The sequence below is a fragment of the Sorangium sp. So ce131 genome (assembly GCF_051519095.1).
Classification (GTDB): domain Bacteria; phylum Myxococcota_A; class Polyangia; order Polyangiales; family Polyangiaceae; genus Sorangium.
In genome coordinates, this window is the sequence record NZ_CP150455.1 from 10,588,502 (window position 1) to 10,646,172 (window position 57,671).

Sequence of the window (57,671 nt, forward strand, 5' to 3'; positions counted from 1 at the left end):
GGGCAGATCCGGCCGAGCGCGATCGCATAACCGCGCTTGTGGCGCCGCGGCCGGTAATGCTCCAGCCGGACGCCGTTCGGGATCTCGGGCAGGAGCGGGACCCCCGGCGGGCACGCGCGCCGCTGCGTCGCGGAGACGCAATGAAGGAAGGTGTCAGGCCGGTCGAGCCGGAAGACGGAGGGCGAATAGAAGCTCGGCGGGAGGTGGAGCGTGATGAGCGCAGGCACGCCGGGAGCGGGCAGGTAACGGTCGAAATCGACGCCGTGCAGGTGGACGAGGTCGACCGGATACCGATCCAGCGCCCGGGCGATGGCGCTCCGATGGTGGCGCCACGCCTGCTCCTTGGCCGCGTCGTCGAGCACCGCGCCCGGCGGCGGCGCCGGCGTGGCGACGAGTGTCCCCGCGCAGGAGGAGCCCTCCGGGGCGACCACGATCGACCGGTGGCCGCCGCGCGAGAGCGCCTCGTCGAGCATCGAGAGCACCTGCTCGGCGCCCCCGACCGCATCGGGGCCCACGGGCGCGAGCGGATAACCGACGTGCAGGACCGTCAGACGCATCGCTCTCGCCCGAGGCCGAGCAGCGTCAGCGACTTCATCGCGAGCTTGCGCCAGCGTGCGCCGTCGATCGGGAAGCCGATCCGCTCGTAGTTGAGCGTGCCCTCGTGCGGCGGCCGCCGGAAGTCGTACGGGGGCGCGGGCCGGAAGCGCTCGACCTCGGCCCCGAACGGGGCGAGCGTCTCCTTCTGGCTGACGAAGCAGCCCAGCATCGCGCGTTTCCGCGCCGCCTCCTCGGGCGAGAGCCGGAGGGCGATCTCGGGGACGCCGGGGTACGGGATGAACTCCCCGGCGACGAAGTGGCCGCGGGCGGCGTGGTACGAGGCCGCCTCGAAGATCAGCGGCGCGGCGCCGCCGTTGACCACCGCGAGCGCGGCCGCGGCGTGCACGGCGAGCGCCGCCGCGTCGTGATCGGGGTGGCCGCCCTCGTACGGATGGGTGATCACCACCTCGGGCCGGGTCCTCACGATCAGGTCGAGGAGCTTCCGGGTGAGGCTCGGCGCCTCCTCGATGGCCTCCTGGTCGACCGCGCCGAGGCACCGGAGCCGCGCCTCGGGCACGTGGGCCACGGCGAGCGCGCGGGCGACCTCCTCGCGCCGGATCGCCGCGTAGCGCTCTCGACCGGCGCCGGCGAGCTCCGCGGGCATGAAGCGCGGATCGCGCGGCGCGCCGTCGGTCAGGTGCACCACCTCGATCGGATCGAGCCGGCCGATGCGCGCGCCGAGCCCGATGGTCTCGTCGTCCTGGTGCGCGAACACCACGAGACAACGAGGCGCCCGGCCCGACGAGAGCCACGAGAACGGCGGCCAGGCGAGCTCCTTCGGGTCCCGGCCGAGGCGGCGGAGCGCGCCGAGGTTCACGGCAGCGCCTCCGCCAGCTGCATCACGCCGCTGCACGCGCCGGCGCGCTGGCCAGGAGAGCGCGCCGGGCTGGAGCAGCACACCGTCTCGTCATGGGCCGGCACAGGCTGCATGAGATACCTTACCAAGCGGCCTCGGGGCGCGCCAGATGTGCGCGCGAGGCACGGATCCACGTACAGGAGAACCTGAGCGGAGCGCGACGGAGGGCGTGCAGCGGCCGCGCAGCGGGACGTTCGAGAAGAATCGGTCGAGCCCGCTCCTGACGCACGGGCGCATCCACCCATCGTGCCCGCCGGAGCAGGAGCACGGCAGCCGGCGCATCGCGCCTGCTCCGGCGCGCGTTCGCTCGAGCCTCAACGAAGAGACGGAGGCCGCCGCCGGTGCGTGCTCCATACCGACAACACAACGACGAGCGACTTCGCTGGGTGGTACCGGTAATATGCGCAAAACTGTGTCTTTTCGAGCAGCAGTCGTCGGACGCCACGGGCGCGATCGGTCTGGTACTCGGGACCAAGCTCGGGAGCAACCCGAAGGAGGCGAACTGCTCGCGTGAGCTCGGAGACGAACAAAGGCCATAACGCCGGCCGATTGGCTCGGCACCACGCCTCGATACGATCGAGCTCACGGAAGGCTCGCCGCGCAAAACGAACCGAAGTCACGGCACACGAGCGCGGAGGTACGCGAGCACCTCGTCGGCATCGACCGTGTCGCCCACCTCGTCCTGCGCGATCCCCTCAGCGAGCGCCTCATCGAGGGCTTCGCGTTCCTCGCCGTCGAGATCGTCGAGCACGTCCGCCCCAACCGCAACCAGATCCACCACGGCGCCCTCGGGCAGCTCCGTGGGTTCGTCGAGCACGAGACGGCCGTTTCGCACGCTGGCTTTCAGCGCGAGCATGGCTCGGAGCGTAGCACGCCGCGACCGGAGCAGGAAGGACGAGCACGCGCCGCGATGGCCTCCGCGCCGAGCCTGTTCGGACGCCACACGAGGGGTGCTCGGCGCACGCCAGACAAGCGCCCGATCTGCTGCCCCGGCGCCTGCTATCTCGCGTAACGCCGCGTCATCCGGGCGCAGAACTCGGCGAACTCCTCGATCCGCTGCGGAGGGCTCGTGTGGTGAGGCCTGACGCCAGCGTGCTCCGGGGTGAAGCAGTAGGTGAGCGTCACATCGAACGGCTCGAGCACCTTCATCTGACGGTCGAACCACGCCTCGGCGCCGGGGCGGAAGCTGTCGGCCCAGCTCAGCCCGGTGCGGAGGTGGCGCACACCGAGCTTCTTCAGCCACTCCACCGCGTCGTCGAGCCGGTGATCCTCGAAATGGAACCACTGACAGAGACCGAAATCAGGGGTGCACTCCGGAAAGAGGCGGAGCGCGCGCTTCGGCGTCCCGTCCTCGCGGAGCAGGCCCATGTAGAAATGACGGTAGTACGACGAGCCCTCGGCCTCGCGATGGCGCGTGGTCGCCGGCCAGGCCCGCGGCAGATCATAGAGGCTGTACCAGTGGACCCGGTCGACCTTGCCGCGCAGGAGCTCGGCGCTCCGCTTCAGGCCGAACTCCTGCACCTCCTCGGCGCCGAACGTGGAGACGCCGATCTCGGTGATCCAGATCGGCTTGTTCGTCACCGCGCGGATCTCGTCGAGCTTGCTCGGCCACTCGTGGATCTGCCAGTGGTTCCAGTCGAGCGGGAAGCCGTGGACCGCGACCACATCCACATGATCGAGCACGCCCTGGCGGCCCATGTTGGCGATGAACGCCGGATCGATCGGCGAGATGCCGCCCAGCACCCGCGGCAGGTCCGGGCGCTCGCTCCGGATCGCGTCGGCGGCGAGCTTCACCATGGATCCGTACGTCGTCCACTCGGGATCGATCTCGAAATCCCAGTGCGATTTGTTGTTCGGCTCGTTCCAGAGCATCACTGCTTCGATCATTCCCGCTCTCCCTGCTTGCCGGCTCGCCTGGCCGGATAGACCGCGCCCGGCACCCACTCGCCCTTCTCGCCGCGCCGGCAGATGTAGACCTCGTGCTCCGGGTGGTCCACGATCTCGAAGCCGGCGCTCCGGAGCATCGCCTCCGCGCAGGCCCGGTTCGGGATCCACCAGTTGGTCGGATCGTGCGAGTAGTTGTGCTCCACGAAATGGAGCTTTGGATAGCTCTCCTCGTCGAAGATCCGCTTCTCGGAGAAGGGATAATCGCCCTCCAGCTGCGGCACCTCGGCGCTGCCGCGCTGCATGCTCTGGAAGACCAGCGTGTGGCCCACCACGTGCTCGTGGAGCAGGTCGAGCGCCAGCAGCGGGTGGCGGAGGTGGTAGAGGACCCCCATGAAGATCACGATGTCGAAGCGCTCGCCGAGGGCGCCCACGTCGTAGACCGAGAGGTTCCGGAACTCGATGTCCGCCCCGGAGACCTCCGCGGCGAAGCGCGCCTGCGCGAGGTAGTCCTCGTCGCTGTCGATCCCGAGCACCCGGGCCGCCCCGCGCCGCTTCATCTCGATCGAGTAGAAGCCCGCGTTGCAGCCGATGTCGAGGACCGTCTTGCCCGAGAGATCCGCCGGGATGGCGTGGGCGAAGTTCTTCCACTTGATGGCGGGATAGTCGCCCAGGAAGTGGTCCGGCGCCGTCTTCACCCCGCCGAGATCGATGTTATGGAACCACTGCCCGAGCCCGCGCACGCGCTCCTGGATCTGCTCGCGGGTCAACTTCGTCGCGTCATCGACGTTCCGCACGCTGCTCTCCATGGCTCCTCCAAGTCAAAGGTTCGCGCCGCTGAGGAGCTGGATGGCCTCGCGGTAGCCATGCAGCGTCCCCACGTCGACATAGGCCTCGCCGGCCCGCACGGCGCGCGCGGTGCCGCCGCGCGCCAGGTACTCGTTCACCAGCGTCCCGATGTACGGGTCCTCCCGGCCGCGCTCGACCCAGAGGTCGTGGAGCTCGCGCATCACCGCGCCGGTGAGCTTGAACGCGCCCCAGATCCACTGCGAGCAGGCGTCCTTCTGCTTGACCTGGATCTCCAGCACCCGGCCCTTCTCGTCGGTGACGACCGCGTCGAAGAGCTCCGGGTTCGCGACCGGGAAGAGCAGGAACGAGAGCCCGCCGCCGTCGAGGAAGCGGAGCCCGTGCTCGGGGAACCACACCGTGTCGGGCAGCCCCACGAGCACGTCCTCCTCGGGCGCGATCCACGGGAGCGCCCGGAAGATGGCGTCGCAGAGCCCCGCCGCCACCGGCTGCACCACGTAACAGACGTTCGCCGGGCCCACGCTCCCGCCGTAATACTCGACGATGTCCGACTTCCCCGGCGAGATCACCATGCAGATCCGGGTCGCGCCGGCCAGGATCATCCGGTCGATGAGGTACTCGCTCACCGCGCGCGGCCGCTCCACGTCGCCGTCCTTGCGCGTCCCCACCGGGAGGAGCTCCTTCGAGAACGCGAGCGGCTGGATCCTGCTCCCGAGGCCCGCCGCCGGAATCACTCCCCACATGGTCCTCTCCCTTCCTTCATGACACGGACACCGACTCGAGGATGGAGACGAGCTCCTCCGCCCGCCGCGCGGCGCTGTGCTCCGCGAGCACGCGCTCCCGCGCGGCGCGGGAGATCGCCGCGATCTCGCCCGCCGGGAGCGAGAGCGCCTGCACGGCCTCGTCCGTGGTCCTCGCCACGAGGATCTCCTTGCCCGGCGTGAAGAACTGGTCGAGCCCCTCCCAGCTGTCGCTCAGGATCGGCGTCCCGCAGGCCGCGGCCTCGAAGAGCCGTCCGGAGGGGCAATACCCCATCGCCGCCATGGCGCCCCGGGTGACGTTGAGCGTGAGCGGCGAGGAGCAATAGAACGCCGGGTGATCCGGCGGCGCGACGTGGCGCATGTAATAGATGTTCGGCGCCCACGGGAAATTCTCGGGGTAAAGCGACCCTCCGATCACGAACCGCTTCTCCGGGAGGCGCCCGGCCGCCTCGAGGAAGAGGGCGGCGAGCGCCTCCTGCCGGTCGGCGGCGTACGTGCCCAGGTACGAGAAATCCCCGCGGAACACGTCCCGCGGGGGCACCGGGCGGTGGACCTCGGGATCGGCGCTGCCGTAGAGGGGGAACACCCGCCGGGCGCCGAGCTTCGTCCGGAGCTGCTCGAGCGCCTCGCCGCCCGTGTAGCTGAGCACGCAGTCGAAATCGACCAGCCCGCGCGGGCCGATGTAACCGACCGACTGGCCGGCGTTGATCCGATCCAGCGTCACCGGCGTGTCGAGGTCGTAGAACACCTTGAGCCGGCGCGACTCGAGGACGAGCTCCGTCGCGGCGGCGCCGTCGGGGCAATACGAGGTCACCATCGCCGCGTCGGCCTCGGCGACGGCGCGCCGGGCCTCGGGGAGGATGTCCTCGAACGAGGGGTAGAGCCGGAGCTCGTTCCCGTGCGAGAGGGCGTGGAGATCCCGGTGAGAGGCGTAGTAGGGGACGTCGCGCTCGAAGAAGGTGACGTGGTGCCCGGCCCGCCCGAGCGCGGAGATCACGCCGCGCCACAACGTGGCGTGGCCGTTGCCCCAGGACGAGCTGATCGTCAGACCGAAGATGACGAGCCTCATTGCGAACCGGACCTCCTCTATGCCTGCGTCTCCGCGGGGGACGGCGCCCCTGCCCTCTTCGACTCGCGGTCGCCGGCGATCATCACCTCCACCTCGGGGCGGCAGCGGATCCGCGGCAGGAGCGCCCGCGCGGCCGGGCGCAGGCGGCGGAGCGTGTACGCCACCTTGGCGCGGGTGTGCTCGGGCCCGTAGTAATCGAGGAAGCCGGCGCTGTTCAGCGAGAAGAACGAGAGCGCGTCGGCGTCGTTGAGCAGGGCGAGCTCGGCGTCATCCCCGGGCCGCTCGTGGGACGCGACCAGGTCGCCTATGCGGTCGATCACCTCGGGCGGGAGCCCGAGGCCGGCGAGCGTGGCGCACGCCATCGCCGCGCCGCGCCGCGCGTGTTCGTCCTTGAACGCCTGGTAGTCCCGCGCGCGGTGCTCGACCCGGACGTCCGCCTCCGAGACCAGCCGCTCGATGTCGTGGAAGAGCGCCGCCGCCTGGGCGGCGACGCCGGCGCCGGGATCGAGCCGGAGCATCCATTGCCAGACGTCGATCGCATGGTCGTAATCGGCGCGGAGGAGGGGTTTGTCGAGGTTGTACAGGTCCCGGTGCCGCGCGAGCACGCGCGCGAAGACCGCGGTCGCGGAGGCGACGTTCCGCCTGCGGACGAAGCGCTGGCAGCGGGTGAGCACCTCGTACGCGGTCCGCGCGGCGCCCCCGCGCTCGAGCGCGTCGAGGTGGAGGAGGTGGAGCTCGAAGGCGCCGCGGGCGTCGAGCGCGTGCAGGTGCGTGTCGAGCGCCCAAAGATCGATCGCGGACGCGCGCCACGCCCGCGCGTCGACGGCGGCGTGGGGCGCATTCCTGGGCGGCCAGGGCGCGTCGATCTCCACGCCGGGGAACTCGGCGGAGAGCTCCGCCTTCTCGGCCAAGGAGAGGAGCGGCCCCCGGCGGCCCGACGGCTCATCACCGCTCGAGGGGGAGCCGGCGACGAGGATCAGGCGCTTGAGCATGAGTGCGTTCTTCGGCCTGCTACGGGCATGGAGCTCGAAACAGCTTCCGCGCGAGGCTACCGCGGACGAACAGGGGCTACGGCGGCGAACCTATCGCCGGCGCGCCCGCAGCACCATCGCGGAGATCCGTAGAGGAGGGTCGGGAAATAAACGAGCTCGCGGCGTGCTCGCCCCGAGCCGGGCTGGCGGCTTCACCCGAGGGCGCTTGCAGTGCCTACGAGGCCGAGGTCCTCGAGAGGTCCTCGAGCAGGGCCGCGCGATAACGATCCCGGGCGGCGAGCAGGCGCCGCGCCTCGCCGGGATCCTGGAGCGCCGCGGCGGCCATGGCGGCGTACCCGAGGCGAAACAGCGAATACGCCGCGAGGTACGCCGGGAGGCGCGGCTCGGGGCGATCGCCCGAGCGGCGGCGATACCGCTCGAGGAAGGCGCTGCGGGCGGCGGCGTCCATGCGCCACTCGATCATGGCGCCGGCGAGATCCCAGGCGATGTCCGCAGGGCCAGGGAGGAAATGATCGTCGCCGTGCCCGGACGCGTCCACCTTGAAGAGCTCGCCGGAAGGAGACCGGAGCCACTCGTGGGGATCCATCTTGCCGTCGACGATGGCGGGGCGGACGATCTCCGGGCGGACGTGGTCCGGGAGCTCGCCGCCGGTCTCGGTTGAGAAATTGTTACGGCTCATCGCAATGAGCTCGTCGACCGCCGGGCTCGGGACCTGGAAGGCCGAGGCGCGAAAGGCGCAGTAGTCGGCGAGGCGCTCGAGCACGGCGGCGGAGAGATCGCCGGCCTGGAGCGGCCGGCCCGGGAGCCGCGGATACGAGAAGAAGCCCTCGCCCTCGTCGCGTGGCGCCGGGCCGAAGCCGGCGTGGGAGAGGCCGTGAGCGCGGTCGAAGCACTCGGCGCCGTAACGGCCCATCCCTTCGAATTTGAGGAGCCGGCTGCCGTCCCGGGAGATGTACTTGAGGCGCTCCATGGTCGTCCAGGAGGGCGGCCAGCGCGCCTCGTCGTCGTCGTAGGTGTGGCGACGCCACGCGCCGCCGCCGATGAACTCGCCGGCATCGACCTGAGGCAACGCGCCGTCCTGGGCGCGCTCGGAGCGGAACGAGCGCCACCGCCGGGCGGCGTCCGAGGCGACGAGGGCGTCGGGGTCCGGGGTGCGGCTGCCCAGGAGGACGACGCGCGCGTGCGGGGCGCCGGCGGCGACGAGGGCGTCGGCGGTGGAGAGGAACGACGAGCCGCTGAAGCCTGGACCCTCGTCGACGATCCAGAACTGCGCGCCCTCGGCGAGGCCGTCCGCGACCCAGCGGAGCTCCTGGGGGCCGAGCTCGACGCGGCGATCGTAGGGGTGGCCGGAGGGGCGCACCGTGATGCGGTCGGCCCGGATCCCCCGCCGGCGGAGCGCCGCGGCGGTCACCGCGCTCAAGGTGGTGCCGATGCTGCGGACGCCCACGACCCGGACCGGGGCCTGCGACGACGCGAGTCGGTCGGCCAGACGGGCGTAATCGAGCGGATGGAGCGCGTAGAAAGAGAAGCCCTCGGGCGGCGAGGTGGAGACGGTCGCCGGGACGTCGAGGGCGGCGATGGACTCGGGTGCGACGCGGAGGGCGCTGGGGGTGGAGGCGGGGGATGCGCCGCTGACGAGCAGCGCGGCGAGGTCGTCGGCGACGCGCGCGAGGAGGGAGGCGGGCTCCGGGCGGGCGGCGTCGGCGAGGAGCGACTCGAGCTCGCCGGCGCGGATCAAGGCGCGGAGGACGAGCCGGCGGAGGGCGCTCTGGCCGGGGGACGACGGGGCGGCGATCGCCTGGACGTCGGCGGCGAGCTCGGCGGTGAGCCGAGGGCCCGGGACGTCGCGGCGGCTGCTGCGGAAAACGTACATGTTGTAGGCGGCGCTGGAGGACATGATCTCTCGTCCCTTGGTTGGGGCGGGGATCGGGCGGTGCCAAGCGGGGAGCGCCGTCGGGTGGGGCCGCGCTCGCCGGCGTGGCGCGGGCGGGCGCTGGCAGCTCGGCCTGTAGCCGTCTACCGCGCTCGGCGTTCCCGCGTCTCGCGCGCATCGCGCCAGAGACCGGCCTCATGAACGCGAGGCTCGGTCGGCGGCCGGAACGCCGGTGCAAAGGCCGCCGCGCACCGCGAGGCAGGGGAACGAGGTGGAACACGTAACAAGGGTGACAGCGGTCCCGCCGTCTGGCGGTTCTGCCCGTCCATGGTTGGCGCGATCGGACTGGTTGTGGCGGCTAGACGTCCGTATGTTTTCCGCGATGAACGGTGACGTCGTCCACCTCTCGTCCGCGGTGCGCGCTCGGCTCGAGCGTCTCGGAGCGAACGTGGCCCTCGCGACCGCCGCCGCGCGGGTGCCGTCCAGCGGCCAGCTGAGCACCGAGCAGTTTTTCACCTTCTGGGAGGCGCTCGGCGCGTCGTCGACACACGACGTCGGGCTTCGTTTGGCGACGGAGACGCAGGTGCACGAGTATGACATCTCGTCGCTCGCGGCGCTGCACTCTCCCGATCTCGGCACCGCCTTGACCAAGCTCGCCCGCTACAAGCGGCTTTGCGGGCCGAAGGACATGGCCGTCGACACGAAGGGGAAAGAGGTGGCGATTCACACGACCTACCTGCACGCGCCCGGCCCCGCTCCCCCGCGTCTGGTCGATGCGTCGCTCGCCTCGCTCCTCGTGCTCTTGCAGCGAGGCAGCGGGCTGGCGCTCGCGCCGAAGCGCGTCGAGCTCTCTCGCGCGCGCAGCGACGAGCCGATGCTGCTGCGCTTCTTCGGCTGTCAGCTACGGTTCCGCGCAAAGCGCGATGCGCTCGTCCTCGAGGAGCGCCTCCTGACGACGCCGTTCATCACGCACAACGCCGACCTGTTGCAGGTGCTCGTCCCCAGCCTCGACCAGAAGCTCGCGCCCCTCGAGCATGGCTCGTTCGTCGAGCAGGTCCGCGCGGTGGTCGCTCGCCGCATGTCGGGCGAGCGACCGAGCGTCGCGAAGGTGGCGCGCGAGCTGTCGCTCAGCACGCGCACGTTACAGCGGCGCCTCGGCGAGCTGGGGGTCAGCTATCAGCACGTGCTCGATGAGGTCCGGCACCACGCCGCGCTGCGCCTCCTGCGCACCCCCGACGTCGACGTCAACGAGATCGCCTTCCTGCTCGGCTTCGACGAGGTCAACTCCTTCACGCGGGCGTTCCGAGCCTGGGAGGGGACGACCCCGAACCGCTGGCGTGATTCGATTCACTTGTGGCGCGATCGGATTTGATCGCCGGCGCTTTGCGCACGATGCTTCGAGCATGACAGAGAACAACTCGCAAGTCTGGTTCATCACCGGAAGCTCGCGGGGGCTCGGCGCCGCCCTCGCCCGTGCCGTGCTCGCCGCCGGGCACCGCGTCGTCGCCTCGGCGCGCAGGCCCGCCGATCTCGGTGACCTCGTCAAACAGCACGGCGAACGTGTGAAGGCGGTGGCGCTCGACGTCACGCAGCCCGAGCAGGCCGCGCGCGCGGTCAAGGAAGCGGTCGACGCCTTCGGTCGCATCGACGTGCTCGTCAACAATGCGGGCTACGCGAACATCGACTCGGCTGAAGATACCCCGCTCGACGATTTCCGCGCGCAGATCGACACCAATTTCTACGGCGTCGTGCATGTCACGCGCGCGGTGCTGCCCGTGATGCGCAAGCAGCGCAGCGGGCGCATCCTGCAGATCAGCTCCATCGGCGGACGGCGTGGTGGCACGCCGGGCCTGAGTGCGTACCAGGCGGCGAAGTTCGCCGTCGCAGGCTTCAGCGAGGTCCTCCTCAACGAGGTCGCGCCGCTCGGCATCCAGGTCACCATCGTCGAGCCGGGCGGCTTCGCCACCGACTGGGCTGGCAGCTCGATGAAGATCCACGCGTCGCAGCCCGACTACGAGGCCACCGTGGGCGCGACCAACAAGCGGCTCCGGGGCAACCCCGGTGCGGCGCGCGGCGTGCCCGAGAAGGCCGCGAAGGCGCTGCTCGAGCTCGCGTCGATGGACAGGCAGCCGCGACGCCTGTTGCTGGGGAGCGACGCGTACGTGCTCGCCAAGCTGACGCTGCAAGAGCTTGGCGCCAGCGACGATGCCCACCGGGCCCTCAGCGCGAGCACCGACGCCGACGGCTTGCCGGACTTCGCCGACACCGAGGTGGGCCGAGAGATGCTGAAGCTGCATCGCGGCTGAAGAGAGACCAAGGAGGACCCGGCCCCCGAGCGTCGCGAATTTGCCTCAGGGAGGAGGCGGGGTGCAGAGGAAGCACCCGCCGCACTCGTAGTGGGGCGTCTTGTCGCCCCACGCGATCCGGTTGTTACAGCAGTCGCGGCCGTACTGGCCGACGACGTCCGTGTGGCTCTCGTCGCTGAAGTAGGTGCAATTTGCCCCGGGCGCCGCCTCGCTCGAGGGGGCCAAGAGGGCGCTGGTCGCCACCATCGCCGTACCTGCCGTCAGGGCAGCGATGAAGAACCGCAAACGGGCAGCAGGGCTGAACCGACGCATGGACGCTCCTTTTGCGATGGAGGCCTGTCGCGGCCTCCAGGTCTATGCGAGAGATCCTAGACCGATAGGCCGGGACGAGCAAGCGCTCCGACTGAGCGGCCATCTGCGAACCTGGACATTCAGCTGCGGGAACGGCTCGATTAACGCTATATTGCTCAATTTAACAATCATTAACAATTGTGCCGCGCCGCTGGCGCTGGTCCACAAGCCAGCGGCTACCCTCCCCGGCGAGCCGGGCGCGCGCGCCACTCACCTCGCTGCGCCGTGCGATGAAAGCGCAGGTCCCGTCGGGCCGCAGGCGACGACCACGGCTTCAGCGCGTGACGCGCCTCAATCGGCTCCGGCGAGCAGCCGCTCGATCTCGTGCATCGTCTCGACGTCATCGCCGACCATCGCCTTCATCGACTGGATCCTGCGGCACACGATCGCGGCGATCTTCTCTTCGACGGTACCGTCGGCATAGGCCCAGTAGACCTGCGCAAAACGTCCATCGCGGTGACAGCGGCCCTCGATCTGCGCCATCTGGATCGCCGACCACCGCAGATCGTGGATCACCTCCGAGCGCGGCACCTCGTTGTGCTCGCCCTGGTGGAGCGAGATCCCTTCTTCCACGGTGAAGAGCACGACGCGCGGCTCGCCGCGCTGGAAGCGGAGGCGCTCGGCCTCCTTTTCGCCGGCCGGCATCGCGCCGTGGATGAGCGCGCACGGGACGCGCTCGCGGGCCAGCGCGGCCTGCACGGCCTCGAGCGTCTCCAGGAAGGCGACGGAGACCGCGACCTGATGCCCGTTGTCGAGCAGCTCGCCCACGAGCTCCACGGTGCCCGCCACGCGGATGAGCGAGCTCTTCTGCCGCAGGCGCAGCGTCGCGGCGAGCGCCGACCTCGGGTTCGCGCCCTTCGGCGCGAGCTCCATCTCCCGGCGGAACGCGGTCCACGCCTGCGCGTAGAGCTCGCGCGCGGAGGCGTCGAGCTCGATGGGGGTGAGGATGCGGTTGATCTCGGGCCAGCCGGCGACGTCCTCCGGGCGACGCCGCATCCCCACGGCGGGACGTCCGTCGAACAGGAGGGCGCGCACCTTCTCGCAGTCCGCCGGATCGCCGCGCCAGTCCCACCTGCCGAACGCGCCGCGCGCGACCCCGAGCCCCTGATCGGCGCACCACTGCTCGAAGTCCTTCAGATCCGCGGAGCGGCTCCCGGTGGCGCTCGCCAGGAGCGGCGCGAGGTACGACAGCTCCAGCGGGTTCTGCCCCGCGGTGGCCGAGAGCCACAGCACGAACCCTGCGCGTGCGTTGAGCTTGACCGCGAGCTTGGAGCGCGCCGCCGCCGGGTTCTTGCAGCGGTGGCTCTCGTCCCAGATCACCACGTCGAACTCCGCGGCGCTGCCGGCGCGCGCGAGGCCCTTCTTCGATCGGATCCTCCGCCGCGCCTCCGGGGTCACCTCGAAGAGCTTGCCGAGCCGATCGTAGTTGATGATCACGATCTCTTTGCCCGCGTCGCCCATCGCCTGAACCGTGCGGCGCCAGTGCGCGACGACGGCGAGCGGGCAGACGATCAGCACCGTCGCGACGTCCGGCATCCGGAGGACCGCGGCCCAGGCGGTGATCGTCTTGCCGAGGCCGACGTCGTCGGCGAGGAGGAACCCGGCGCGCCTCTCGGCCTTCGCGGCGGCGATGGCCCGCACGCCGTCCAGCTGGTGCGGGCGGAGGACGATCGCCCCCGCGGGGGCCGCCGGCGCGGGCGCGGGGTCGTCGTTGAGCTCGCGCTCGATGCGCCGCTCCCACGAGTACGGCGCGGCGCGGAACGGCGCGAGGGCCGGCGGGAGCGCCTCGGCGCGAACGACGAACACGCCGTGCGCCGCGTCCCAGCGCGCGCCGCTCGCGGACGCGACCGCGCGCATCGCGAACGGGACGTCGAGCACGTGGGCTCGCTCCGGCGCCGCGCGCGGAGCAGGGGCCGCTGGAGCGGCCGCGCCGGGGGCTCTACGGGGGGCCGAGACCGTTCGCTTGGCGCGCATCGTCGTCATGGCGGCCCTGATACCAGCGCGGCCGCGCGCTCGCGCAGGAATCGGCATCCGGTGCACACGCCGCCCGCGTCGAGCCCCTCGGCGCCCGTGAGATCCTGTATCACGAACCGGGCGCCCTTCCGGCTCACCGCCGCGAGGTGCGCAGCACCCGGAGCACCTCGGGTGCGCGCGTGACGCTCAGGCGGCCTCGAGCAGGAGCTCGACCAGGAGCTCCGGCATGTCGACCATGATGTCGTGACCACACGGCGCCGCGTGGGTGGTCCACGAGCGGTCCTCCTTCAGCCGCTCGTAGATCGGCGTGAACGGCGTCTGGCTCCAGCCCGCCGCGTAGATGTACATGCGCTTCCCGATCCGGTCGACGGCCGCCCGGCCGGCGACGCTCTCCACGAACGTCGCGTAAGGCTGCGGCGTGCATTGAGCGTCCACCCAGGCGACGTCTCGCGGGTTCACGGCCATGAGCTCGGCCGGGAGCGCCGGAACGACGACTCCCCCGCTCTTCGACGCGGCGGCCAGGAAGGTCTTCTGGAAGAACTCGGGCACCATGTCGAGCATGTTCTGCCCCTCCTCCGGCAGGTACGCGTCGACATAGACCATGCTGCGAATACGATCCGGGACGAGGCCCGCCACCCCCGTGATCACCATGCCGCCATAGGAGTGGCCGCACAGCACCACGTCCGTGAGCTCCTCCCAGCGGAGCAGGTTCGCGATGTCAGCGATGTGCGTCGACACGTTCACCGTCCCGTCGAGGAGGTGCGAGCGATCGGCCAGGCCGGTCAGCGTGGGCGTGTAGACCTCGTGCCCACGCGCGCGCAGCGGCGCCGCGACGCGCTTGTAGCACCAGGCGCCGTGCCAGGCGCCGTGCACCAGGACAAATGTCGTCTTTTTTGCCACAATGGCCTCCTTCTCAACACCTTGCCTGCAAAGCCGGAAATCCGCACGATATCATGCCTGCCAAAGGGCGTGCGGCTCAACGGGGCGCCGCTCTCGTCTGGCACGCGGCAGGCGGCGCGGCCGGCCAAGCGCGCTCAGCCGTGACGAGCGCGACGTGCGATACACCTGCTCGTCGAGCGCCCGCCGCGCCCGTCGGCGAGCCGGCTGCGACGGGCGCGTCAGCGCGCGCCGAGCGCGAAATCGATGTGCACGTGCTCGTCGTGGCGCCACCAGACCGGGACCCGGACAATGGCCCGGGAGAGCGCGCCCAGCTCGCGGCCCGCGGGGCTCGCGAGCAGCAAGGGCACATACTCCGGCGCGATCAGGATCCGCTGAATGCGGAGCCGCTTCGATCGTGCCTTTTCCTCAAGCGCCGACAGGAGCCGCGCCAGGTCGTCGAAATCGAGGGTCAAGTCCCCCCGGCGACCCGCCGCGTCGAGCTCGACGCCGTAGCCGAGCTGGTTCCAGGGATAGGTCGGGACGTCGGCGGGGCGACCCGCGCTGTCGCGCAGCGGAACGAAGATGTCGACGCTCAGCCCGTTCTCGTGGCTGCGGTGGGGCCAGAACGGCCCGCCCCGAGGCCACCCCGCCTCGCCCACGACGAAGCGGCGCCCAGGCCGCTCCGCCGCGCGCGCGGCGAACGCCTCGAGCAGCACGTCCCGCACCGCGCCGTGCACGTACTGGCGCCCGAGGCTCGCCCCCAGGTACGAATACGTGACGTGGCCGGGGCCCGAGGGGGGAATCGGGTGCCCGTGCCGCAGGCGCCCCTCCCCCGGGCTGCCGACGCTCTCGGAGGGCGCCCCGTCGTCGAGCCAGACCCGGCCGTGCGCCACCACGACCGGCGCGAGGAGGAGGCCGGCGGCGAGCGCGAGCCGCTTCGCGAGCCGGCGGTGTGGCCTCTGCATTCGCCGCGCTCTATCAAGCTCCCGCCCACGCGTCGAGGACAGCGCGGGAGGCGGGCCGTCGCGGGCGGAAGCTCCGGTCCGCCGCGGCGAGCTGCGGCGGCGCTGCGGGGAGGCCTGGCGAGAGCATGGCAGTCGACGGAATCGGACCGAGTCGCGGCCGCCGCGATGGATGAATACGAGGAGGCTTACCTGGAGGCGGAGGACAACTCCAACCTGACCAACACCTTCGCGACCTTCCGGTGCGACTCGCTCCCGAAGTGGATGGATTACCAGGACATCATCTGTGGGGTGCGGGTGGCCACGTTCTCCGATTTCTCGTGCGGGCAGCGCCTGCTCCTGGGCGGGAGCTGGGGCTACACGCGGCCGTGGGAGAACTGCGCCGGGTGGCCGCAGGTGGTCGACTACTTCGGCGAGAGCTTCTTCCCGCACCATTTCCGCGTCTGGGTGCGCTGAGCGCTCCAGGCCCGCACGCGGAGCACGCCTCCGGCCGGCGCGCCCCGCGGCCGACGGCCGCTCGACGCGGACAGCAGCGCAGCCGGCCGCGACGCCCCGACGACACACCGTCCGGCGTGTGCAAGACTGCGCCGCAATGCCCTACGGCGACCTCCTCGGACGTGTGGTGACCCTAGAGGTGCGGCGATTCGGCCCGCCCGGCGCCTTCCTCTCGCTCGACCCGCGGGACCTCCGCCCCGACGCGCCGGTGGTGCTCCTGCCGGGGAGCGAGGTGCCCGGCGGCGCGCAGGAGGGAGACGCGATCGAGGTGTTCGTGTACCTCGACTCGGAGGATCGCCCGGTCGCGACCGCGCGCCGGCCGAGGCTCGCGCTCGGGGAGGTCGCCTTTCTCCGGGTGACCGACGTCGCGCCCTTCGGCGCGTTCGTCGACTGGGGCCTCCCGAAGGAGCTGCTCGTGCCGCACGCCGAGCAGACGCGCGATCTGCGGGTCGGCGAGCTGCACCCGATCGGGCTGCTCGTGGACAGGACCGGGCGCCTCGCGGGGACGATGCGCGTGAGCGAGATGCTGCGCGACAAGGGCGACTTCGATCTGGACGAGTGGGTCGAGGGCGAGGCGTGGCGCAAGGACCCGGAGATCGGCGTCTTCGTCATCGTCGAGCGCAGGTTCGTGGGCCTCCTCCCCGCGAGCGAGCCGCACGCGCTCTCGCGCGGCGAGGCGGCGCGCTTCCGCGTGACGAGCGTGCTCCCCGACGGGAAAATCGAGCTCTCGCTGCGCGGCCACGCGCACGAGGAGCTAGAGAACGACGCGCAGGTGATCCTCGCGAGGCTCTCGGCCCCGGGCGCGCCGAGGGTCGGCGACCGCTCGAGCCCCGAGGAGATCCGGGCGATCTTCGGCCTGAGCAAGAAGGCGTTCAAGCGCGCGGCCGGCCGCCTCCTGAAGCAGCGCGCGGTGACCGTCGACGGCGAGGGGTTCCTCGTCCGACCGCGGCGCTGAGCCGCGCGCCGTCCCGCCGCGGCGCGCGCAGGAGCGCCGCCCGGCTGAGCTCAGCCGCCGTTCGCGCAGGCCGTTCGCGCAGGCCGTTCGCGCAGGCCGTTCGCGCAGGCCGTTCGCTAGAGAGAGCACGCCGGCTGAGCTCAGCCGGTGTTCGCCGCCGGCGCTCGCCGAAAAGACTGCCGCTGAGCCCGGCTCCTGGCGCATTGACGCTGCCCACCTCCTCCTACTACGCTTTGGCCCGAATGAGTGTCCGTCCCGCGCGGCGCCTCGTCTGGGTCGTCGACGACAGCCGTGTTGACGCCGAGCGGGCGCGTCGTGTGCTTGCGCAGGAGCATGACGTGGAGGTGATCCATGACGGGTCGGCGGCGCTGGAGCGGCTCTCCTCGTGCGCGACGCCGCCCGACGTGATGGTCCTCGACTGGATCATGCCGGGCGTGAGCGGGCTCGAGGTGTGTCGATACCTGCGCTCCGAGTCCGCAGCTTCCGAGAAGCTCGGGATTTTGCTGCTCACCGCGCACCGCCACACCGATCAGATCGTGGAGGGGCTGTCCGCCGGCGCCAACGACTACCTGGCGAAGCCGTACGAGGACGAGGAGCTGCGCGCGCGCGTCGCGTCCCTGGTCCGCTGGCGGGCGCTGCTCGAGCGCGCGGAGCAGGCCGAGGCGGCCAACCGGCGGCTGCTCGAGACCGCGCCGGACCCGCTGCTCGTGGTCGGCGCGGACGGGCGCCTCCGCTTCGCGAACGAGCAGGCGGCGATCGCGCTCGGCGTCCAGGCCGACGCGCTCATCGGGAGGTCGATCGCGGCGCTGATCCCCGGCCTCCCCACGGAGGACGGCGAGGGCGTCGCCCGCGAGTCCAAGCTGCCCACCGCGGACGTCGAGATCCACGGCAGGCTCTTCTCACCGACGCTGAGCGTGCTCCCGGGCGAGGGCGACGCGAGCACCATCATCTCGCTCCGCGACGTCACCGAGCGGCGCCTGCTCGACGAGCGCCGGCTCGATTTCTACTCGATCATCGCCCACGACCTGCGCACGCCGCTCAACGCGATGACGCTGCGGGTCGCCAACATGCTCTCCAGCGAGGACCTCGAGGGCCGGCCCACCCTGCTCGAGGACGTCCAGAAGCTCGATCAGCGCCTCCAGTCGCTCGTCGTCATGATCAACGATTTCCTCGAGCTCGCGAGCCTGGAGGGCGCGAAGCACCACATGGACCGCGCGGAGGTCGACGTGGTGCGCCTGATCGCGGAGACCGTCGAGGACTTCCGGCCCCTGCTCGAGGAGAAGGGCCAGACCTTCACCGGCCCGGCCCGCGGCGAGGACGCCGCGGTGCTCGGCGACCCGAAGCGCCTGGCCCAGGTGCTCTCCAACCTGATCGGCAACGCGATCAAGTTCACCCCCCCGGGCGGGACGATCGCGGCGCGCGTCGAGGTGAAGCCGCGCTCCGTCGAGGTCTCGCTCGCGGACAGCGGCTGCGGCGTCGCGCCGGAGATCGCGCCGTCGCTGTTCCAGCGCTACAAGCGCGGCGAGCACAGCGCCGGCGGGAGCGGCCTCGGGCTGATGATCGTCCGGGAGATCGTCGAGGCGCACGGCGGCGTCGTGGGCGTCGAGAGCAGCCCCGGGCGCGGCAGCCGCTTCTGGTTCCGCCTGCCGCGCAGCCGCAGGCCGTCGACGCCCACCCCGCCCGGGTGAGCTCACCGCCGGGGCGCGCCTGTCACTCGAGCAGGCTGCGCAGCATCCACGCCGTCTTCTCGTGGACCTGGAGGCGCTGCGTGATCAGGTCGCACGTGGGCTGATCGTTCGCCTGCTCGGCCACCGGGAAGAGCTCCCGCGCGGTGCGCGCGACCGTCTCGTGCCCCTCGACGAGGCGCTTGATCATGTCGGTCGCATTCGGGACTCCGTCCTCCTCCTTGATCGACGAGAGCGCCACGAACTGCTTGTAGGTCCCCGGCGCGGGCAGGCCGAGGGCGCGGATGCGCTCGGCCACGAGGTCCACGGCGAGCGCGAGCTCGTTGTACTGCTGCTCGAACATGAGGTGCAGCGTCTGGAACATGGGCCCCGTGACGTTCCAGTGGAAGTTGTGGGTCTTCAGGTACAGCGTGTAGGTGTCGGCGAGGACGCGGCCCAGCCCCGCGCCGATCTGCTCGCGGGTCTTTGCGTCGATTCCGATGTTGATCTCCATGATGGGCTCCTCTCCTGTCGTGTGCTCTCTCGACGGGCCGTGCTCGGCTGCGGTGAACGCCTGCGCGGCGCGCCCGTGCGCCGATGCGGGCTTGACGCGGGCGGGAAGGTTCGTCCGTCGGGGAGCCGAGTCAATCAGGGGGAGCCCTGGGGCGACCGTCTGCCGCTACGCCTCTCCGATGCTCCGCATCGACATCACCTCGATCGGGCTCAGCCCGAGCAGGGCGTACGCCTGCTCCCAGCGCTGGTCCGCCGCCACGTCGAACAGGACACCCTCGTCGAGGGGCGTGGGCAGCCACGCGCCGGCGGCGATCTCCCGCTCGAGCTGCCCCGGCCCCCACCCGCTGTAGCCGAGCAGCACCGTCCGCCGCCGCGGGTCCGCCGCGGCGGCGCCGACCGCGCCCCGCGCCGCGTCGGCCGCGAGCGCGTCGAAGGCGCTCCGGGACGACGTGACCCGCACCCGGGCGCCCACCGGGATCACGCCCGTCTCCTCGGCCCCGAGCTCCGGGTCGAGGCACAGGATCCAGCCCGAGCTCGGCTGCACCGGGCCGCCGAGGTAGACCGGCCCCGGGTGCTTCAGGTCGTTGCCGTAACCCGCGAACGACAGGAGCTCCCCGAGCGTCATCGGCGCCGGCCGGTTCACCACGAACCCGAGCGCCCCGCCCTCGCTGTGCACGGCCAGCAACACGACCGTCCGGTCGAAGTTGGGATCACCGAGCGGCGGCGAGGCGATGAGGAACCCTGGGGCCAGCACGTTCGCTTCGCGGTTCATCGGCGATCCTCCCTCGGTCGCGGCCACCGGCCGCTTCGTCCCGCACGCTCTCGCCCGGCAGGGGCGGACCGGCCGGACGTCCGAACCTTACTCCCGCGCGCCGGCGCGTGCGATTGGGATCTCCCGCCCGCGCCGCATGGGCGAGTATAGTGCGGCCATGTACACGGTCGGCGTCCGCGATCACATCATGGTGGCCCACAGCCTCAAGGGGGAGCAGTTCGGCCCCGCGCAGCGCCTGCACGGCGCGACCTACACGGTCAGCGTCGAGCTGGATCGCGAGGAGCTCTCCCCCCTCGGCCAGGTGATCGAGACGAGCGTGCTGCGGGACACCCTGCGCAGCGTGCTCGCCGAGATCGACTACCGGAACCTGGACGAGCACCCGGCCTTCGAGGGCAAGCGCTCGACGCCGGAGCTCATCGCGCGCCACGTCCACCGCGAGCTCGGCCGGAGGCTCCAGGTGGGCGCCGGCACCGCGCTCACGATCACGCTGCACGAGTCGCCCCTCGTGTGGGTGCGTTACCGCGCGCCCATCCGGAGCGGCTCGATGTACCCCGCCGAGCTGGCCTGACCGCTCGTTCGGCGCTTGGCACGGCGCCCGGCTCGCGGCAAAAGAGCGCGCCGATGACCGAGCCGGTCCGCACAGCGCCGATCGTCCTGACGTTCCAGGGCGGCACCGTCCGCATCGAGGGCGTCGAGGGCCCGGCGGCCGACGCCGCGCCGCTCGATCCCGCGTGCCTCCCCGCGTCGTGCCGGTGGGACGGGCGCGAGCGGGTCTACCGGGTGCCCGCCATCGACTATGCCGAGCTCGTGCTCCGGCTGCGCGCCCGCGGGGTCGCGTTCACCGACAACGCCCGCAAATACGAGGCCTTGCCGCTCGCGCCGCTCGCCAAGCACGACCCGTTCCCCTACCAGCGCGAGGCGCTCGAGGCGTGGGCCGGCCGGCGCAGCCGGGGCGTCGTCGTGCTCCCGACCGGCGCGGGCAAGACGTTCGTCGCCACGCTGGCGATCGCGGCGCGGCAGCGCAGCACGCTCGTGGTCGTCCCGACGCTCGACCTCCTGAACCAGTGGTACGACGGCCTCTCCGCCGCCTTCGGCGTCCCGATCGGCCTGCTCGGCGGCGGGTACAACGACGTCCTCGACCTGACGGTGACGACCTACGACTCCGCGCACCTGCACATGGACCGGCTCGGCGCGCGCTTCGGCCTCGTGATCTTCGACGAGTGCCACCACCTGCCGAGCCCCTCGTACGCGCTCGCCGCGAAGATGTGCCTCGCGCCGTTCCGCCTCGGCCTCACCGCGACGCCCGAGCGCGCCGACAGCCGGGGCTACGACGACCTCATCGGCCCGATCGTGTTCCGCCGGGAGATCACCGAGCTCTCCGGGCAGTACCTCGCGGCCTACGACGTGGTCCGGCTCGACGTGCCGCTCTCCGAGGGCGAGCGCGCCGCGTACGAGGCCGCGCGCGCGGTGTACATCGGCTTCTTGCGCGCGCATGGCATCCGCATGCCCGAGGGCTGGGGGCAGTTCATCCTGCTGAGCTCGCAGTCCGACGCCGGCCGGCGCGCCTTCGAGGCCTACCGCCGCCAGCGCAGCCTCGCCCTGTGCGCGCCCGGCAAGATCGACGTGCTCGCGCGGCTGCTCCACGCGCACCGCGCCGATCGCACGCTCGTCTTCACCGAGGACAACGCCACGGTCTACCAGATCTCGCGGCAGTTCCTCGTGCCCGCCATCACGCACCAGACGAAGGTGAAGGAGCGCAGCGCCATCCTCGAGGCGTTCAACCGCGGCGCGCTCTCGGCGGTGGTCACGTCGAAGGTGCTGAACGAGGGGGTCAACGTGCCCGAGGCGAACGTCGCGATCGTCCTGTCGGGCAGCGGCTCGGTGCGGGAGCACGTGCAGCGGCTCGGCCGCATCCTGCGCCGCACCGAGAACAAGACGGCGATCCTGTACGAGCTCGTCGCCCTCGGCACGAGCGAGCAGCGGGTGAGCGACAAGCGCCGGGACCACGTTGCTTACCAGTGACCTCGTCCGCGTCCGCCGCCGGGGCGGGCTCGTGGTGCCTCAGTACCTGCGGGGCGCGGCCGCCGAGCGCCTCTTGCCGGTCGCGCGCGTGTACCTCGACATCCTCTCGCGGAGCGTCGGCGACAGCCGCGACGAGGTCGACGCGGCGCTCGACGCCGTGGAGGTGCCCGCGCGCGATCGCGTCGCCGCGCTCGGCCTGCGCAAGGTGCTCGAGGACGGCTGCGCGTACGAGGTGGCCGAGGGCGTCGACCCCGAGGCGCTGCGCCGCGAGCTGTTCCTCGCGGCGGCGGCGGCGCACCGCGCGCTCGACGTGCGCGCCCGCTTCGACCGCGCCGCGGTGCTCGACGAGGTGGCCGCCCGGCTCGGCACGACGCCCGCCGCGATCGAGGCGGGCCTCTACGCCGACCTGCGCGGCGCCGAGATCCTCCGGAAGGCGGCGACGGACGCGCCCGAGGTCCTGCTCGACCGGTACAACCTCGCGCTGGCGCAGTCGATCCTGCTGCGCGCGACGCAGGTGACCGTGCGCGTCGAGGGCGAGAGCGCCCCGCGGTACCGGAAGATCTTCCGCGCGGCCCGGTTCCACGGCCTGATCCACGTGGTCCAGGGCGACCCGGCGTCGGGCTACACGATCCTGCTCGACGGCCCGTTCAGCCTGTTCGACGCCGTCCAGCGCTACGGCCTCCGGCTCGCGATGTTCCTGCCGTCGGTGCTCGCGTGCGCCTCGTTCAAGGTGCGCGCCGAGCTGCGCTGGGGCCGCGACAAGGAGCCGCTCGCGGTCGAGATCGGCCCGAACGACGGGCTCGTGTACCACGGCCGCGAGCTCGCCGAGACGACGCCGGAGCTCGAGGCGTTCTGCGAGGGGTTCCGGAAGCTCGGCTCGCCCTGGCGGGTCTCGCACAACGAGCGGCTGTTCGCGCTGCCCGGAGAGGTGGTGTGCGCGCCGGACCTCGTGTTCGAGAACGCGGCGACCGGAGAAGAGGTGTACCTGGAGGCGTTCGGGTTCTGGAGCCGGGCCGCGGTGTGGCGGCGCGTCGAGCTCATCCGGAAGGGGTTCCCGGCGAGGATCCTGCTCGCGGTCGGCAAGCAGCTGCGCGTGAGCGAGGAGGTGCTCGGCGAGGACGACGCGGGGGAGATCTACGTCTACCGCGCGACGATGTCCCCGCGGGCGGTGCTGGCGCGGCTCGACGGGAGGCGCGGGAAGGAGGGCGCCTGAGCGCGCCGGGGGGAGCGGAAGGGGCGCGGGCGTCCTCTGCGCCTCGGAAGGTGCTTTGACGTCAAAAGGTGCCTTGAAGGGAGAGCCACGCCTGGTTTCCCGTCATCACCGGCACGACGCGGACGCCCTGCCGGGCCGGCGCTCCCCCCGCGGGGGGAGGATCGGTGAGGAACCAGGCCGCCGTCGCGGCCGCGAAGACGCCGCTCGTCACCAGCGACGCCGCCCCGAGCGCGCCGAGCAGGTTCCGCTCCTCGCGCAGGCCGCGCAGCTCGGCGCAGACCGGCGACGCGCCCGCCCCCTGGCACGCCGAGGGGTCCCATCCCCCGCGGCGGAGCGCGACGTCGCGCTCGGCGAGGTCGCCGCGGACGACGGAGGCCCGCAGGAGGAAGACCGCGCCGGCCGCCGCCGCCGCCGTCGTGAGCGCCACGCCGCCGATGCGCAGCTCCGCGAGCGGGAGGGGCGGCGGCGCGGGGGCCGCGGGCGGCGCGGGCGGCGCGGGCGGCGCGGCCTCCGGCGCCTTCGCGACGGGCTCCGGGGCGCGCCGCAGCCTGAGGACGAGCGCGTGCGACTGGCCGGCCTCGGCGCGGAACGAGCGCACCGCGTCGGTATGCCCTTCGAGCCGCGCCCGCGAGTTGTGGTCCCCTGGATCCAGGTACACCTCATGGACCGGCTCGACGCGACCCAGCGCCTCTCCATCGAGGAAGACCTCGGCGCCCGGGGGGCTGGTCGTCACGTAGAGCGTCGCCACGCGCTTCTCGGCGCTCGCTAGCCCCTCCTGGACCCGTCGCAGGATCCACGGGCTGAGGGCGCCGCGGTGCTCCAGGCTCTGCGCCAGGTGGCCCGCCGCCTCCCGGTGCCGCTGGAGCGCGAGCTCGCACAGCCCGAGCTCCGCGGCGATCGAGGCCCGCTCCGCGTCGGTCGTCCACGCCGCCTCGGCCGCCTTCAGCGCCTCCTCGAAGGCCGCCTCGGCCTCCACGAGCCTCCCGGCGTCCCGCGCCAGCCGACCGCGGCGCAGCGCTCCCGCCGCCCTCGTCGCCGCGCGCGCGCCCGCGTCCTCGTAGGGGTCGTCCGCGCTCGCCACGCCCTCGAGACCCGCGATGACCCCAGCGAGAGCACATGGAAAGAGCCACGAGACGGCGCGACGCACGCCGCCAGAAATACTGGCTGCGACGATCCCTCGTCAATTGACAGCTCGGTTGCTCCACCGTCGCATACACCTGCGTGCACGCCCGCTCCCCGTCCGGCTGCGTGACGCGCGCCCGCACAGGCCGCTCCCCTCCGCAGCGCCGGTACGTGGCCCGCCCCGTCAGGAGCCGCTGCCGGTCCAGCACGCGCCCTGCCGCCGTCACGCGCATTTTCTAGCATGAATAGAATCCGCGTCCTGGAGTCGGATGTCACGGTTCGGACGGACGATTTTCCGAAGGCCCTGTGGGCATGCAGGCATCCAGGGAGCAGGAAGCGATAACGATGAGTCCAGCACCACAACGGTGCCCGCTGCGATGGATGCACGTGAGCCGTGACCACTCGGTCGCCCTGAGCTCGACGTTGCCTGTCGCGGGGTGCGCCATCGACGTCGCCTTCAACTGACGTAGGAACGACGCGTCCTCGCTCGTCCGCGAGCGACCGCCGGCGCCCGCCCGCGCCGCGGGCTCGCGCCGCGGAGAGGACTGCGTTGCTCGCGTGCTCCGGCGCGGTCCGGAGCGCGATGGCCGCCGCGCGCCTGCGACATGGGGTCGCGCCGCGCCGGTCGTTCCGTTTCCGAGGTGTGACGCGATCCAATGCGGAGGATGACGTGAGAAGCATGAATCGATGGGGTATCGCAGCGCTGTGGGCCGCCTCCCTGGGCGCGGCCTCGGGGTGCGCCGGTGAGGTCCCGCCAGCGTCGGAGTCGGAGGCGGACGAGCGTGTGGGCTCGTCGGCGTCGGCGGTCATCGGCAGCGGGGCGGCCGAGGTCATCGTCTACGACAACCCGTGGCAAGACGACGGCCTGCCGCGCGAGGTCGCGGTGGTCGTGAGCAGGAAGAACGGCAAGCCGGACGCGGCGTTCCGGCTCGATTGCGGGTCGAACAACGGCACGTTCTTCGAGGCCTTCGGGTTCGCGAGGACACTCGATACCTTCCAGGTGCCGTTCTACGACTCCTACGACGCGATGATCGGCGAGCTCGAGCTCGAGCTCGACACCGCCGCGGGCGAGCGCCTCCCCGTCCACACGCTCAGCTGCAACGCCGATCCCAGCGTCACCCGACAGCAGATCTTCCAGGTCTACCGCCGCACCGACGCCGACCTGTCGAAGGGAGAGCCCGAGTACTACCTCCGCTTCTCCGGCACCGATCTCGCGGGCAACAACAACGCGGGGACGATCTACAGCGTCGGTTGCCTCAACGTGCTCACCGCCCTCTCGTGGACGGCCGCGGACGGCAGCGACCTCGAGCAGGTGAGCGTCCCCATCAACGGCGCCGTCCTCGATACGTGGCGGGCGCAGGGGATCGCCGAGCGGGAGGTCAACTGCTACACGGCCACCGCGAGGCCGCTGCCGGCGGCGCGCCGCGAGCTCCCGGTGCAGCCGAACAACCAGGGACGCGGGCCCGGGGCCGAGCTCTACCGGGTCGCTTACCGGTTCAACGGGATCGCGGCCCGCTCCGCTCCCTACCTGATCTCCGGGGGCAAGGGGTACGCGATCGACTGCGGCTCGAACTCGGACGCGATGAAGCAGGCCTTCGGCTTCTCGCCCACGGCGACGCTCACCGACCTCTCGACGAGCGACCCGCGCTTCACCGAGTCGGATCCCGACATGCAACCGCACCTCCGGTGCACGCGGAGCGTGAAGATCTTCGACACGTCGGACGAGTCGCCCTCCGCGCGTTACTTCCAGCTCGACGGCAGCAAGGATCTCGTCCGCTTCACGTGCTCGGGCGCCGCGGCCTACTTCGCCCAGGGGGCGCCTGCGGCGCAGTCGATCCCGAAGGCGGCCGTGCCGTACCTGCTCGTCAACCCGAACACGCTGGACGCCACCGGGCGGGTGCTCGAGATCGGGTGCAACGGCCCCTCGGACGCGGAGCGGCAGACGGTCGCGGACCTGTTCTACGCCGTGTTCGGGCGGGAGCCGACCGCGCCGGAGCTCGACGGGGGCATCGAGCACTACACGAGCCTCCAGCAGGCGGTGCCGCCCCTCAGCGCGGCGGACATCGCGTCCTACGTCACCGCCGCGTTCGAGGCCGCCGCCTTCAACACCGAGCTCGGACCGGTCGTGAGCCGCGCGCTGGAGCGCGCGAGCCAGAAGCCGGCGACGACCACCGACGCGGCGGGCAACACGATCAGCGGCTACCTCACGGCCAAGGTCTCCGGGACCTACGGCGAGCGCCTCCGCGCCAATTACACGTTGATCAAGGGCTTCGTCGAGGAGCGCACCCCGCGGCTCGAGGCGCGCCTGCGCGAGCATTACCTGAGCACGTACGGGTTCGTGAGCGGGACGCAGGACAAGGCGTTCCACCGCGCGGTGATGGAGAAGCCGGACGACCTGCCCACGTTCGAGGCGCTGCAGCGCCCGGCGAACAGCGCGCTCTTCGCGAACGCGACCTCGCTCCGCGACGTCATCAGCCGCGCCATCGCGGACGGCAAGCGGGCGAACCCGCGCCGGCCGAACCTGGACAGCGGGACGGTCTACAGCGAGGAGACGACGTTCTTCAACAGCGATATCTCCGGCGACCGCGACAACGCCTTCAAGACGGGCCTCTACAAGCGGGTGAACGACCGCGTGAAGGGCGCGACCCCCGCGCCGCGCGCGGACCTCATCTCCAGCTACAACTGGAGCTTCGGGTGCGACCAGACGCCGACGCGCAACCAGTTCGGCTCCTGCCCGGCGTCCGAGGGGATCAAGTGGTGGTCCGACGAGTTCTACAAGCCGGCGAACCGGGACGCGAACTACACGCGGAGCTCGATCGAGGAGGGCCACGAGGGGTACCTGAAGCACTGCGCGACCGCGAGCAACGGCTGCTACTACGAGGTCGAGCAGCTCGTGTCGCGCGCCTGCGTCAAGGCCGGCAAGTCGTGCGCGGGGAACGCGACCTGGGCGTCCGACGTGGCGACCATGTTCCGGAACGACTGGATGCCCGCGAACTTCCAATCGACCCTCTGCTACGTGCGGAACAACAAGGATCCTCAGCGGGATCCCTGGCTCTGCTTCTACAGGACCCACGAGTGACGGAGGCCACGAGCGTTCGCTGGACATGATGGGAGTCACACCATGAAGAATCGAACTCTACCCATGCTCACCGCCGCCGCCGCCGGCGCGCTCGGGCTCGCCGGCGCGCCCGGCGAGGCGCGCGCCGCGGACCCGACGCCGGCCGCGTGCGTGGCCGCCGCCTCCGAGGGGTCGGCGTTCACGCAGAACAAGCGCGTCTGTTACGAGACGCTCGCCGCCCTCGGGCGATACGAGGAGATCGTCGACATCGTCGAGCTGGAGAACCTCGCGCTCAAGCCGCAGGACAAGTACTTCCTCGGCGCGGCCTACTTCGGGCTGTCGAACCGGACGGGGGCGAGCAGCGTCCGGTGCCACGCCACCATCCGCGCCAAGGAGCTCCTCGAGGACTTCCTCACGGAGCGGCAGGCGCTCTACGGCGCGCAGCACACGTTCGGGACCTCCGACGACATGAAGTACACGTACCACGCGACCAGGCTGCTCGGCGCCCTCAAGGCGGTGACCGGGTGCGAGGAGTCGTCGTACACGCCGGCGAGCCTCGAGCGCTACGGCCGCAGGTACACGGTGGATCGCCTGAAGGGGCTCTTCTACAAGACGGCCGAGCGGGACGCCCTGCGCGAGCGCTTCGAGGAGAAGCTCGGCCAGCTGAACGACCAGATGAAGGGCTTCGTGGCCACGGCCGCGAGCGTGGAGAGCCGTTACGGCATGAACCTGGTCGAGATCGACGCCGGGCGGCGGAACCTGTTCACGATCAAAGATCTCATCAACGGCTCCTTCGGCGCGAACGCGGTCACCGTCGCTCAGCAGGCCGTCGGAGGCGACGAGTCGTTCCCGACCTTCGTCTACAACGCGACGTGGCGCTCCCAGATCCTCGGCACGATCGCCGCGAAGACGGCGCATTACACGGATCTGCTCCTGCCGGAGAAGCGCGGGGAGGTCGCCGTCATCGAGGCGGAGGTGCTCGCCGCCGTCGGCAGCGAGACGATGGAGGCCTACGTGGCGCGCAAGGAGCGCACGATCATCGAGCTCACGAACCTGTCGTCGTCGCTCATCCTCGGGACGAACTTCTGGTCAGCGATGGAGGCGCCCGAGCGCAGCGGCAGGCGCGCGCTCGACGCGGCGCTCTCGACGCCGAGCCGGAGCACGCTCGGGCAGAAGGCGGCGCACGTGGACACGCTCTGGCAAGAGGGGATGAGCGGCTTCTGCAACGCGTCGAGGCCGGCCTGGTACTGCAGGAGGACGCCGTGAGCCGCCGCAGCCTCCGCGCCGCCCTCGCGGTCGTGCCGCTCGCGGCCCTCGCGTCGCTCGCGTCGCACGCGGCCTCGGCGCTCCCCGGATCGAGCGGCACGGCGTTCGTCGCCCCGTCCATCGTCCTCCTCGACGACGCGTGGCGCGCGGCGACCGGCGACCGACCGCTCGACCCCGCGCTCCTCTCCTTCGCGCAGACCCACCTCTCGCCCTCCGCCTCGGGCGGCGGGGAGGGCAGCGGCCCGATCGACCTCGAGGCCGTGACGGCAGAGCCCATCGAAGGTGATGGCTCGCCCCCGGTCACGCGCGTGCACCTGCTGCCGGTGAAGAGCGTCGATCCGGAGTCGGCGCGCGAGCTCCACCGGCGCCTCGCGCTCCTGGAGCTCCTCCTCGGGAAGCTCCGGGACCACGACGCGGCGGACAGCACCCAGGAGGAGCGGCTCGCGCGGAGCGAGAAGGTCCTCACGATCGCCAACGCCGCGCACCTCGAGCTCTTCGTCGGCCACACCCTCGCGTACCTCGAGGGGCAGTCGCGCGAGGAGAAGTGCCTGTCCTACCAGCGCGCGCTCGGCCACGCGCGTTACCTCGGCTTCGACGCGGCGGACGGCATGCCCCCGGCCGTCCAGCCCGGGTGGGAAGCCCTGCTCGAGGGCGCCCGGGAGCTCTACGTCGGGCCGTTCGCCGACGAGATCCCCGCGAACCTGTGCGAGCTGCGCAAGGCGGTCACCAAGGGAGAGGTCGAGTCGTCGCTCCGCGCCGGCGTCGACCAGCGGATCCGCGCGCGCGTCGAGGGCGAAATCGACGCCACGACGCGGAGCCTCGCCGACAAGGAGAGGCAGTACGCCGCGGCCCTGAACGCCTCGGAGATCGCCGTCCCGACACGCGAGATCTTCCAGCTGAAGCGGGCCGTCGAGGACACCGCTTCTCTCTACGCGTTCGTGGACGCCGACAAGCTCGGCTTCGAGAAGGCCCCGGACGGGAAGCCGCTCCTCGAGCGCCTGCGCGAGGAGCGGGGCAAGATCGCGCTGCTCCGCAGCAACGCGAACCCGGCCGACATCGACGGCGCGGCGACGGCGGCGCGCGCGACGCTCCAGCGGCACCAGGATCTGCTCGCCGGCGTCGCCGCGCGGCTCCGCGAGATCGCGGCGACCCCCGGGCTCGACTGGGCCGCGAAGGACCGGCTCCGCGTGTGCACGACGATCCCGGAGACGCTCACGGCGGAGAACTACCCCGCGTACGCGGGCGACCTCGACGCCTGCCTGACCGAGGTCGCGGGGGTGTACGCCGCGCTCAAGGACGCGGGCGTGAGCGACCCGAACCAGGTGGCCTTCGTCGAGAAGCTGGCGGCGCTCTCGAAGGCTTACATCGGATACCTGAAGAGCCTTTAGCCGCAGCAGCAGGTCATGGAGCATCACATGAAACGATTCCTGTCTTCCGCCGCGCTCGCGGCGCTGCTCTTGCCGGCGTCCGCGCGCGCCGAGGCGCCCGAGTGCACCCCGTCGAACGAGCCCGAGCTCCGCGCCGAGGTGCAGCGCCTCGCCTCGGGCCTCCGGATAGCGCAGTACCGCGCGGACATGGCGCTCCTCGAGGACAGCTTCGAGGACCTCGAGGCGCTCGTCGGCCCCGAGGGGAGCTGCTCGGACGCCATGGTGACGCGCCTCTGCGACGCCGAGTGCTACTACCAGCGCGCGGCCGTCTACCACTTCCGCGCCACGGGGCTGCCGCTCCTCTCCTCGAAGGGCACCTCGTCCCCCGCCGACGCGCTGACGAGCCGGGCAGAGCTGCTCCGCTACGCCACCGACGGGCTCGCCGTCATCGAGCAGGGGATATCGCGCCTGCCGCGGCAGGCGCGCGTGGGGACGGGCGACGCGACGCGGGACCTCGCGTATAGCCGGTACCTGAAGTCGCTGGCGCAGCTCAGCGCCCTCAAGGCGAAGCTGCTCATGGCGGCCGGCGACGTCTGGTACCGCGACGCCTCCGTCGCGCGGCTCGAGCGCGTGCATTACCTCGTCGGCGAGGCGCTCGGGGCGACGCCCGCGGCGGACGGTGACAAGGGGAGCGAGTTCTACAAGGCGGCCACGTACTACGATCAGGCGTTCTGGCTCCTGCTCGAGGCGAGGAGCTCGGTGCCGGACAGCGACGTCTTCACCGCCGAGCTCTCGGCGCTCGCGACGGCCGAGAAGGACGTGACGCTCCGCCTCGACTCGGTGCGCAAGGGCTACCTCTACATCAACGTCGACCCCGAGCAGCTCCCGCTCCGCGGCATCGACGAGCTCGGCATGAAGCTCCACGACCAGCGGGACGCGCTCGAGAGGCACGAGCAGAACCTCCAGAACATCATGGAGGCCTGGGCGCGCAAGTACACCGATCTCCAGAACCAGCAGTTCGACCTGGCCAACCTGCGGAACTCGCGGTCGATCGAGCTCGAGGTCCACAAGATCGCGCAGATCCAGGACATGGGCGAGCAGCTCAAGAACGCCGTGCAGCAGCAGCTGAACGACGTCACGAGCGACATCTCGAGGTTCGAGCTGGAGCAGCGGATCCGCGTCCTCGAGGCGAACCTGAAGCGCGAGACGAACGATCTCTCGAACCAGATCCGCGTCGTCAAGGGCCAGAGCGAGCAGGATCTCCTCGAGATCGACCAGGACGCGACGCGCGAGGACATGGGCCAGATCCAGTTCAACATCGACATGACGCTCGCGGCCTTCAACTTCCAGATGCAGCACGACAGCCTGGATATCCAGGCCGAGGAGCTTCAGAACCGGATCGACGCGGACGCCCACGAGCTCGGAATCCTGGAGAGCCGCAGGGGTCAGATCAGGAAGCAGATCCAGATCGAGGAGAGGAGCAAGGAGGCCGCCGAGATCCTCGCGAACCGGTACCGGACCGCGAAGGAGACGGTGTTCCGCTCGTCGCGCATCCCCATCGTGAACCAGATCTGCTCGGTGGACGCCGAGCTCGCGTTCTACACGGGGTCGGCGCAGGGGTTCAGCGATCCGGTGACCGGCGCCTCGTGCTCGTCCCCGCCGTCCATCCCGGCGCCGAACCAAGAGCTCATCAACGACATCTGCGAGGCGCGGGAGGAGCTGCGCACGAAATCGAAGGAGGAGATCGACAAGATCAAGGCGTGCCTCAACGGCACCGGATCGAGCTGCACCGGGGGCGAGGAGCACCTGAAGAAGGCGGCGGAGGAGCTCTACAACCAGAACGTCCTCATCTTCGAGCACCAGCGCACGATGTGGCAAGCCACGGTGGACAAGATCAAGAACCGAGAGAGCGAGCTCCAGCGCGTGACCGGGGTGTTCAACGGCCTCGAGGGCATGAAGGCGGCCGCGATGGCGGCCGCGGTCGCGGCGGAGATCGCCGCGGCGATCCCGGACGGCGACACGGGGGTCATGGGCATCTTCCCCGTGAAGACGTTCCGCATCGCCGAGGCGGTGGCGGACTCGCTCAAGATCATCGCCGACAAGCTCGCGCAGGTCTATGAGTGGCGGTTCAACGATCTCCAGTTCGAGACGCAGCTCAACCAGGAGATCCACGAGCTCGGCGTCCGTCGCGCCGAGCTCGAGAGCGAGATCGCCGCCCTCGACTTGCACCGTGCGTACGAGGAGTGGGTGAAGAAGCGGTCGCTCGCCGAGATCAACGTCCAGCTCGCGGGGCTCGACAAGGAGGCCGCCGAGCTCGTCGAGGAGGGCAAGATCCAGACGCTCCAGTGCCAGCAGGACGAGGGCCAGGTCGCGTCGACGATCGGAAAGCTCCGGGCGGACCGCGCGGCGCTCGAGGCCGAGCTCCAGGCCAAGTCGGACGAGGCGGCGCTCGTCGACTTCGACATCGAGGAGCGGGAGAACGCGCGGGATCAGGCGCAGCTCGAGATCGAGCGGCTCACCCTCTCGCTCGGAGAGCTCGACATCGAGGCGCGCAAGGTCGACCAGGACATGCGGAACCTCGAGAAGATGAAGGGGCTCGTCGAGAGGCAGCAGAGCCGGATCGGCGAGTACTGGACCCGGGTGAGCGGCCTCCAGAGCGACTACGACGCGAAGCGGGCGCTGCTCGAGGACATCCGGGAGAAGATCCGGCAGAACGTCATCGACCTGTCGGCGGAGCAGGCGGCGTTCCTCGAGACGGTCATCCGCGACGAGACCGCGGCGACCTTCGCCCAGATCGAGGACCTCCGCGAGCAGATCAACCTCGTCGAGCAGGCGAGGCGCCTCGAGGGGGAGGTCCTCACGCTCGAGAAGGAGATGCGCGACGCGGTGCTCGCGAGCCGCGAGCGCATCCTCGACCTCATCGAGGCGGCGCCCGAGCACAACCCCGAGAAGCTCTTCTGGGACTTCGAGGACATGGCCGCGGACCTCACGAAGGGCGCGGTCGAGTTCCTCGACGCGAAGCGCCGTGTCGTCGAGAACGTCAATTTCACCTACAACATGTACCGGAACCGCTACAACATGCTGACCGACTTCGCCGGCGACGTGGCGCCCCTGTCGTCGGACAAGACGTTCATCGGGACGGCGGCCGACCTCGACGCGCTGCTCGGCGACTGCGGGTCGGTCGGCATGAGCGAGATCTGCCGGCCCTCGTCGCTCGTGTGGACGAGCCAGACGATGACCGGCAGCGTGGCCGAGTTCTCGCTGCTCCGGACGAGCGGCCTCGTGACCGAGCTCCTCGAGAACGGGAGGGCGCGCTTCGAGGTCTCGCCCGCCGCGGCGTCGCTCGCGGGCAGCCAGAACCTCGGCAACTTCACGCTGTGGGACGAGCGGACGATGAACGCGTCGCAGCCGATGCGCCTCGTGCACGTCGTGGCCGGGGTGACGACGAGCGGCGGGGGCACCTCGTGCCGCTTCCAGAACATCGAGGTGAGCCACCTCGGGTCCGGCGTCGTCTTCTCGCGCCTGTCGAAGGACAGCCCCGAGATCGTGCCGAGCCTCGTCGTGAAGCCGCCAGCGTCGGCGATCCTGCCGGCGTACAGCGGCTCGGAGAGGGAGTCCATCATGAGCAGGGAGTACGAGCGCTTCCGCGACGGCACGTACACCGCGAAGGACATGGAGACGCGCCTCCAGAGCCAGCTCACGGCGAGCGCCTATCCGTTCGTGGGGTATCCGGTCGTGGGGACGTACGAGCTCACCGCCGACGAGAACATGCTCAATTGCCTGAAGCGCGACGCGGCGTCGCTGGAGCTCGGGTTCATCTTCGTGCGCAAGCCCGCGCGCTGAGCGGAAGCGCGCTTTTCGGGAGACCGGCCCGCGCGGAGGGCGCGCGGCGAGCATCGGTCGCGAGAGTCAGTAAGGAGTTCGGACAATGAATCGACAACACGCTGCGTCGTACATCCCGCTGGTCACCGCCGGGGTCGTCCTGGCGCTCCAGGCGACGACGGTCGCGGTGGCCCAGGAGAGCGACTGCGCGCGCAACAAGGCGTCGTGCGACTTCCAGGAGGAGAGCACGACGCTGCGGGCGCAGATCTGGGCCGGCACGTGCGACCCGGCCGAGTGGGAGGCGCTCCCGCGCGCGCACTTCCCGTTCGAGGTGAGGGACGAGGTACCGAAGCTCACCGCGGGGCCGGGCGCGCCGGTGCACTTCCTGAACGGCGTGTGCGAGCTGCACCGCCCGGGCGGCGACACCGACCGCGGCATCGAGGAGCTCCAGAGGGCCGCGACCGGTGAGCTGCTGCCGGCGCAGCGGCACGCGGCGGCGCTGTTCGAGGGGCTGCTCCACTGCCGCAAGCTCGCGGAGCTCAAGGACCAGTATGGCCAGGAGCTCACCGAGAGGCTCGCGCCCCGCGAGTCCTTCTGCATGCACCGGGGGATGGCCAAGGCGAGCTTCACGCGCGTGCGGTGGGCGGGGCTCGACATGAGCTACGACGCGCCGGAGCTCAGCCTGACGCAGCACGCCGAGAGCATGGCGGCGTGTTACGCCAACTATCTCCACGCGGGGTACGACGCCACGTGCGGCATCGTGGCGTCGCCCTCGGCGGAGGCGATCGACGCGGCGGCCGAGGCCGCCTCCGCAGGTGTCCTCTCGGACTACTTCGGCACCGCGACGGCGGACGCGCCGGACGGGACCACGGCGATCCCGCCGCTCAAGGCGATGCTGGCGCGCAAGCTCGAGATGGCCGACGCGTCGCTCGCGCAGTCGACGGCCCTCCTCGGCGGGCTCCAGCAGAAGAGCAATCTGCTCTCGTCCTCCCAGCAGACGCTCGCGTCGATGTTCTGCCTCGCGGGGGACGACGCGACGGGGCTCTGCTCGGGGCCGCTCCCGAACGCGGTGTCGGGCCTCCACAGCAGCTACGAGCGCGCCGTGCTCCGGACGCACGCGATCCTCGACTTCATCGACGGCTGGGTCGACGGGATCTACGAGCACAACGGCAAGGACGTCCGGGTCGCGCTCAGGGAGAGCGACGCGGACCTGAAGGAGATGCTCGATCGCGCCGAGCTGCCGGCGGTGCCGAACGAGATGACCCTCCTCCAGAAGCTCGACTTCATCAAGAGCGACATGGCGCAGCTCGCCAACATGGACGCGGCGAACGCGGAGCTCATGAAGCGGCAGTGCGGCATTTACTTCTGCGAGATCAGGAACCGGAACCGCACGTTCTTCACGAGGGCCTGCGATCAGATCGACGCGACGCTCGGGCGCAAGGTGCGGGACGACAACACGCTCTGCTCGTCGAGCGTCGCCGGGACGACCATCTCCGGGGCGGAGACGGCGGCGACGTTGTGCCAGCGGGCAGGGCTCTCGGCGGCGCGCGTGTCGGGCGCGGCGATGACGGCGAGAGAGGTCGACACGTGCATGGCAGAGCTCCACCCGTGAGCGAGAGAGGCGAGAAGACGATGAGACGTATTCTGATGTTGGCGCTCGTCCCGGTGATCGCGGGCGGGTGCGCGGGCGTGGACGGGTGGGAGGGCGCGGGAGAAGAGGCCGAGTCGAGCGAGCGCGCCGCGGTGACCGCCGCGCCGCGGCTCCTCCAGTACCGGCAGATCAGCGATGGAGTCTCGGAGACGCGGTACCTCGCCGAGCTGCCCCAGGACAGCGGGGAGAAGGTCCTCCTGCGGCTCGCGGGGTGCCGCGAGGAGGGCGTGGTGCGCGAGATGTTCGGCCTCCGGCAGAGCGCGATCGCCGAGTGGACCGGGGCTGTCGACGAGGCGTGGCCGGAGATCGCCTGCCCCGACCGGATCGCGACGGACGCGGGCGTCTACGCGGAGCCGAGGACGCTGGGCACGTCGCTGCTCGAGTACCGGATCACGGGCGAGACCCCCGCGGCCGGGCCGGGGCGTTACTTCGTCATCCAGAACCGCTGCGCGGGGCTGATGACCCACCTCGACATCCCCGGGCGCGCGCGGAGGGCGCCGGCGGTCCCCCTCGGGACGCCGACCTGGACGCCGCCGGCGGGCGCCACGCCGATCCGGCTCTCGTGCGCGAACGAGCGGCCGCAGACCACCTACGAGGGCTGGGAGGTGCACACGGCGTTCGTGCCGAGCCTCGAGTTCCGGACGATGCTGATCGTGAAGAAGGGGAACACCTCGTTCTTCGTCGAGTCGCTCGACGGGCAGCCGTACAACGATGTGGTCGACGACGCCGAGCGCGCGCGGAAGCTCGACGGGCTGCGGGCGCTGCTCGGCGTGCCGAGCACCTCGGCGTCGCTCGACGACGTCGTGGAGGACGAGCTGATCGAGGAGGGCCATCCGTTCTTCGACGTGTGCCTCGACCGCTGCGCCGATCCGGACTGGGTCCCTTCGCACAAGGTCGTGCGGGAGGGTTACCTCGAGTGCGAGAGCGGCGCGCTCGACCCGGAGACCGGCGGGTGCGTCGAGGGGGCGCGCCGCGAGGTGACGGATCGCCTCGAGCTCGACGGGACGACGAGCCGGCGCGCGCCGCTCGGCGACGTCGTGCTCGACCTCGAGGTCTGCTCGGCGAGCGAGACGTGGGAGCGCCGCCTCGGCCTCGCGCGCCGCGCCGACGCCGGCGAGACGTGGATGCAGCGGCTCACCGCGGCCTACAACGCCGGCAAGAGCGCGGCGGAGGCGGCGCCGCCGGCCTCGGTGGCGCTCCCGTGCATCGCGCCGACGCGCACGTGCACGGCCACGCTGCGCGACCTCTCGGACCTGTCGTCCACGACGCTCGCCTCGCTGACGCGGAGCTGCCGCGCCGGCGACGAGGCGCTGGAGATCCGCCTGGGCAAGCGGGCCACGCTGACCCGGCAGGCGTTCACGATCGACGCGGCGGCGCTCCCGGCGGGGATGCGCGCGGTGCGGCTCGTCGGCGACGCGGAGCGGACGACCGTGACCGTGTCGCCGCCGGTCTGCGGCTTCGGCACGACCACCGCGTGCACCGACCCGCAGCCGGCGATCGTCGTGCAGGGGGATCTGACGCTGGACGTCGAGCACCTCCGGCTCGTGTCGCGCGCCGCGACGACCGGGGCGGCGGGGGCGCCGCCGGCGCCGCTCGCGCGCATCGCCGTGCAGGCGACGGGCAGCTCCGCGCGCGGGCTCGTCCTGCGCGCGCGCGACGTGCACGTGGTCGGCGACGACACGCCGGCGTTCTACAAGGGCATCGTGTTCTCGGGCGGCTCGCTCGCGCTCTACAACTCGAGCGTTCGCGCCTACACCGACGCGGTGTCCGTCGACCGGGGGCGCGTGGCGACGGTGTCATGGCCGGTGGCCGGGGCGTACGCCATCGAGTCGCTCGCGCAGCCCGGGATCCCGAGCGCGAGCCTCGTGGACCTGCGGGGCCGCTGGCTCGGCGGCTCGGCCGCCAACTTCCGCGCGCTCGCCCTGAACGCCGACGTGCAGGCGTTCGTCGTCGGGATGCGCGTCGCGGGCCCCACGGCGGTGTCCTGGAGCGACGATCGCGCGGTGTGGCCCGAGGACGGCCTGCTCGCGGTGGACGGCGATTTCACCAGCGCGGCCGGCTACTTCGCCCGCGAGTCGGTGATGCTCTCGGTCTCGGGCAGAGGCCAGCTCAGCTTCGTGGCGCCGAGGGTGACCGACTTCGCGCACGTGCTCCGCTGCCCCACGACCCTGTCGGGCGGGACGGCGAGGATCACCTTCGATCGGCCGGAGTTCCAGGACATCACCTATGCCCTGAGGCAGGGCGCCTGCACCTTCGAGTCGGCGTCGCAGTGGGAGCCCACGGGCGAGTGAGGCGGGGATGACCATGACGAAGAGGACAAGGATGCTCGCCGCGGCCGCGGCCGTGGTCTCGGCCGTCGTCTCGATCGCGCTCGGGCTCGTGTACTTCGTGTTTCGCCGCGCGCCGGAGGTGGATCGGAAGGAGGAGCCACGGACGGTCGAGCTCGAGCTCGCGCAGACGGTGAGCGCCGACTTCGGGCCGCGCCTCGCCGAGCTGCTCGAGCCCCACCTGAAGGGTCAGCCGGGCGTGCGCGTCCGCGTGACGTACCGGCCGGGGGCGCGCGGGGGCGTCGCGGCGGCACGGGGCGCGCAGCTCGCCCTGCGCCCGGTGGCGGACGGCGAGGCGAGCGACGCGACGCCGCTGTTCGTCGCGGATTACACGGTGCTCGCCTACGACCGCTCGCGCGTGGCGGCGCCGCCGGCGAGCTTCCCGGAGCTCGTGGCGCAGGCGGTCTCGCTGAAGGAGAAGGGCGAGGTGGCGTATGGCCTCGCGCTCCCGGACGAGGCGTATGGACTGCTCCCGTTCTTCTCGGACGTGTTCTGGCCGGCGGAGGGCGGGCCGAAGGCGACCGCGCGGGAGGCGTTCGGCCTGCTCGGCGACCTGCGCTTCACCTACGGCGTCGCGCCCGACGCGTGCGCCGCGGAGTGCGCCGTGCGGCTGCTCGCGGAGCGGAAGGCGCCGTTCGCGCTGGTGGGCGAGTGGCGGCTGCCCGAGCTGCGGCGCGCGCTCGGCGAGCGGCTCGGCGTGGCGCCGCTCCCGTCGCTCACGCGCGGGGGGCCGCCGCTCCGGGGCGTGCGGCGCGCGTACGGCGTGGAGCGCGCGCCCGGCCTGGGGGACGCCGAGGCGCGCGCGGCGGACGGGGTGATCGCGTACCTGCGCGGCGACGGGCGGGAGCGGCTCTTCGAGGCGCTCGGGAAGGTGCCGGCGTCGGGCGGCGCAGAGGCGCGGAGCGGCGCGGAGGCGCGGAGCGCCGCGCAGGCGCGGAGCGCCGCGCAGGCGGAGCAGGACCGCGTGCTGGAGGCGCCGGGGGTAGCGGTGGCCGAGGCGAACGTGCGCGCCGCGGAGGAGGCGCTCGCGCCCCTCTGGACGGCGTTCGCGGACGGGCGCCTCGGCGCCGAGGAAGCCGCGCGCGCGCTCGACGGGAAGGCCCTGGCGATGCGGGAAGCGCGGTGAGCCGGGCGCGCGGGTAACGCGCCGCCGGGCGCGCGGATAACGCGCCGCCGGGCGCGCGGGTAACGCGCCGCGCGCAGAGGGCCGGGGAGCTCGAAGGCTCCCGGCCGGGCTGGATCGCTGCCGCCCCTCCGCTCCGGAGCGTGGGCGGCAGCGCTGCATGACACGACACACATTCCCCCACATATGCACCCCTAACGACACGGCTGCGCACGAGTCTGCAAACGATTCTGCGAAGGACGGTCGGGGCCCGCGGCATCCAGAGGGCAAGCGCGTGCCGGTCCAGGGCGCGGCGAGCTCGCAAGGCGCCGCGCCCCCGGAGCGCTCTGCGGAGGGAACTCCGTCCCAGAAACCAGAAGAGGGTATCCAGATCACGATCGCGTCTCCCCGGGAGACCGCGCGCACGTGGCCTCCGGGCCGGGTGCGCCGACGGGAGAGCGCCGTCTGGCGAGCTGGCCTCGATGCCATGCCGCCGAGAGGTCCGCCGCGCGCAGCGCTCGGGGCGATGGAGGCCCCTTGCGTCGCGCGACGCAAGGGGCGCCGTCGCCCTGCTCGATTCGATGTCTCCGATGAGCTCCCGTGAATCCCAGCCCGGGACGAGCTCAGAGGACGAGGTACAGCAAGAGGAGCGAGATGAGACGAAGATGGTTGTGGCCGGGCCTTGCCCTCACGCTGAGCGCGTGCGGGGGCAACCTGCCGATGGATGACCTTGACAGCTCCGACAAGGACCTGTCGCGCGAGGCGTCGCCTGCGGCCGGCGCGAGCGGCGATGTCGCCGCGCTGGGCCCGCAGCCGGCGCTCGGCGTCGGCGTCTCGCCCGACCGGGGCGAGCTCGCCGCGAGCCTCCCGTTCCCGCCGCTTCCGGCGCGGGCCTCGTTCGGCCCCGAGATCGCGCTGGCCTATTCGCCCGTGCCGGCCGACATGGCGCAAGGCTTCGGCGTGGGCTTCAGCCTCAGCGTGCCCTCGATCCAGATGACCACCGACTGGGGTGTCCCCTTCCGCGGCATGGTCAGCACCACGAGCCGCGACATCACCGCGAAGCTGTCGCTCGGATCCGAGCGGCTCCTATGGCTGCGGACCGATACCGTGAGCGGCAAGCCGAGGATCGAGTACCGCCTCGATGCGTCAGAGTCGGCCGTGCGCCTGTTCCGTTATCCGCAGGGTGGCGCCGTGGCGATGCGCGACGCGGGCGGCACGCTCCAGAGCGTGCCCTTCACCGGCTTCGAGGTGGCCTATCCCGACGGACGGCGCGAGATCTACAGCGAGGAGGCCGCCGTGGCCGAGGGCGTCATGCTCGGTTCCGGCTTCTTCGCCACGCGCTGGCCGCTCGTGCACTCCATCGGCCCCACGGGCGAGGCCGTCTCGTACGAATACGTCAAGGAAGGCGACCGCTCCTACCTCAGCGCCGTGCGCTTCGCCGGCGGCAGGTCGGTCTACGCGCTCGAGTCGGTGCCGCGCAGCCACGGCCGCACCAGCCACCTCATGGGCTTTCCGCAGGGGCCGGGGCGGCTCTACACCAAGCTCACAGCCACCTTCGACGGCGAGCTGATGCACTCCTACTGCTTCGTCTACGCCGAGCACGGCGACGGCGGGCCGCACCTCTCCACCCACCCCGATTGCCAGTCGCTCGCCGACGAGGACTTCGCGGGCGACCTCACTCAACTCACCGGCTCGCTCGGCAGCGAGGACAAGCTGCTCGGCGTCTACCGCTTCGGCTCCAGCGCACCGGCCCCGCACTTCACCCGCGAGACCCCCGCCGAGCCGCTCGTGCGCTTCCAGTACACCTCCTGGGGAGAACCGGAGATCGCCCGTCACGAGCTCGTCTACAGCCTCGATGTCCCCGACGTCTTCGGCTTCGGCCCCGGCGGCGGCTCGGAGCTCTTCGACATCAACGCCGACGGCCTCGTCGACATCCTGCGTTACTCCTCCCTCAGCGGCACCAGCTCCCCGTCGTTCAACTCAGGCGATCTCGCCGACGCCAACCCCTTCTTCGCCGGCGCACAGCTCACCGTCGAGCGCACCTCCGGCGGCGTCACCCGCCGCGACGTGCCCCGCTTCGACGACGCCTCCACCACCAGCGTCTTCCTCTCCGGCGACTTCGACGGCGACGGCCGCTCCGACCTGGCCCAGGTCGTGCGCACCAGCACCCGCACCGAGCTCGTCCACTACCCCGGTCGCGCCGACCGCGCTCGCCCCTTCGCCTCCGCCGCGAGCACCACCGCCGTCCCCCTCGATGTCTCCCGCTTCGCCCGCGGCCGCACCCAGGCCATCGACCTCAACGCCGACGGCAAGGCCGACCTGCTCACCTCGGTCCCCGGCGTCACCGACAGCACCTGGACCGCCCTCGTCAACGTCACCCTGCCCGGCGACAGCGCCCTCTCCTTCGTCCCGCTCACCACCGGCCTCAAGTTCCCCTTCCAGCAGGGCGCCGGCACCGAGCTCGACAACCCGGCCTATCGCTTCCTCGATGCCAACGGCGATGGCCTGACCGACTTCGCCGTCCTCCGCGTCACCGGCGCCGGCGACAAGGGCATCTGCCTCTACGAGAACCAGGGCAGGCTCACCGCCTATCCGGCCGGCACCCAGTCCCAGGCCAAGCTCTCGACCGGCGCGCTGCTCTTCGGCTCCCCGAGCGCCGCCGACACCACGTGCGGGCAGGGCCGCTTCATCCCCGTCCCCGGCCTCCCCGCGAGCGCCAACCTCAACGCCATGTGGCTCATCGACGCCAACAGCGATGGCGACGTCGACCTCGTCAACGTCGCCGGCCCGAGCCAGCTCGGCCTCTGGCTCGGACGGGGTGAAGACGGCTTCGAGAGCGAGCGCAGGATCCCGCTCGACGAGGGCGTCTCCGTCGACCCCACCAACAAGTGGAACACCCGCGTGCTCGACATCGACGCCGACGGCGTGGAAGAGATCTTCGTCTACGAGCCCAGCGCCAGCGGCGGCCGCATCAAGGTCATCGACTTCAACCGCGACGGCATCAACAACCGCATCGGGCCCGACCTGCTCACAGCAGCCGAGGAGGGCCCGGGCCTGCGCCACGCCCTCCAGTACGCCACCAGCACCGACGAGATGATCCGCGACGCACGCCGCTTCGGCCGCGACGACGCCCGGGTCAAGGGCCTTCCCTACCCGGTCACCGTCGTCAAACGCCACCTCACCGCCGTCGGCGGCGACCCGCCGCGCGTGCGCGAGCTCCAGTACCACACGCCCTTCTTCAACGAGCGCGAGCGCGACTTCGCCGGCTTCGGACAGTCCGAGGAGCTCGAGCTCGGCGACGACGCCACGGCCAGCGTGGTCCGCCGGCGCAAGTACCAGGTCTCCTCCCCGGCCGTGACCGCGCAGACCCGCCGCTTCTTCGCCGGAAAGCTCCTCTCCGAGGAGGTCTTCCACCCGGCGCTGACCGACGCCCAGTCCGCGCGCCTCGCCGCGAGCGCGGCCGACATCCAAGGCATCTCCCAGACGGCAGAGACCTGGAGCGAAGAGCCCTATGCGGTCGACGCACTGCTCCTGGTGCACAGGGAGACGTGGAGCCTAGTTCCCCCCGCGCCCGGCCCCAAGACGCCCGCCTTCCTCCGCCAGGCCGATTCGACCGACAGGACCTGCGGCGCGACCGGTTGCCCGCCCGCCTGCGTCGACGCGTCATGCCCAGAGGCCGAGAACGTCACCCGGACCTTCACCTACGACAGCACCCACAACCGCCTCACCCAGCAGGACGAGCTGATCTCTGCTGTCCCGGGACCGAACGACACCAGCCTCCCGGAGAGGCGTTATGTCCGCACCTACACGTACGACGCCGGCTGGGAGGCGCGCGGCGTGCTCACCGCCGTCCGGGAAGAGTCGCTCCTCGCGGCCCCCTCGAACCGCGTGCTCACCAGCACGTCGTACACCTATGGCCCCGACCTGCCGCTGCCGCTCAGCAGGACCGAGCCGCTCCTGACCGACGCCGACGCGCTCGCCGCGCTCCCCGCGGCGGTCCGCGCGCCCCTGGAAGCGCCGCGCACGCGCGTGACGACCTACCGCTACGACGCCTTCGGCAACGTGGTCGAGACCTCCGACGCGCTCGGGACGCTGGCCATCAACGACTACGATCCGACCGGCGTCCTCCTGGTCAAGACGCGCAACGCCCTCGGCCACGAGACGCAGCTCTGCTACGGCACCACCGGCTGCGCGCTGCTCACCGAGCCCGCCCCGGCGGCCGAGGCCGGGCTCCCGGCGCGCAGCCTCGCGCCCACGCACATCCGGACGCCGCAGGGTGAGGTGACGCTCATCGAGTATGACGCGCGGCACCGGCCCGTGCGCGCCGCGCGCGAGAGCGGCGCCGAGACCAGCTACGCTTACCGCGACGCCGGCGCAGAGGCCCCCGCGCTCGTGCTCGGCAACGAGCGGCGCGCGCAGGAAGGGACGGCGACCGCGCTCGTCGAGCGCCTGGCGGCCTTCCGCGCCGACGGCCTCCCCATCGGCCAGGCCGTGGCCCACGAGGCGGGCGGCGCGCGCGTCGCCTCGTTCGAGCGCTACGGACGGCGCGGCGAGGTGGCCTTCGAGGCGCTGCCGTACTCCAGCGAGCTCGGCGTCCGCGCCGCCTTCGACGCGGGCCGCTTCCCCTCCCCGCCCGAAGGCGCGGCGCGCGGGGCGACCACCGCCTACGACGCGCTCGGCCGCGTCGTCGCCCGCACCGACGCCGCGGGACTCGCGACGCGCATCGCGTACGAGCCGTGGGGCCAGCGCGTCGAGGAGGACCGCGGCGCGACCTCAGGGCAGGAGCCGACGACCGACACGCGCCTCACCGTGGCGCGCGGCGGCGAGGTCCACGCCATCGTCGACGAGCTCGGGAACGTGCACCGCTACGAGCGCGACGAGCGCGGCAGCCTGCGCGCCATCTCGCTCGCAGGCGCCGGAGAGCCGCGCCGCGTGGCCCACGACTCGGCCGGCAACATCGTCATGACCTCGCTCCCCGGCGGACTCACCCGCCTCTGGGTCCGCGACGCGCGCGGCCGCGTCACCGAGCAGCTCACCTGGGACCGCGCCTTCGCGGCGCGCGAGAGCATCGCGTCGACCTACGACGCGCTCGACCGCGAGACCGAGATCGTCACGTCCTCGTCGTCGCGCCCCGACGGCTGGGACGAGATCTCGCTCGCCTACGACGCCCGCGACGGCGAGGAGCCGCGCCCCGAGCTCGTCGGTCGCCTCGTCGAGGCGACGGTCTCCGATCTCGCGAGCGCGCAGGGCGTGCAGGAGATCTTCGACTACGACGGCGACGGCCGGCTCGCCTCGCGCAGGATGTCCTTCGAGGCCGAGGGCGCGAGCCGCGTTTACGAGCAGCGATGGACGTACTCCCTCGACGGGACGGTCGCGTCGTACCGCGATCCGTTCCACAACGAGCTCGCCTTCACGCGGACGCCGCTCGGCGCTCCTTCGGCCATCACATGGTCCGTCGGCGATCGCGCGCCCGTCTCGCTCCTCGCGGACATCACCTACGACGCCCGCGGCCAGCTCGCGAGCTACCGCGTCCCGCAGACGAAGCTCAACCGGCAGCTCGGTTACGATCCGAGCTCAGGGCGGCTCACGCACCTCCGCGCGTGCGCGGGAGAGGGGGAGGAGCCGTGCGCTCTGGGAGCCCTTCAGGACGTGACCTACGACCGCCGCGCGGACGGGCGCGTGATCGCGGCGCGAGAGGGCGCCGGCGCGCCAGGAGCGGCGTCGGGCGGCGCGTCGTACACGTACGGCCCGCGCGGGGAGCTCCTCGGGGCCGTCGTGGCGGGCGCCGAGCACACCTACACCTACACGTCGGCCGGTCAGGTTGCCGCGCTCGGCGAGGGGACAGCGGCGCTCCCGTTCGATGCCGGCGCGGCGATCGGCGCGCTGCCGCTCCCGCAGGGCAACACCGGCGAGCTCGACGCGTTCGGGCGGCTCGTCTCCTTCGGGCCGTTCCACGGCGCCGAGTACGACCCCTGGGGCCGCCTCCGTCGCGTCCAGGTGGACGGCAAGACGATCGTGTACGGTTATGATGCCGCCGGCGAGCGCGTCGCGAAGCGCACGTTCGTCCGCGAGGGAGATCGGGAGGTCCCGGCGGAGCTCGTCGTCTACCCGACGGCGACGACGCGTGACGACGGCGTGGAGCGACAGAGCCTGGTCCGCCTCGACGACCGGCGCGTCGCGCTCCTCGTCAACGAGTCGCGGGTCCTGTCGCTCGTCGACGACCAGCTCGGGGCGGTGCGGCGCTCGGTCGACGAGCGCGGGGAGGTCGTCCTCTCGGCCGACTCCACCCCCTTTGGTACGCTCGCGCAGGGCGCCGAGGACGCTTCCTCGGGGCTCGCGAGCACCGAGCTCGTGCTCGGCTTCACCGGCCAGCTGCGCGATCCCGACACCGGGCTCGTCCACATGGGGGCGCGCGACTACGTCCCCTCGCTCGCGAGCTTCTCGACGCCGGATCCGTACGCGCTCCTCGTGCCGGAGCTCTGCGTGACGAGCCTGCTCGAGTGCAACCCGTACACCTACGTCGCCCACGATCCGGTCAACTTCGTCGACGAGACTGGCCTCACGATGAGCCAGCGCAATGCGCTCGGTCGCGCGAAGAGCCTCCCGAACCTGAGGAACGCGTCAAATCACGGCTCCACGACTGCCCTTACCAGGAGAGCCAGCCATGACAATTTTCAGGATTACGGGCGAGGGGCTGGGTTCGGGCAGCACAGCTGGGGGGACGGCAAACCCCCCGCGCGTGGCAAGTCCAATGGGCTCTATACCTGGACCAAGGACGCGAAGAACAAGGCGACCCTCGAGAAGACAAAAACGGCATCCCAGAACGTGATTTATAACGAGGATGGCAAAGTCGTAGGTCACATCGACTTCGTCGCCCACGGATCTGCTCTCTCCGGCCATGGGCACAGGTTCGAGACGCCAGGAGTAATCCAGGCGGGCCACGGAGCGGGCGCCCGGCACTACGCGCCGGGCGAGCTCCCTCCCCACTGGAGCAAGCTGCCTCCCAACGTGCCGGCCTATGTTCCGATCGGGCTGCACCAGTCAAGAAACCCAGTCCCGTTCGGGAAATGGCCCTGAGCGTGCGCGCGGGGGCCCGGGGGGGCCGCCGGTCCTGAACACGAAGTCTGCGGGACGACCTGCGTCATCCCGAGGTGGCACGGGCCCCGCAGACGCCGGCGCCGGAGCGCCGGCGGCGTCGAGGCGCTTGACGGTCCGGTTCAACATCGCGTCCGCGTCGCCGAGGCGGTCATGCTCCAGGCGGCGTCGAGCAGCATCCATCCTGCCAGAAGAACGACTCGCTCGATTTCGCGAAGGATGTCCGGAGTCGGTGGCATCCATGGAGCCATGAGGCATCCCTGGATTAGAATATCGGTCGCCCTCGCGCTGAGCGCGTGCGGGGGCGGCCTGCCGATGGAGGACGCGGACAGCTCCGACAAGGACCTGTCGCGCGAGGCGTCGCCTGCGGCCGGCGCGAGCGGCGAGGTCGCGGCGCTCGGCCCGAAGCCGGCGCTCGGCGTCGGCGTCTCGCCCGACCGGGGCGAGCTCGCCGCGAGCCTCCCGTTCCCGCCGCTTCCGGCGCGGGCCTCGTTCGGCCCCGAGATCGCGCTGGCCTATTCGCCCGTGCCGGCCGACATGGCCCAGGGCTTCGGCGTCGGCTTCAGCCTCGGCGTGCCGTCCATCCAGATGACGACCGACTGGGGTGTTCCCTACCGCGGGATGGTCAACACCACGAGCCGCGACATCACCGCGAAGCTGTCGCTCGGATCCGAGCGGCTCCTCTGGCTGCGGACCGACACCGTGAGCGGCAAGCCGAGGATCGAGTACCGCCTCGACGCTTCGGAGTCCGCGGTGCGCCTGTTCCGTTATCCGCAAGGCGGCACGGTCTCGCTCCGCGGCGCCGACGGCGCGCTGGAGAGCGTGCCCTTCACCGGCTTCGAGGTGGTCTATCCCGATGGACGGCGCGAGATCTACAGCGAGGAAGCCGCCGTGGCCGAGGGCGTCATGCTCGGTTCCGGCTTCTTCGCCACGCGCTGGCCGCTCGTGCACGCCATCGGGCCCACCGGCGAGGCCGTCTCGTACGAATACGTCAAGGAGGGCGACCGCTCCTACCTCAGCGCCGTCCGCTTCGCCGGCGGCAGGTCGGTCTACGCGCTCGAGTCGGTGCCGCGCAGCCACGGTCGCACCAGCCACCTCATGGGCTTTCCGCAGGGGCCGGGGCGGCTCTACACCAAGCTCACGGCCACCTTCGACGGCGAGCTGATGCACTCCTATTGCTTCGTCTACGCCGAGCACGGCGACGGCGGGCCGCACCTCTCCACCCACCCCGATTGCCAGTCGCTCGCCGACGAGGACTTCGCGGACGACCTCTCCCGCCTCGCCTCCTCGCTCGGCAGCGAGGACAAGCTGCTCGGCGTCTACCGCTTCGGCTCCAGCGCGCCGGCGCCGCACTTCACCCGCGACACCCCCGCCGAGCCGCTCGTGCGCTTCCAGTACACCTCCTGGGGTGAAACGGAGATCGCCGGTCACGAGCTCGTCTACAGCCTCGATGTCCCCGACGTCTTCGGCTTCGGCCCCGGCGGCGGCTCGGAGCTCTTCGACATCAACGCCGACGGCCTCGTCGACATCCTGCGTTACTCCTCCCTCAGCGGCACCAGCTCCCCGTCGTTCAACTCAGGCGATCTCGCCGACGCCAACCCCTTCTTCGCCGGCGCCGCGCTCACCGTCGAGCGCACCTCCGGCGGCGTCACCCGCCGCGACGTGCCCCGCTTCGACGACGCCTCCACCACCAGCGTCTTCCTCTCCGGCGACTTCGACGGCGACGGCCGCTCCGACCTGGCCCAGGTCGTGCGCACCAGCACGCGCACCGAGCTCGTCCACTACCCAGGTCGCGCCGACCGCGCTCGCCCCTTCGCCTCCGCCACGGGCGCCACCGCCGTCCCCCTCGAGCTGTCCCGCTTCGCGCGCGGCCGCACCCAGGCCATCGACCTCAACGCCGACGGCAAGGCCGACCTGCTCACCTCGGTCCCCGGCGTCACCGACAGCACCTGGACCGCCCTCATCAACGTCACCCTGCCCGGCGACAGCGCCCTCTCCTTCGTCCCGCTCACCACCGGCCTCAAGTTCCCCTTCCAGCAGGGCGCTGGCACCGAGCTCGACAACCCCGCCTACCGCTTCCTCGACGCCAACGGCGATGGCCTGACCGACTTCGCCGTCCTCCGCGTAAGCGGCACCGGCGACAAGGGCATCTGCCTCTACGAGAACCAGGGCAAGCTCACCGCCTATCCGGCCGGCACCCAGTCCCAGGCCAAGCTCTCGACCGGCGCGCTGCTCTTCGGCTCCCCCACCGCCGCCGACACCACGTGCGCCCAGGGCCGCTTCATCCCCGTTCCCGGCCTGCCCGCGAGCGCCAACCTCAACGCCATGTGGCTCATCGATGCCAACGGCGATGGCGACGTCGACCTCGTCAACGTCGCCGGCCCGAGCCAGCTCGGCCTCTGGCTCGGACGAGGCGAAGACGGCTTCGAGAGCGAGCGCAGGCTCCCGCTCGACGAGGGCGTCTCCGTCGATCCCACCAACAAGTGGAACACCCGCGTGCTCGACATCGACGCTGACGGTGTGGAAGAGATCTTCGTCTACGAGCCCAGCGCCAGCGGCGGCCGCATCAAGGTCATCGACTTCAACCGCGACGGCATCAACAACCGCATCGGGCCCGACCTGCTCACAGCAGCCGAGGAGGGCCCGGGCCTGCGCCACGCCTTCCAGTACGCCACCAGCACCGACGAGATGATCCGCGACGCACGCCGCTTCGGCCGCGACGACGCCCGGGTCAAGGGCCTTCCTTACCCGGTCACCGTCGTCAAACGCCACCTCACCGCCGTCGGCGGCGACCCGCCGCACGTGCGCGAGCTCCAGTACCACACGCCCTTCTTCAACGAGCGCGAGCGCTACTTTGCCGGCTTCGGACAGTCCGAGGAGCTCGAGCTCGGCGACGACGCCACGGCCAGCGTGGTCCGCCGGCGCAAATACCAGGTCTCGTCTTCGGCGGCGACCGCCCAGACCCGGCGCTTCTTCGCCGGAAAGCTCCTGTCCGAGGAGGTCTTCCACCCGCAGCTGACCAGCGCGCAAGCCGCGAGCGCGGCCGCGTGGCCCACCGGTCTTCACGACGTCTCCCGGACGGCAGAGACCTGGAACGAGGAGCCCTATGCGGTCAACACACTGCTCGAGGTGCACAGGGAGACGTGGAGCCTCGTTCCCCCCGCGCCTGGCCCCAAGACGCCCGCTTTCCTCCGCTTGACGGGCTCGGCCGACACGCGCTGCGGCGCGACCGGCTGCCCGCCCGCCTGCGTCGACGCGCCGTGCGCGGAAGCCGAGAACGTCACCAGGACCTTCACCCACGACAGCACCTACAACCGCCTGGTCCAGCAAGGCGAATCGTTCTCTGCGGTATCGGGCCCGGCCGGCACCGGCCTCCCGGAGCGGCATTATGTCCGCACCTATGAGTACGACTCGGGCTGGCAGGCGCGCGGCGTGCTCACCGCGCTCAGCAAGACGACCCTTTCGACGGCGTCCGTGGCCAGCGCCCTGCAGAGCACATCGTACGAGTATGGCCCGGACCTGCCGCTGCCGGTCCGCAAGACCGAGCTGCTCCGGGCCGACCAGGCCGCGCTGGCCAGCCTGCCCGCCGCGGTGCGCGCGCCGGTGGAGGCGGATCGCTCGCGCGTCGAGACATCCACCTACGACGTCTTCGGCAACGTGGTCGAGACCGCGGACGCGCTCGGGACGCTGGCCATCAACGACTACGACCCGAGCGGCGTCCTCCTGGTCAAGACGCGCAACGCCCTCGGCCATGAGACGCAGTACTGCTACGGCACCGCCGGTTGCGCGCTGCTCACCGAGCCCGCCCCGACGGCCGAGGCCGACCTCCCGGCGCGCAGCCTCGCGCCCACACACGTCCGGACGCCGCAGGGCGAGCTGACGCTCACCGAGTACGACGCGCGGCACCGGCCCGTGCGCGTCGCGCGCGAGAGCGGCGCCGAGGACACCTACGTGTACCGCGACGCCGGCGCAGAGGCCCCCGCGCTCGTGCTCAGCAGCGAGCGGCGCGCCTCGGCCGAGTCAGGCGGCGCCCTCGTCGAGCGCCTCGCCGCCTTCCGCGCCGACGGGCTCGCCATCGGCCAGGCGGTGGCGCACGAGGCCGGCGGCGCGCGCGTCGTCGCGTTCGCGCGCCACGGCCGCCGCGGCGAGGTCCTCTTCGAGGCGCTCCCCTACGAGGCCACGCTCGGCGTCGGCGCGGCCTTCGGCGCCGGCCTCTTCCCCGCCCCGGAAGGCGCCGCCCCCGCCGGCGCGACGATCGCGTACGACGCGCTCGGGCGCGCCGTTGGCCGCGCCGACTCGGCGGGCCTCGTGACCCGCATCTCCCACGAAGCCTGGGGTCAGCGCGTCGACGAGCTCCGCAGCTCGGCTCCGGGGACGACCCCGCAGACGCGCCGCATCGTCGCGCGCGCCGGCGAGGTCTACGCCGTCGTCGACGAGACGGACCAGGTGCATCGTTACGAGCGCGGCGAGCTCGGGCGCCTGCGCGCCATCACCCTCGCGGGGTCCGAGGCGCGCCGCGCGGCGCACGACTCGGACGGCGAGATCGTCATGACGTCGCTCCCCGGCGGCCTCACGCGCCTCTGGGTCCGCGACGCGCGCGGGCGCGTGACCGAGCAGCACACCTGGGACCGCGGCTTCACCAGCCAGGAGGTCCTCAAGGCAACCTACGACGCGATCGACCGGGCGACGGAGGTGGTCGCCTCGTCGTCCTCGGCGTCATCCCCCGAGAAGGTGTGGGACGAGATCGAGCTCACGTACGACGGTCCGAGCGACGAAGGGCCGCGACCCGATCTCCTCGGCCGTCTGGTCGAGGCGACGGTCGTCGATCACGTGAGCGGGCACCACGTGCGCGAGGTCTTCGCGTACGACGGCGATGGCCGGATGACCGCCCGGGGGCTGTCGTTCGAGGGCGAGGACGTCAGGGGCCCCTACAGAGAAGAGTGGACCTACGACCTCGACGGGACGGTCGCCTCCTACCGCGATCCCTTCGGCAACCACCTCACGTACACGCGGACCCCGTGGGGCGCTGCTTCGTCGGTCGCGTGGGCGGCCCCCGGCCGCGAGGCCGTCCCGCTCCTCACGGGCTTCGCCTACGACGCCCGTGGCCGGCTCACGGGGTACAACGTCCCGCTCACCCGCCTGCAGCGGACGCTCGGTCACGACCCGAGCTCGGGGCGGCTCACCCACCTCGGCGCGTGCGCGGGTGATGGCCCCGATCCTTGTGCTCTCGGCGCCTTGCAGGACCTGAGCTACGAGCGCCGCGCCGATGGGCGCGTGGTCGCGTCGCGCGAGGGCGCGGCCGGGGTGACGTCGTACACGTACAGCGCCCGCGGCGAGCTGCTCGGGGCCGACGTGGACGGGGTGGCGCATGTGTACGGGTACACGCCCGCCGGCCAGGTCGAGCGGCTCGGCGAGGGCGCCGCGGCGCTCCCGTTCGACGCCGGCGCCGCGCCCGGCAAGCTGCCGCTCCCGCAGGGCAGCCATGGCACGCTGGACGAGTTCGGACGGCTCGTCGCCTTCGGCTCGTTCCGCGACGCCGAGTACGACCCGCGGGGCCGCCTCCGGCGCGTCCAGGTGGACGGCAAGACGATCGTGTACGGCTACGACGCCGGCGGCGAGCGCATCTCGAAGCGGTCGCTTCGCAGCGAAGCGGACGGCGAGGTCGCGGTGGAGCTCGTCGTCTACCCGACCCGGACGACGCGCGACGACGGCGTGGAGCGCCAGAGCCTGGTCCGCCTCGGCGACCGGCGCGTCGCGCTCCTCGTCGACGAGGCGCGCGTGCTGTCGCTCGTCGACGACCAGCTCGGCGCGGTCAGGCGCGTGGTCGACGAGCGCGGCGAGGTCGTCCTCTCGGCCGATCCCACGCCGTTCGGCGCGCTTCCGCCGGGCGTCGAGGGCGCTTCCTCGGGGCTGCGCAGCGCCGAGCTCGTCTCCGGGTTCACCGGCCAGCTGCGCGACCCGGACACGGGGCTCATCCACATGGGGGCGCGCGACTACCTCCCTGCCCTCGCGAGCTTCACGACGCCCGACCCGTATGCGCTGGCGACGCCGGAGCTCTGCGTGACGAGCCTGCTCGAGTGCCATCCTTATACGTACGTGGCCCACGACCCGGTCAACTTCGTCGACGAGGCTGGCCTCATGATGAGCTCGGCAGCCCACGTGGCGCGAGCGGCCGCTCGATCGGGCTCGATCCGGACATCGATGCATCAGGCGAGCCACATGGCCGGGCGCCAGATGTCGTCGACGCCGGGGCACCAGCAGACGAGAGGGATGAGCAGTCACGAGTGGCGATCCGAGGCGCGCAAGCAGCTCAACGATCTGCTGGAACCGCACATGAAACAGGGGAACTATGGCAACGCCATCGTGACCGTGAACAAGCTCCTCGACAGCTCTGTCGCCCGTGCGTTCGGCATCGGCGATGAGCCGGCGGTGACGCTCATCCGTGAAATCAGCAGCAATCCTGCCTTCGTGGAGCGAATGAGGAGCGCGACGACCCTGGAGGAGCACATCGAGGCGCAAAGGAAGGAGGTGGAGGTGTTCTCGCCAGACCGCCACAAGTTCGATACCGCCTCCCAGCTCATCGCGGACGTCCCTATACCGGTCCGCGGCCTGCTGTCCTACGTGCTGTCGCAGCGCAACAACGGCACGACGTCCAACTGAGCCGGTGAATCCGCTCGTCCAGTGAGCGCGCCGCGCGGCACAGGGCCTGGGAGCCTGGAGGCTCCCAGGCCTGGCAGGCTCGCTGCCGCCCCTCCCGCTCTGGAGCGTGGCGGCAGCGCCGCGCGGCACAATACATTTCCCCACATATCCCACCTGTAGCAACGCGGCTGCGCACGATTCTGCGAAGGACGGTCGGGGCCCGCGGCATCCAGGGATGCGAGCGCGTGCCGGTCCAGGGCGCGCCGAGGTTGCAAGGCGCCGCGACCCGGAGCGCTCTCCTGAGTGAACTCCGTCCCAGAAGCCAGAGGAGCCTTCCCAGGCAGCGGTCGCGACTCCCCTGGAGCACCGCGTCCGCGCGGGCCGCCATCGCCCTGCCCGATTCGACGTTTCCGAAGAGCCGAGCTCCAACCGAGGACGAGCTCAGGGGACGAAGTACAGCAAGAGGAGCGAGATGAGACGAAGATGGTTGTGGCCGGGCCTTGCCCTCACGCTGAGCGCGTGCGGGGGCGGCCTGCCGATGGATGATATCGACAGCTCCGGGAGGGACGTCTCGCGCGCGGCATCGCCGGCGCCCGGGTCGAGCGGCGATGTCGCGGCGCTCGGCCCGCGGCCGGCGCTCGACGTCGGCGTCTCGCCCGACCGGGGCGAGCTCGCCGCGAGCCTCCCGTTCCCGCCGCTTCCGGCGCGGGCCTCGTTCGGCCCCGAGATCGCGCTGGCCTATTCGCCCGTGCCGGCCGACATGGCCCAGGGCTTCGGCGTCGGTTTCAGCCTCAGCGTGCCGTCCATCCAGATGACGACCGACTGGGGGGTTCCCTTCCGCGGCATGGTCAACACCACGAGCCGCGACATCACCGCGAAGCTGTCGCTCGGATCCGAGCGGCTCCTATGGCTGCGGACCGATACCGTGAGCGGCAAGCCGAGGGTCGAGTACCGCCTCGATGCGTCAGAGTCGGCCGTGCGCCTGTTCCGTTATCCGCAAGGCGGCACGGTCTCGCTCCGCGGCGCCGACGGCGCGCTGGAGAGCGTGCCCTTCACCGGCTTCGAGGTGGTCTATCCCGATGGACGGCGCGAGATCTACAGCGAGGAGGCCGCCGTGGCCGAGGGCGTCATGCTCGGTTCCGGCTTCTTCGCAACCCGCTGGCCGCTCGTGCACGCCATCGGGCCCACCGGCGAGGCCGTCTCGTACGAATACGTCAAGGAGGGCGACCGCTCCTACCTCAGCGCCGTCCGCTTCGCCGGCGGCAGGTCGGTCTACGCGCTCGAGTCGGTGCCGCGCAGCCACGGCCGGACCAGCCACATCATGGGCTTCCCGCAGGGGCCGGGGCGGCTCTACACCAAGCTGACAGCCACCTTCGATGGCGAGCTGATGCACTCCTACTGCTTCGTCTACGCCGAGCACGGCGACGGCGGGCCGCACCTCTCCACCCACCCCGATTGCCAGTCGCTCGCCGACGAGGACTTCGCGGACGACCTCTCCCGCCTCGCCTCCTCGCTCGGCAGCGAGGACAAGCTGCTCGGCGTCTACCGCTTCGGCTCCAGCGCGCCGGCGCCGCACTTCACCCGCGACACCCCCGCCGAGCCGCTCGTGCGCTTCCAGTACACCTCCTGGGGTGAAACGGAGATCGCCGGTCACGAGCTCGTCTACAGCCTCGATGTCCCCGACGTCTTCGGCTTCGGCCCCGGCGGCGGCTCGGAGCTCTTCGACATCAACGCCGACGGCCTCGTCGACATCCTGCGTTACTCCTCCCTCAGCGGCACCAGCTCCCCGTCGTTCAACTCAGGCGATCTCGCCGACGCCAACCCCTTCTTCGCCGGCGCCGCGCTCACCGTCGAGCGCACCTCCGGCGGCGTCACCCGCCGCGACGTGCCCCGCTTCGACGACGCCTCCACCACCAGCGTCTTCCTCTCCGGCGACTTCGACGGCGACGGCCGCTCCGACCTGGCCCAGGTCGTGCGCACCAGCACCCGCACCGAGCTCGTCCACTACCCGGGTCGCGCCGACCGCGCTCGCCCCTTCGCCTCCGCCGCGAGCACCACCGCCGTCCCCCTCGATGTCTCCCGCTTCGCCCGCGGCCGCACCCAGGCCATCGACCTCAACGCCGACGGCAAGGCCGACCTGCTCACCTCGGTCCCCGGCGTCACCGACAGCACCTGGACCGCGCTCATCAACGTCACCCTGCCCGGCGACAGCGCCCTCTCCTTCGTCCCGCTCACCACCGGCCTCAAGTTCCCCTTCCAGCAGGGCGCCGGCACCGAGCTCGACAACCCCGCCTATCGCTTCCTCGACGCCAACGGCGATGGCCTGACCGACTTCGCCGTCCTCCGCGTCACCGGCGCCGGCGACAAGGGCATCTGCCTCTACGAGAACCAGGGCAGGCTCACCGCCTATCCGGCCGGCACCCAGTCCCAGGCCAAGCTCTCGACCGGCGCGCTGCTCTTCGGCTCCCCGAGCGCCGCCGACCCCACGTGCGCCCAGGGCCGCTTCATCCCCGTCCCCGGTCTCCCCGCGAGCGCCAACCTCAACGCCATGTGGCTCATCGACGCCAACGGCGATGGCGACGTCGACCTCGTCAACGTCGCCGGCCCGAGCCAGCTCGGCCTCTGGCTCGGACGGGGCGAAGACGGCTTCGAGAGCGAGCGCAGTATCCCGCTCGACGAGGGCGTCTCCGTCGACCCCACCAACAAGTGGAACACCCGCGTGCTCGACATCGACGCTGACGGCGTCGAAGAGATCTTCGTCTACGAGCCCAGCGCCAGCGGCGGCCGCATCAAGGTCATCGACTTCAACCGCGACGGCATCAACAACCGCATCGGGCCCGACCTGCTCACAGCGGCCGAGGAGGGCCCGGGCCTGCGCCACGCCCTCCAGTACGCCACCAGCACCGACGAGATGATCCGCGACGCCCGCCGCTTCGGCCGCGACGACGCCCGGGTCAAGGGCTTTCCCTACCCGGTCACCGTCGTCAAACGCCACCTCACCGCCGTCGGCGGCGACGCGCCGCGCGTGCGCGAGCTCCAGTACCACACGCCCTTCTTCAACGAGCGCGAGCGCGATTTCGCCGGCTTCGGACAGTCCGAGGAGCTCGACCTCGGCGATGACGCAGAGGCCCACGTGGTCCGCCGGCGCAAATACCAGGTCTCCTCCCCGGCCGTGACCGCGCAGACCCGCCGCTTCTTCGCCGGAAAGCTCCTCTCCGAGGAGGTCTTCCACCCGGCGCTGACCGACGCCCAGTCCGCGCGCCTCGCCGCGAGCGCGGCCGCCTGGCCGGCCGACATCCACGGCGTCTCCCAGACGGCGGACACCTGGAGCGAGGAGCCCTATGCGGTCAACACACTTCTCCAGGTGCACAGGGAGACGTGGGAGCTCTCTCCCTCCGCGCCCGGCCCCAGGACGCCCGCCTTCCTCCGCCAGACGGAGTCCGCCGACTCGCGCTGCGGCGCGGCCGGCTGCCCGCCCGCGTGCGTCGACGCGCCGTGCGCGGATGCCGAGAACGTCACCCGGACCTTCACCTACGACACCACCTACAACCGCCTCACCCGCGAAACCGAGGCCGCGTCCGCGGTCGCCGGCCCCAGCGCGGCGGCCGGGCTGCCGGCGCGCAGCTACGTCCGCACCTACACGTACGACCCCGACTGGCAGGCGCGCGGCGTGTCCACCGCCGTTCGAGAAGAGTCGCTCTTCGCGGCGTCGTCAGGCCGCCTGCTCGCCAGGACCTCGACCACGTACGGCCCCGACCACCCGCTCCCCGTGAGCCAGACCGAACCCCTCCTGGTCGACGCCGACGCGCTCGCCGACCTGCCCGCCGCCGCGCGCGCGCCGGTGGAGGCGCCGCGCTCGCGCACCCAGACGTACACCTACGACGTCTTCGGCAACGTGATCGAGACCGCGGACGCGCTCGGGGTCCTGGCCGTCAACGACTACGACGCGACCGGCGTCCTCGTGGTCAGCACGCGCAACGCCCTCGGTCATGAGACGCAGTACTGCTACGGCGCCGCGGGCTGCGATCTGACCGAGACCGCTCCGCCGTCCGTCGCCGAGCTCCCGGCGCGCAGCCTCTCGCCCACGCACGTCCACACGCCGCAGGGCGAGGTGGAGCTCACCGAATTCGACGCGCGGCACCGGCCGGTGCGTGTGGCGCGCTCGAGCGGGTCGGAGCTCGCCTACGTGTACCGCGACGCCGGCGCAGAGGCCCCCGCGCTCGTCCACGTCGCCGAGCGCCGCGCGCCGGGCGAGGCGGGCAGCGCCCTCGTCGAGCGCCTCGTCGCCTTCCGCGCCGACGGCCTCCTCGTCGGCGAGGCCGTCGCGCACGAGGCGGGCGGCGCGCGGGTCGCCTCGTTCACGCGTTACGGGCGCCGCGGCGGCGTGCTCTTCGACGCGCTCCCGTACGGGAGCGCCGCGGGCGTCCGCGCCGCCTTCGACGCGGGCGCCTTCCCCGCGCCGGAAGGCGCCGCCCCCGCCGGCACGGCCGCCGCCTACGACGGGCTCGGGCGCGTCGTGACCCGCACCGACCCGACGGGCCTCGTCGCGTCGACCACCTACGAGCCGTGGGGCGAGCGCGTCGAGGAGCGCCTCGGCGCGGGGCCGGGGGCGACGACCGAGGCGCGCCTCACCGTGGCGCGCGGCGAGGAGGTCCACGCCCTCGTCGACGAGCTCGGCCAGGTGCACCACTTCGACCGCGACGACCGCGGCCGGCTGCGCGCCGTCTCGCTCGCGGGCGCCGGCGCGCCGCGCCGCGTGGCCTACGACTCGGCCGGCGACATCGTCATGACGTCGCTCCCCGGCGGCCTCACGCGCCTCTGGGTCCGCGACGCCCGCGGCCGCATCGCCGAGCAGCACACCTGGGACCGCGCCTTCACCCGTCAGGAGAGCATCACGGTGACCTACGACGCGCTCGACCGCGCGACCGACATCGCCACGTCGTCGTCGTCGCGCCCGGACGGCTGGGACACGCTCTCGCTCGCCTACGACGACCTCGACGGCGAGGCGCGCCCCGAGCTCGTCGGGCGCCTCGTCGAGACGACGGTCGTCGACCTCGTCGCGGGGCACAACGTCCGCACGGCGCTCCGGTACGGCCGCGACGGCCGGCTCACGGGCCGGACGACGACCTTCGAGGCCGACGACACCCGCCGCGAGTACGACGAGCAGCTGACCTACGGCCTCGACGGCACGATCGCCTCGTACCGCGATCCGTTCGGCAACCAGCTCGACTTCGAGCGCACCCCGTCGGGCGCCCCCGCGGCGATCGCCTGGTCCGC

Annotated in this window: 35 protein-coding genes (2 of these 35 running past the window's edge); 18 read left to right on the forward strand and 17 right to left on the reverse strand. The window is 71.7% G+C overall.

Going from position 1 to position 57,671, the window contains the following annotated elements:
• The 10 genes from WMF43_RS38535 to WMF43_RS38580 all read right to left on the reverse strand — a co-directional run.
• Positions 1–557: the 5' portion of a glycosyltransferase family 4 protein gene (locus WMF43_RS38535; protein ID WP_437672611.1), read on the reverse strand. 499 nt of this gene lie to the left of the window's left edge; only the first 557 of its 1,056 coding nucleotides appear in the window; its start codon is at positions 555–557; its stop codon lies beyond the left edge, outside the window.
• Complete coding sequence (locus WMF43_RS38540) at positions 548–1,414, reverse strand: PIG-L deacetylase family protein (protein ID WP_437672613.1); 867 nt, start codon at positions 1,412–1,414, stop codon at positions 548–550. Before WMF43_RS38540 ends, WMF43_RS38535 begins: the two co-directional genes overlap by 10 nt.
• A gap of 353 nt (positions 1,415–1,767) precedes the next feature.
• Positions 1,768–2,073 carry a type II toxin-antitoxin system RelE/ParE family toxin gene (locus tag WMF43_RS38545; protein ID WP_437672615.1) on the reverse strand — a complete coding sequence of 102 codons (306 nt, stop codon included), beginning with the start codon at positions 2,071–2,073 and terminating at the stop codon, positions 1,768–1,770.
• Positions 2,070–2,309 carry a hypothetical protein gene (locus WMF43_RS38550; protein WP_437672616.1) on the reverse strand — a complete coding sequence of 80 codons (240 nt, stop codon included), beginning with the start codon at positions 2,307–2,309 and terminating at the stop codon, positions 2,070–2,072. The genes WMF43_RS38545 and WMF43_RS38550 overlap by 4 nt, the downstream gene beginning before the upstream one ends.
• Before the next feature lie 143 nt (positions 2,310–2,452).
• Positions 2,453–3,340 carry a glycosyl hydrolase gene (locus tag WMF43_RS38555; RefSeq protein ID WP_437672618.1) on the reverse strand — a complete coding sequence of 296 codons (888 nt, stop codon included), beginning with the start codon at positions 3,338–3,340 and terminating at the stop codon, positions 2,453–2,455.
• A complete protein-coding gene (locus WMF43_RS38560) occupies positions 3,337–4,146 on the reverse strand; it encodes a TIGR04290 family methyltransferase (protein WP_437672620.1) in 810 nt (269 codons plus the stop codon). Before WMF43_RS38560 ends, WMF43_RS38555 begins: the two co-directional genes overlap by 4 nt.
• Before the next feature lie 12 nt (positions 4,147–4,158).
• Complete coding sequence (locus tag WMF43_RS38565) at positions 4,159–4,887, reverse strand: nucleotidyltransferase family protein (RefSeq protein ID WP_437672622.1); 729 nt, start codon at positions 4,885–4,887, stop codon at positions 4,159–4,161.
• Positions 4,888–4,903: 16 nt separating this feature from the next.
• On the reverse strand, positions 4,904–5,974 hold the full coding sequence (locus tag WMF43_RS38570) for a CgeB family protein (protein ID WP_437672624.1): 1,071 nt from the start codon (positions 5,972–5,974) through the stop codon (positions 4,904–4,906).
• Positions 5,975–5,991: 17 nt separating this feature from the next.
• Positions 5,992–6,966 (reverse strand): DUF4202 family protein, encoded by a 975-nt coding sequence (locus tag WMF43_RS38575; protein ID WP_437672626.1) that lies wholly within the window; start codon positions 6,964–6,966, stop codon positions 5,992–5,994.
• Between the two features lie 214 nt (positions 6,967–7,180).
• A complete protein-coding gene (locus tag WMF43_RS38580) occupies positions 7,181–8,863 on the reverse strand; it encodes a hypothetical protein (RefSeq protein WP_437672627.1) in 1,683 nt (560 codons plus the stop codon).
• Between the two features lie 208 nt (positions 8,864–9,071).
• Here WMF43_RS38580 and WMF43_RS38585 point away from each other — a divergent pair, with 208 nt between their 5' ends.
• Positions 9,072–10,211 carry an AraC family transcriptional regulator ligand-binding domain-containing protein gene (locus tag WMF43_RS38585; protein ID WP_437672629.1) on the forward strand — a complete coding sequence of 380 codons (1,140 nt, stop codon included), beginning with the start codon at positions 9,072–9,074 and terminating at the stop codon, positions 10,209–10,211.
• Positions 10,212–10,242: 31 nt separating this feature from the next.
• The gene (locus WMF43_RS38590; RefSeq protein WP_437672631.1) at positions 10,243–11,145 is read left to right on the forward strand and encodes an oxidoreductase; all 903 of its coding nucleotides are present in this window, start codon (positions 10,243–10,245) and stop codon (positions 11,143–11,145) included.
• 45 nt (positions 11,146–11,190) lie between these two features.
• Here the strand turns inward: WMF43_RS38590 and WMF43_RS38595 are convergent, their stop codons facing one another.
• The 4 genes from WMF43_RS38595 to WMF43_RS38610 all read right to left on the reverse strand — a co-directional run bounded on the left by WMF43_RS38595 (position 11,191) and on the right by WMF43_RS38610 (position 15,314).
• Positions 11,191–11,457 (reverse strand): DUF6289 family protein, encoded by a 267-nt coding sequence (locus WMF43_RS38595; RefSeq protein WP_437672633.1) that lies wholly within the window; start codon positions 11,455–11,457, stop codon positions 11,191–11,193.
• Between the two features lie 330 nt (positions 11,458–11,787).
• Positions 11,788–13,374, reverse strand: coding sequence for an SNF2-related protein (locus tag WMF43_RS38600; RefSeq protein WP_437672635.1), 1,587 nt, complete (start codon positions 13,372–13,374; stop codon positions 11,788–11,790).
• Between the two features lie 282 nt (positions 13,375–13,656).
• Positions 13,657–14,370 (reverse strand): alpha/beta fold hydrolase, encoded by a 714-nt coding sequence (locus tag WMF43_RS38605; protein WP_437672637.1) that lies wholly within the window; start codon positions 14,368–14,370, stop codon positions 13,657–13,659.
• Between the two features lie 218 nt (positions 14,371–14,588).
• Positions 14,589–15,314, reverse strand: coding sequence for a penicillin-insensitive murein endopeptidase (locus WMF43_RS38610; RefSeq protein WP_437672639.1), 726 nt, complete (start codon positions 15,312–15,314; stop codon positions 14,589–14,591).
• Positions 15,315–15,479: 165 nt separating this feature from the next.
• Between WMF43_RS38610 and WMF43_RS38615 the strand changes: the two genes are divergently transcribed.
• The 3 genes from WMF43_RS38615 (at position 15,480) to WMF43_RS38625 (ending at position 18,449) form a co-directional block, all read left to right on the forward strand.
• On the forward strand, positions 15,480–15,767 hold the full coding sequence (locus WMF43_RS38615) for a hypothetical protein (RefSeq protein ID WP_437672641.1): 288 nt from the start codon (positions 15,480–15,482) through the stop codon (positions 15,765–15,767).
• Positions 15,768–15,903: 136 nt separating this feature from the next.
• The gene (locus WMF43_RS38620; protein ID WP_437672643.1) at positions 15,904–16,761 is read left to right on the forward strand and encodes a CvfB family protein; all 858 of its coding nucleotides are present in this window, start codon (positions 15,904–15,906) and stop codon (positions 16,759–16,761) included.
• 242 nt (positions 16,762–17,003) lie between these two features.
• Positions 17,004–18,449 carry an ATP-binding response regulator gene (locus tag WMF43_RS38625; RefSeq protein ID WP_437672645.1) on the forward strand — a complete coding sequence of 482 codons (1,446 nt, stop codon included), beginning with the start codon at positions 17,004–17,006 and terminating at the stop codon, positions 18,447–18,449.
• A gap of 22 nt (positions 18,450–18,471) precedes the next feature.
• On the opposite strand, the gene WMF43_RS38630 is transcribed toward WMF43_RS38625, so the two are convergent.
• Together WMF43_RS38630 and WMF43_RS38635 are read right to left on the reverse strand one after the other, a co-directional pair.
• Positions 18,472–18,939, reverse strand: a complete 468-nt coding sequence (locus WMF43_RS38630) for a Dps family protein (RefSeq protein WP_437672647.1) — start codon at positions 18,937–18,939, stop codon at positions 18,472–18,474.
• 165 nt (positions 18,940–19,104) lie between these two features.
• A complete protein-coding gene (locus WMF43_RS38635) occupies positions 19,105–19,710 on the reverse strand; it encodes a YqgE/AlgH family protein (RefSeq protein ID WP_437672649.1) in 606 nt (201 codons plus the stop codon).
• 157 nt (positions 19,711–19,867) lie between these two features.
• On the opposite strand from WMF43_RS38635, the gene WMF43_RS38640 reads away from it, so the two are divergent.
• From WMF43_RS38640 to WMF43_RS38650, 3 genes are read left to right on the forward strand one after another with little or no spacing between them, the layout of a single operon-like run.
• Entirely contained in the window at positions 19,868–20,278 is a 411-nt protein-coding gene (locus tag WMF43_RS38640) for a 6-pyruvoyl trahydropterin synthase family protein (protein ID WP_437672651.1), read from the forward strand.
• Positions 20,279–20,331: 53 nt separating this feature from the next.
• Positions 20,332–21,732, forward strand: a complete 1,401-nt coding sequence (locus WMF43_RS38645) for a DEAD/DEAH box helicase family protein (RefSeq protein WP_437672653.1) — start codon at positions 20,332–20,334, stop codon at positions 21,730–21,732.
• Positions 21,719–22,945 (forward strand): DUF790 family protein, encoded by a 1,227-nt coding sequence (locus WMF43_RS38650; RefSeq protein WP_437672655.1) that lies wholly within the window; start codon positions 21,719–21,721, stop codon positions 22,943–22,945. The genes WMF43_RS38645 and WMF43_RS38650 overlap by 14 nt, the downstream gene beginning before the upstream one ends.
• A 61-nt stretch (positions 22,946–23,006) precedes the next feature.
• Here the strand turns inward: WMF43_RS38650 and WMF43_RS38655 are convergent, their stop codons facing one another.
• Positions 23,007–24,026, reverse strand: coding sequence for a PEGA domain-containing protein (locus tag WMF43_RS38655; RefSeq protein ID WP_437672657.1), 1,020 nt, complete (start codon positions 24,024–24,026; stop codon positions 23,007–23,009).
• Between the two features lie 720 nt (positions 24,027–24,746).
• Here WMF43_RS38655 and WMF43_RS38660 point away from each other — a divergent pair.
• From WMF43_RS38660 to WMF43_RS38705, 10 genes are all read left to right on the forward strand, one after another.
• A complete protein-coding gene (locus tag WMF43_RS38660; RefSeq protein WP_437672659.1) occupies positions 24,747–27,146 on the forward strand; it encodes a hypothetical protein in 2,400 nt (799 codons plus the stop codon).
• Positions 27,147–27,188: 42 nt separating this feature from the next.
• Positions 27,189–28,391: a hypothetical protein gene (locus WMF43_RS38665; RefSeq protein WP_437672660.1), complete on the forward strand. Its 1,203-nt coding sequence runs from the start codon at positions 27,189–27,191 to the stop codon at positions 28,389–28,391.
• Positions 28,388–29,779: a hypothetical protein gene (locus WMF43_RS38670; protein ID WP_437672662.1), complete on the forward strand. Its 1,392-nt coding sequence runs from the start codon at positions 28,388–28,390 to the stop codon at positions 29,777–29,779. The genes WMF43_RS38665 and WMF43_RS38670 overlap by 4 nt, the downstream gene beginning before the upstream one ends.
• 27 nt (positions 29,780–29,806) lie before the next feature.
• On the forward strand, positions 29,807–33,601 hold the full coding sequence (locus tag WMF43_RS38675) for a hypothetical protein (RefSeq protein ID WP_437672664.1): 3,795 nt from the start codon (positions 29,807–29,809) through the stop codon (positions 33,599–33,601).
• 85 nt (positions 33,602–33,686) lie between these two features.
• Positions 33,687–35,192, forward strand: a complete 1,506-nt coding sequence (locus WMF43_RS38680; RefSeq protein WP_437672666.1) for a hypothetical protein — start codon at positions 33,687–33,689, stop codon at positions 35,190–35,192.
• 20 nt (positions 35,193–35,212) lie between these two features.
• Entirely contained in the window at positions 35,213–37,522 is a 2,310-nt protein-coding gene (locus WMF43_RS38685; RefSeq protein WP_437672668.1) for a hypothetical protein, read from the forward strand.
• A gap of 13 nt (positions 37,523–37,535) precedes the next feature.
• Complete coding sequence (locus tag WMF43_RS38690) at positions 37,536–38,684, forward strand: hypothetical protein (RefSeq protein WP_437672670.1); 1,149 nt, start codon at positions 37,536–37,538, stop codon at positions 38,682–38,684.
• A gap of 630 nt (positions 38,685–39,314) precedes the next feature.
• On the forward strand, positions 39,315–45,737 hold the full coding sequence (locus tag WMF43_RS38695; protein WP_437672672.1) for an RHS repeat-associated core domain-containing protein: 6,423 nt from the start codon (positions 39,315–39,317) through the stop codon (positions 45,735–45,737).
• 333 nt (positions 45,738–46,070) lie between these two features.
• Entirely contained in the window at positions 46,071–52,415 is a 6,345-nt protein-coding gene (locus WMF43_RS38700) for an RHS repeat-associated core domain-containing protein (RefSeq protein WP_437672674.1), read from the forward strand.
• A gap of 451 nt (positions 52,416–52,866) precedes the next feature.
• A protein-coding gene (locus WMF43_RS38705) for an RHS repeat-associated core domain-containing protein (RefSeq protein WP_437672676.1) crosses the window boundary here: on the forward strand, positions 52,867–57,671 show its 5' portion. The gene runs 1,633 nt beyond the window's last position; the window shows 4,805 of its 6,438 coding nt (coding positions 1–4,805); its start codon is at positions 52,867–52,869; the stop codon falls past the right edge of the window.

Coding starts and splice junctions, on each gene's coding strand:
- WMF43_RS38550 (WP_437672616.1), bottom strand. CDS start 2,309: ATGCTCGCGCTGAAAGCCAGCGTGCGAAACGGCCGTCTCGTGCTCGAC.
- WMF43_RS38555 (WP_437672618.1), bottom strand. CDS start 3,340: ATGATCGAAGCAGTGATGCTCTGGAACGAGCCGAACAACAAATCGCAC.
- WMF43_RS38560 (WP_437672620.1), bottom strand. CDS start 4,146: ATGGAGAGCAGCGTGCGGAACGTCGATGACGCGACGAAGTTGACCCGC.
- WMF43_RS38565 (WP_437672622.1), bottom strand. CDS start 4,887: ATGTGGGGAGTGATTCCGGCGGCGGGCCTCGGGAGCAGGATCCAGCCG.
- WMF43_RS38570 (WP_437672624.1), bottom strand. CDS start 5,974: ATGAGGCTCGTCATCTTCGGTCTGACGATCAGCTCGTCCTGGGGCAAC.
- WMF43_RS38575 (WP_437672626.1), bottom strand. CDS start 6,966: ATGCTCAAGCGCCTGATCCTCGTCGCCGGCTCCCCCTCGAGCGGTGAT.
- WMF43_RS38580 (WP_437672627.1), bottom strand. CDS start 8,863: ATGTCCTCCAGCGCCGCCTACAACATGTACGTTTTCCGCAGCAGCCGC.
- WMF43_RS38590 (WP_437672631.1), top strand. CDS start 10,243: ATGACAGAGAACAACTCGCAAGTCTGGTTCATCACCGGAAGCTCGCGG.
- WMF43_RS38595 (WP_437672633.1), bottom strand. CDS start 11,457: ATGCGTCGGTTCAGCCCTGCTGCCCGTTTGCGGTTCTTCATCGCTGCC.
- WMF43_RS38610 (WP_437672639.1), bottom strand. CDS start 15,314: ATGCAGAGGCCACACCGCCGGCTCGCGAAGCGGCTCGCGCTCGCCGCC.
- WMF43_RS38615 (WP_437672641.1), top strand. CDS start 15,480: ATGGATGAATACGAGGAGGCTTACCTGGAGGCGGAGGACAACTCCAAC.
- WMF43_RS38620 (WP_437672643.1), top strand. CDS start 15,904: ATGCCCTACGGCGACCTCCTCGGACGTGTGGTGACCCTAGAGGTGCGG.
- WMF43_RS38625 (WP_437672645.1), top strand. CDS start 17,004: ATGAGTGTCCGTCCCGCGCGGCGCCTCGTCTGGGTCGTCGACGACAGC.
- WMF43_RS38630 (WP_437672647.1), bottom strand. CDS start 18,939: ATGGAGATCAACATCGGAATCGACGCAAAGACCCGCGAGCAGATCGGC.
- WMF43_RS38635 (WP_437672649.1), bottom strand. CDS start 19,710: ATGAACCGCGAAGCGAACGTGCTGGCCCCAGGGTTCCTCATCGCCTCG.
- WMF43_RS38640 (WP_437672651.1), top strand. CDS start 19,868: ATGTACACGGTCGGCGTCCGCGATCACATCATGGTGGCCCACAGCCTC.
- WMF43_RS38645 (WP_437672653.1), top strand. CDS start 20,332: ATGACCGAGCCGGTCCGCACAGCGCCGATCGTCCTGACGTTCCAGGGC.
- WMF43_RS38660 (WP_437672659.1), top strand. CDS start 24,747: ATGAATCGATGGGGTATCGCAGCGCTGTGGGCCGCCTCCCTGGGCGCG.
- WMF43_RS38665 (WP_437672660.1), top strand. CDS start 27,189: ATGAAGAATCGAACTCTACCCATGCTCACCGCCGCCGCCGCCGGCGCG.
- WMF43_RS38675 (WP_437672664.1), top strand. CDS start 29,807: ATGAAACGATTCCTGTCTTCCGCCGCGCTCGCGGCGCTGCTCTTGCCG.
- WMF43_RS38680 (WP_437672666.1), top strand. CDS start 33,687: ATGAATCGACAACACGCTGCGTCGTACATCCCGCTGGTCACCGCCGGG.
- WMF43_RS38685 (WP_437672668.1), top strand. CDS start 35,213: ATGAGACGTATTCTGATGTTGGCGCTCGTCCCGGTGATCGCGGGCGGG.
- WMF43_RS38690 (WP_437672670.1), top strand. CDS start 37,536: ATGACGAAGAGGACAAGGATGCTCGCCGCGGCCGCGGCCGTGGTCTCG.
- WMF43_RS38695 (WP_437672672.1), top strand. CDS start 39,315: ATGAGACGAAGATGGTTGTGGCCGGGCCTTGCCCTCACGCTGAGCGCG.
- WMF43_RS38700 (WP_437672674.1), top strand. CDS start 46,071: ATGGAGGACGCGGACAGCTCCGACAAGGACCTGTCGCGCGAGGCGTCG.